The organism is Verrucomicrobium spinosum DSM 4136 = JCM 18804 (assembly GCF_000172155.1).
GTDB lineage: Bacteria > Verrucomicrobiota > Verrucomicrobiia > Verrucomicrobiales > Verrucomicrobiaceae > Verrucomicrobium > Verrucomicrobium spinosum.
In genome coordinates, this window is the sequence record NZ_ABIZ01000001.1 from 7,603,780 (window position 1) to 7,661,450 (window position 57,671).

Here is a 57,671-nt window from a genome sequence, read left to right on the forward strand (position 1 = left end):
GGTGGAAAATGAGATGTCACTGATGCCAGCCTCTGCAGCGGCGTTCATCGCAAGCGAAACGCTCCGGGCATTGCCCTCCCGGTCCCCCCGAATGACCACGCGGTATTCGGGGTTCTTGCCTTTGGACCCCGTCTGGTCAGCCGCCTTTTTTGCCACGGCCAGATCAGCGCTGAGCTTGGTGAGGTCGGTGTAGGGCTTTTCGTTGTAGGTATAGACCGCTTTCTTTTTGGCGGCCTCCCACCGTACATTGATGACCCCCTCCGAGCGGGCATTGTCTTTCTTGATGCCATGAGTGGCCACAGGCAGGGTGATGCCTTTGTCCACCTTCAACACCTGGGCGCTGGTGATGCTCATGAAAAAGATGAGCAATACCAGCAGCACGTCAATCATCGGGGCGATTTGAAATTCCGGCTCGCCCTCTCCGCCGCCACCTCCGCCTGCCATATCGGTACTGGAGTAACTGGGTTGTGATTTCGATCAACTAGGTCGGACGCATCATCAGGCCTCGACAGGCTCAGATTCAACCCACCACTCAGGATCCGCGGCCACGATTTCCTCATCGCCAATGTGAGCCCCGGCCAGTTTGTCATAGGGCATTTTGCGCATCAACTGGGACACGGTGTCCTGGAGATCATGCAGCACTCTGGCCGCCCGGTTCCGCAGCCAGTAGTAGGCTGTGAACGCCGGAATGGCGACAAACAAGCCAGAGGCTGTGGCCACCAGCACCTCACCGATGTGGGCCGAAAGCTGAGAAGGGTCGCCGATGCCGGAGGTGCCCAGCGTGGCAAAAGCCCCCATCATGCCCGTCACCGTACCCACCAGCCCGATCATAGGGGTGCAAACCCCGATCACAGACAGATAGCTGATGAAGGTCTGCATGCGGGAATTCTCCTTCATGATCTCTGCGATCACTCCCTCTTCTGTCGCAGATTTACCCTCCCCGAGCTGGCTTGTCGCAACACGGGTCACGTTGGCGAACGCCGAGGCACGTGACTTGCAGAACTGATAGGCATCATTGTATTTGCCCTGCCGATAGAGGCTTTTCACCGCCTCGATCTCTTCGGACGGCAGCAGCTTCTTGGGGTTGGTGACGCGCAGGAAACCGTCTCCCATAAGATAGAGTGTGAGCACAGAGCACACCCCGATGGGCACCATGACCCAGCCCCCTTCTTTGATCTGCTCCCAAAGGGTCTTGTTGTGAACGACTGGCGCTTCCGACTTGGCGTCGGGGCTTTTCGGGGCTTCAGCGGCGAATACTGACGTTCCCGCAACGAGGAAGACGGCCAGGAGGATGGAGTAGGATTTCATAGAACGCACGGGTTAGGATGGGTGAGGAATGGCGGGGTCTATTTTTTGGAGTGCTCGACGACTTGCTTGCGGTGCCGGTATTTCTCCAGCAGGGTTTGGGCGGCTTTGGCCTCTGGACCGGAGGGCTGCGTCTTGAGCAACCCCTCCAGGGTGCCTATGGCACGGTCGAAATCCTCCATGCCAAAGTAGCACTCGGCCGCTCCCCGCTGAGCCATGGCCGACAATGCGGTGGCATCGGGAGCAAATACAGGCTGCTCCAGAAAGCACAGGAGAGACTCTTGATATTTCTTCTGGGCCAGAAGGGCAAGCCCCTGGGCGATTGAGGCGGTTGCCACCACTGCGGGATTTCCTCGCGGTGTGATCACCGGGGAGGCCAGGGCACCGACCTTCTCGTAGTCGCCCCTGCGAGCGGTTCGGAGCGCCTGCAGGGCACTGGCAGCCGCCTGGGTGTCGATGGGTTTGGACAGCTTGCCGATGACTACCGATGCCTGGGCATCGTTTCCCGCCGCGAGCAGGGACTGGGCATACACCATCGCCAGCTCTGGCCACGGACTGCCTGGCAGATCCCCAAGGGGATCCACCGCCGACACAGCTGGCTCAAGGGTTGCCAGGGCCGCAGACGTGTTGCCCTGGGAGAGGAGGCCCGCAACACTTTTGAGCGCTGCAGGAGGCGTGCACTCCACGCGTGAGATCTCTTTCAGGGGCACCGTTTGATCGGCGTACATTGGCTTGCCCCCCGGCCCCGGAACCTCTGTCGAGACTACCAGACCATCGGCAGTGCGGCGAAAGGCGACTGCGTTTAAAGTCTGGCCGTTGTTCAATACGACGGAGTCGGCTCGCAGACTCTGCATCGTGCAGATCATCCATGCCCCGGCAATAAAAATGATTGTAGGTCTCATGACGTGGCCCCCCACTGCTGGAGAAGTTTGCGCCCCTGCTCTGCCTCAGGCAGCGGGCCCAGTTTTTCATTGCGCATCATTTCCTGGAGGTGCCCGATGGCCTCTTTGCGTTTGCCCAGCTTGTCAAAGCAGTCCGCCGCTTTGAGATAGGACTTTGCCACCCAGGGCAGGTATTTTTGATAGGCGACAAAGACGCGCTGGTAGTGGGCCACCGCCTCAGGATAGCGGGACTGCCGCCGTTCAACTTCGCCAAGACAGAACATCGCCTGGGCGGTGGATTCACCCCGCCACTCTTTGGTGCCGGCAATCGTCTCAAACAGCTTCTTTGCTTCAGGGTATTTGCCAAGCTCCATGAGGGCCATCGCCTTGCCCATCGTGCTGTCCTTCATCTTGCCTCCGGCATATTCATCGGCGGCCAGTGTGTAGAGTTCGAGTGCCTGTTTGGCATCCCCTTTTGCCAGCGCCAGATCGCCCAGCCCCGTGTAGGCGTAATCCAGCCACGCGCTCTTGAGATAGTTTTCTTTGAGATACTGGTAGAACACGGCAGCCTCAGTGAACATCTGCCTTTGCTGCAGGTACTCGCCTGCCAGGGCAATGAGCTGCGGACTGAGCTGCCCGGGTTTGAGCACCGCGATCTCTCTCATCAGTGTGTCGGCCTCTTCATTGCGCTTCAGAAGCTTGAGCAACTCAGCCCGTCCATAGCTGAGCCGGGCTCGTCCGCAGGCATTGGCCGCTACGTCAAGAGGCTCGATGACTTTCTCGAACTCGGCCACGGCATCCCACGGCGGGGGAGGGGGCGGCTCCGCAGGTGGCGCGGGCTGGTCACCTGCGGGGGGCTCTTTGCCGTCCTGCGCCACCGGGGTCGCGGCATCATGGTTGTTTGTCGTAACCTTGGGCCGGGGCCGTTTCCAGCAGAGCTGGGAGAGCTGTTGAAGCAGCATTTCCACGCTCTCATTTTTGGACTCGTTCAGGCTGCGCTTCAGCTGGGAGACAATGATCTGCTTGGCCTCATCAACTTTGCCATCCTTGCTCTTGGCCTTGCTGATCCAATAGATGCCGACGACGACATTTTGGTGATCAGGTTTCTGCTCGATGAAGTCTTCCCACATCTTTGAAAGCCGATCCGTCCTGCCTAGTTTTTGCAAGAGCTTGCTAGCCTCATTCTGTGCATAGTTGAGCACTTCGTCTGTCCAGGCAGTCTTGACGGCCTTTTCATAGGCCTCAGCAGCAGCCTCCGTTTGCAACTGGGCGGAAAGGCAGTCGCCTTTAAGGCAGAGCACCTCAGGCTCCATCATCCCACCCGGATGATCCTTCTCCCATTTTGCCACGTCGGCCAGCACCTCATCAAAGAGGTTGGCGGCATACTTGCAAATCATGAGACGGTATTTCGCATCCTCCACATACTGGCTGCGCGGATGCGCCTTGATGAAGGCCTCGACAAGCTTCCAGCCCTCTTCAAACTTGCCCATAAACACCGGAATGATCGCCGCCCGGTACTGGGCCTCCTCGAAAGAGGCTCCTTTAGGAAACTTGGCAATATAGCGTTTGTACACCCGCAGGGCCTCCGCCAGCTCCCCCAAGCTGAAGTAGGCCGAACCCTGCATCATGTACATCTGCTCGGTAAATGTCCCATTGGGCTGATTTTCAACGAGGACGCCAAAGAGATTGGCCGCCTCCCGCAACTCCCCTGCCTGCATGGCCACCGCTCCCTGGATGTAGGCCACGGTTCCTGCATTGGCCCCCTTGGGAAAGGCTTGCAGGTACTCCTGGCACGCCTTTTGACAAGTCTTGACCTGGAGAAGATCAGCCAGCGCGACCACGTTGCTGAACATCGCCGCCTCCACTTCCGTTTTCGCTTCCGGATACAGGGCCATGAGACGGTTGTTCACCAGCACTGACTCCCATTTCTTTTCCCGGCCGTACCAGCAACGGGCATTGCGCAACATCAAGGAGGGCATGTAGTCAGGGAGCTTCTCAAACTCGGCCAACAAGGCCTTGGCCTGGTCCAGCACCCATTGGAAATCTGCGTTCTGCCCTTGGTAAGTGAGAGCTTGGGCGGGATTCCTCTGGGCAGCACCAACGTTTGCAGCAATCCTCCGTTCCAAGAATTCAATACGGGCCTTTTGAAACGACTTCACCTGGTCCGGCGGCATCACATTCAGATACACCTTCGAAGCCTTTTCATATTGGTCTTTGTCAGCCAGGGAGTCACCCAGCTTCACAATCAGGGCGTTCAGGGCCACGACGTTCTCGACGAGATGCCTCTTGGCGATCAGCTGGTCGATCAACGTCGTGACCTGGTCTTCCTCACCGGCCTCAGCCTTCACTTCCGCCAGCTGCAAGGCACCGCTGGCCTGCACCGTGCTGTTGATACCGCCGGCTATGAGCTTTTGAAGCGCCGCCGTCATTTCGACCTTCTTCCCCGTCTCTTTGTAGCACTCGATCTGGATGGCGAGCGCTTGATCGCGAATGGACGGAAACCGCTCCAGTTCCGCGAAGAGGCCCAAAGCCTTTTCATAGTCCTTGTTTCGAAAACAGGCCCTGGCCAGAGCAAGCCTCGCATCAAATGACTTTTCGTGGGTGGGCCAGTCCGTGAGGAACGTCTCAAAGGCTTTGATGCTCTTTGGATAGTCAGGAAGATTGAAGGCGGCCGCCCCCAAGGTGAAGAAGACCGGGGCAAACCGTTTGCGAGGCTCCAAAATGGCCTTCTTGTCGGGATAGGATTCAAGTGTGGAAATCGCCTGCTCGAGATGTTGAATGGCTCCACTCCAGTCCTGGCGAGAGAACGCCTGCATGCCATTGTTGAACGATAAGGTGATCGCCTCGGCGGTGCCGGCGTCTATGCTGCCCTCCGGAGTATCTGCGGACCAGGCTATGCGGCCAAAAAAGCTCGCGTGTAAAAACACCAGGAAAGCGACGCACAGAAACCCCTGGTTCTTTGGTTTGTACACTTGCATAATGCGGAAAGTTTTCGGATGGGAGACCGGACCGGAAAAATATGAAACGGCATCGGGTCTTACAGAGCTCTTGTTGCTGAACAGCCGCGCTGGCAGGTCGCCTTGTAATGACGGTATGAATGCATGGAGCGCTCACTTTGGTAACAAGAAATCTGCTGTTCCGCATTTTTTGCCTATAGCTACGGGTTGCTAAAAGCGACCGGCAACTCATGCGAACAATCTCCTGCGTCCCGGGGTGCCGCCATTACTCCAGAGGTGGGACACCCGCAACGCTCGCACCTTGCGAACCAAGTCAGCTTCGAAAGCAGGACGCTGGTAAAGAGAGGCCCGGCATTTCGTCCAAAATCCGCCGGGAGACGACACCCCTCGATCAACAATAGGTCGTATTGCGCCAAACCATTTGGCGTATTGCGTCTTTCTCAAAACAACATGGCTCAATCATCATCCAAGATCTCTCCTGCATGATATCATTTTTAAAGACATTCACAGGGCAAGTTCTTGAACCATGCAGTGCGCCCTCATGCGCGGGCGTCGCAATCCTTCAATAAATGACGCAATCTGCCAAATCATATCATCTAAGTATAATCCTGTAACTTCGTTCGACTAGTGCCACCCCTTTCACGGCCACGCGCAGATCAAATTCCATTTTAACACCACCTCAAAGCATGAAATTATATTATATGGCGCTCAGCGTCATCTTGGCGGGAACCCTGTCCGGACATGCGAGCGACACTCGAGTCTGGACAGACACAAAGAATCGCAAACTGGAAGCCAGGTTTGTGAAGCTCGATGGAGAATCAGTGTACCTTCAGCGGGTGGACGGCATCGTGCACGCGATTCCGCTGGCCATGCTCTCCGCATCCGACCAGCAGGAAGCCCGGACGCTGCCTCCCGCCAAGGATGCGGCAGCCCTGCTCTCTGTGCCCACCAACGCCTCCGTCTCCCAAGCAGCTGCGAAAATCGACCAACTGGTCGCCGCTGGCATTCAGCGGGCGAATCTCAAACTGGCGGCTGAAGCCGGAAAAGACAACGGGCAGAATCAGCCGGGGAGCACTCGGACCCCATTGAAGGCGAATCCCATGACCACGGACGAACAGTTTGTCCGCCGTATCTACCTGGATGCCGCCGGTAGAATTCCAAGTTATGAGGAAACGGTGAATTTCCTCAGCAGCACTGCTCCAGACAAGCGGGCCAAACTCATTGACCAGTTGTTGGACAGCGAAGGTTACGCCAGCACGATGTTCAACTATTTTGCCGACATGCTTCGCGTCAACGACTACTTTAACAGAGCCCTCCGGGGAACGCCGTACCGAGCGTGGTTGCGCGAGGAGATGAAAGCGAACACACCCTGGGACAAGTTGGTGTATGCAATGATGACGGCCGAAGGCAAGCTGTGGGACAATGGCGCAACGGGCTTCCTGATTCGCGATGCAGGCATGCCACTGGACAATCTTGCCAATACCTTGTCAGCCTTTCTAGGCACGGACGTTTCCTGCGCCCAATGCCACGATCACCCTTTTGCCACATGGACCCAGCGCGAGTTCTACGAGATGGCCGCGTTCTTCGGGGCCACTACGACCATGTTGACCAAGCCGGACTATGTAAGCGGCAGTAATCCCAAAAAACGTCTCATGAAGCAGGCCGGGGAGGTCATAAAAACCCGCGGAGGTGATCCCGCGAAGTACGGCCAGCCCCTGAAAATCATCCTGGAGGCGAATCAATATGCGGTAAAAAATCGGGACTCGAACCGCATCAAACTACCCTTTGACTACAAGTACAAGGATGGCGCCCCAGGGGAGGCCGTGTCCCCCAAATTCATCTCATGGGGCACGACTCAAAAAAACAGCATCTTGCAAAAGCCCCCGGTCAGCAGCGTCGAGACACCCCCATCGCAGCTACGCAACACTTTCGCGAACTGGATGACCGACCCTGCCAACCCACGTTTCGCCATGACCATAGCCAATCGCATGTGGAAGCGCGCGATGGGCAAGGCGCTCACGCCTTCAATCCACAATCTAGACCATCCTGAGGACTCCTACAATCCGGAACTCTTGCACCATATCGCCAGCGAGATGGTTCGAGTTAAGTTCAACCTGAAAGACTTCCAGCGCATCATCTACAACTCGATGACCTATCAGCGTGAGGCAAGCACCACGGACGCACCGATGGGTGAACCCTATTACTTCCAGGGCCCGGTCCTGCGTCGCATGGAAGCTGAGCAAGCCTGGGATTCTTTCATCACCTTGCTGACCGGCAATCCCGATGCGGCCCAGAACAAACTGCAAGACCTGTATGGGCGCACTATTGATATGAACTTGAACACCGTGGATGTGACGACGGTGCTTCTCAAAGTCAATGCCTACCTCCACGCCACCCAGAAGGTGAATGCCATGACGATTGGCAAGGGCGGCCTACAAGAAGCTGGCGACAATGAAATGGCTGGCGAGGGGAAGGCCATCAGATACAAAGGCCTGACCTTGATGCGGGCTTCCGAACTACCCCAACCAGCGCCAGCAGGGCATTTCCTCCGGGCTTTCGGCCAGTCTGACCGTCTGGTTCTGGACGACAATTCTCTGGAAGGGACTTTGCCGCAAGTGCTTCTGATGATGAATGGGGCACCCCAGGAAATGCTCACGAACAAGGATTCTCTCGTGCTGCGCGCCATCGCAAAAGCCGCCAGCCCTACGGACAAGGTGGAGACGCTCTTTCTGAGTGTACTCAACCGACGCCCAACCTTGCGGGAAAAAGAGATGGCAAAAAGATTGTTGTCTGACGGTCCGGAGTCCGCATACGCCAACATGATCTGGGGCCTGGTCAACACCAGGGAGTTCTACTTCATCCAATAGGTGCAGAACCCGACCGTTCGAGCAACCAACACCGGCTCGCCCGGTGCCCCTTCTCTCAAATAGAAACCTCCTCTTTTTTTCATTCCGATGAGAAACCCATTCCTGAATCTCGACTCGCCCACACGACGCGCCTTCATTGAGCGGGCGGCCAAATCTGCGCTCGGCGTCAGCATGATTTCCGCTTTTGACACGCCTTCATTTGGAGCTGCTGCCCCGGCACCTGCAGGCAAAGGTGGCAAGGCCAAATCTGTGATTTGCCTCTTCCTAACGGGAGGCATGAGCCACATCGACACCTTTGACCCAAAAACTGGCGCCACCAAAGGGTTCAAAGATCCCATCCGCACCAAGGCCTCAGGCATTCAGCTTGGTGGTTATATGACCGGCATCGCCGAACAAGCAGAAAAGATCACCATTATCCGCTCCATGACGTCGAAGACGGGTGCGCATGTGCCTGGTCGATATCTCATGCACACCGGGTATGACCAGCGCGGCACCATCGTGCACCCCACCTTGGGTCCATGGGCTCAACACTTCAAAGGGAGATCTCATGAAAGTCTGCCTTCAAGCGTCGCCATTGGACTTGCCACCACCAATGCCGGCTTCTTCCCCCCAGCCTACGCTCCGCTTCCCATCCCCGACGTCAGCACGGGTCTCCAGAACTCCCGGGCAGCGGCTTCTGCTGACGTTGTCAAGAAGCGACTTGAGATCATGGACACCTTTGACGCCGGTTTTCGCGAGAAATTCCGCACCACGGAGGTTCAAGCCTACACCCAGTTTTATGACGAGACCATGAAGCTGCTCTCCAGCAAGGATCTTGAGGCGTTCGATGTCTCAAAGGAGAGCGCGGCCACTCAGGAACTGTACGGAACAGGCGTTGGCAGGAGCTGTCTGCTGGCGCGCCGCCTGGTGCAAAACGGGGTCAGGTTCGTGGAAGTCAACATTGGCGGTTGGGACCAGCACGCAGATGTGGACGAAGGCATGGAGGGGGTCGGGAAAGCCATGGACCGGGCCGTCGCGGCACTCTTGTCGGATCTTCACAAGACCGGGTTGCTTGAATCGACAATGGTGGTCATCACCACCGAGTTCGGCCGCACCCCAGACATCAATGAGAGCGAGGGGCGGGACCACTACCCAAAGGTGTTTTCCACCATGCTTGCCGGTGGAGGCGTCAAGGGAGGTTATGTCTATGGCTCATCCGACAAAGACGGTCGTGAAGTCGCCGAGAAAGCTGTCACACCGCAGGACTTCCTGGCTACCATTGGTGCCGGGATGGGACTTCCGGTCCATGAAAGGGCCTTCTCGCCAAGCGGACGTCCCTTCACCGTAGGTGACAAGGGCACCGTCGTAAGTGACGTCTTTGTCTGAGAGTCATCACGTTGACTCACCTTGGGGCATCCAGTCGATGGGCCAGATGCTCCAAGACTCGCTCCATTGATGACGTTACCCGGCAACATACCCTTCCTCCTTCTGCCCCTGCCCTGCTTGAGGACGGAGTTTTATATGAGCGAGCACCCAATGGGAACGCCATACGCACCCTTGTCCTTCAATACATCACCGCTGATCCAGTGTGGGGATTGAGGACAAGGGTGCGGAAGTTTGCGGGCAGAAACTTGTTGGTGCGTTCCTCATCTGCTGCCAGCGCCAGGGTTATACACCATTGGCCGGCGCTGGCTCGCGGCAAGGTTGTGCCGCCTTCAGGCTTGAAGGCGAACAACGGTGGAGTTGGGTCCACAGCATCCACGGACGCAGTCGGATATCAAGGTGAAGGCATCCCGGCTGACAGGGCGATGCTGAAAATCAGCTTTCATGTTTGGACTCGAGTTTTGCTGCGGGAATTTGCACCGCGGTGGAGAAGATTCGGAAGCCCAGCTTTCGCTCAACAAGCGCTCCCACAAGCTTTTTCACATCCTCTTCATAGTCGGCAGCATTGGCAAAGAGTGTCTTGTTCACCAGATCTTGCAGTTTCCCGGCCAACGCATCCCACGCTGGTTCGTTGAGATTTGACCAGTCCTTCTCATCCAGAGCAATCAAAGTCAGCCTCAGAACCGGGGGCAGTTGATGCCTGCTTTTCTCGACAAGGACTGTAGTGTCGGGCCACTGGTGCCGGCGAGTATCATAGATGTACTTTGGCGCAGGGCTGGAGTCCGCTCCTGTGTCTGCGGATTGCAGTGGCCACACCGGCTGGACAATGACTGCCAGAATGTTCTCGGCCAGCGGTTGAGAACTCTCCGCGAGGTCGGCCCGAAACCACTGGTAAAGCTCAGTCTGGCTGGTCTGCGCCTCGATCCAAGGCAGCTTGGCTGACTGAGGTGTGCCTCCCTTAGGGGTGACCATCTGGTAGAGGGAGAGTTTTTCTGTCGGCTCACGAAACTCCTTGAGACGAAACCGCTTGCGCTCGGGATGCGCCACTGTCTCCGAGAAATGGCGGACGCTGCGGCAAGTCGCTCTCATAGCTCACGTACCACCCCCACGCGTTGAGCAGGTTCTTCAGGCCATCAGGATTCCCAAGGGAAGACGGAAGACCTCCGGCCTCAAGGTTCTCTCCTAGTGGAGCCTGGAAGAATACTGCATGCCCGCAGGCGGGCACGTCGGCCCCCAGTAAAACAGGCGCAGGCCCGCTCACAAAGTGCAACTCAGACTGACGCAGGTAGCGCGTGGGGCTGTTCTTTGCGTCGAGTTTATAACCCCAGTAGGAATTGAGCGTGGCCTGTGAGAGTCTCGCGGAGATGGCTTCGAACACTGCCCTCGCTTCCCTGAACTCCTCCGTGCGCGCATGAGCGCGGGCCCATGTTGTCTGTGTGTCTGACAACACTCGGGTCAGCAGGAGCAGGAGCACCGTAAGCACGGCGACAGAAACCAGCAGTTCAATGAGGGTAAACGCCTCGAACTTTCGACGGGAATGGGAAGCAGTCACGGCAGATGATGTTCACTCTCCATTTCAGTTATTTGGACGCGACAACGGCGGCCGTGGGAGTCCTGTCGGTCTGGGCAACCAACGTTTGGGTGCGGACGTGCCTCGCGGGATTCGCGAAGGCGCTTTCCTTATCCGCACTCGTCGTCAGCTTGATCTCCACTGACTTCAGGCTCTTGCATTCAGGCGCACCAGGTAGGGGGGGGGCATTTTCCACCTTTACCCGGGCAGTGAAAATCGCCGAGGAGTCACCACTTTTCACCCGGGTGCCCTGCCCATCAAAGTAGAAATCAGTGCCCGACTTGTCCGCCTGCTGTTTCACCACTTCCTCCCAGTTCCGCATACGATAGTCCGCAGAGATAGACTGAACGATGCGTGCGGATGCCGTGGTGTTGGCAGCATCCCGCAGCGTATCCAGCGACACGGGGATCAGGGCTACGAGTGTCATGAGGACCGTGGCAGCGATCCCCACGGCAATGGATGTCTCCACAAGAGAGAATCCACCAGAGCGTGCGTTTGAGTTGCGGAGAAGTGGGTTCATAGTGGACAGGATTGGGGGCGGGTTAAGGCAGGTGGCAGGCAGTTCCTGCCGTCTTGGTCACATCGCGCCTTCTCAAACTGGAAGCTCGCCACGGCACCTTCATATCGATCTCTTGTTGATTTGACTGTGACGGGCGAAGACGTCTTTGGATGGGTGAGGCAACTCGTGTCGACCGCAACATTCACCGAAGACCTTTTTGAGCTGTACATGGGAGAGCGCACCTGTGGGGACCACCGGCGAACTGCATCCATAAGCATGCAATTTTCCGTCACACGGTTACATGCTTATCGCGATGGCAGACAATTCCTTGGGGAGGGGGCGCATGGCAGACTGCTCGAACAGCTCCATAGGAACTTTTGCACAAACCTCTGGAAGCATTGCGTCAGCCTTATGGCAGACGCTGTGGGCGACATGATCAAAGAAAGAAGCTGAATAGTATAAAGCGGCCCCGGTGGAATAGATGTCAGCCAGGTGGTCGAGCTTTTGCCCACGCAGCCGTTCAGGCGGGGAGAACGCCGGCGTGCCCATGATCATGCCACTGCGAGTGAGATCCCCTTCACCTTCCGCCAGAAGCGCTTTGGAAATGGAGAGGCCATAGTCGCCCACCATCACTTTTCCCGCCTGGGTGACGAAGCAGTTCGACGGCTCCATGTCCCTGTGAAGCACACCCTTCTCCAATGCTGCCACCAGGCCGCCTATGACCTCAAGAATGGCATCCACCGCCTCCATCACCGGGAAAGTCCCCCGTCTCTTCAGTTCGTCATGCAGTGTTCCGCCACCGGCTGCTTCCATGACGATGACGGGAACGTCATCCATTTCCTCGTACCCGTACCCATACCCATACACATACACATACACACTGTTGGGATGGTCAATGGTGGCTGCCAGCCTCCCCTCCCGCAAGAAGCGCTCACGCTCCTTGTCGCTCCCGATGCTCTGGCTCAGCACCTTTAGAGCCACCCTCCGCCCCGTTGCCACCTGGTCAGCCAGGTAAATCACCCCCATACCACCAGCCCCCAGTTTTTTGACCAGATGATAGCCTCCCATCTCGCAGGGCAACTGCAGGAGCCCCGCCTGAACCGGCCGCAAGACCTGCGTCACCGCCCCCAGGCTGAACAAACATGCGGGGCACAGGGTGGAGCCAGCCTTGTTGAAAGCCGCACCACATTCAGGACAAGTCGTAAAGTTCATGGATGTTTTGAGTTTCTCCCACCGTCCTTGTGGAATCCCCACTGATGGTTACTCAAAAAATTCACATCCTCAGGCAATTCACCAAATGCTTGAGCTCCGCATCCACTTCCCGTCCATCATCGACTGTGTCTCTGCAACAAGGGATCGGAGACGTTCGCGAAAACGATGGATCGCCACCTTCAAACTCCCCTCACTCAGACCGGTGGCGATCATCAGCGCTTCCCAGTCCCCCACCCCGGTCAACGTCTGCGCCATGAGGTCGAACCGGGCCGGATCATTCTCCTCCGCCCGCAGCTCGCTCATTGCCTGCTCCAAGATCTCGAGAGCCCACGTAGGGTCAAACACCCCTTCCCCAGTTGCACCCGATGCCTCAACTTCGACCTGATACCGACTCTCGGCGACCATTCCGTCGAGCTCCGCGCCTGGCGACAGGGCTGTGCAATGCAGCGGGGAAGCCGTGCGCTTCAGCATCTGACCCACGCGGGAGGTTTCGAGACTATGGCCCAAGATCGACAGTCCTGCCGTTCAGAAACGCTGCACCGTTCCTGTACTCAAGATAACCGCCGGCCGTCTTCTCAGAGCCAGGCACCGGATCGGCAGGATGCTTGGGGATCCAGCTCCCAAGTTCAGTTTTCACGGAGGTCCATCTCTGGTCGGCAGCAAGATTGAGGAACTCTTGCGGGTCCTCACGGTGATCATACAGTTCTTCCGAACCATCGGCATAGCGAATGTAACGCCAGTCCTCCGTTCGCACAGCAAAGCTCCCCTGCATCTGTCCGGTGATCGCAGGTCGCGTGCGGGCTGCAGAAGGATCTCTAAGCAGTGCGCCCAGAGACTCTCCCTCCAACCCAGGCGGCGTCGGCAGGCCGCATATCTCCGTCAGAGTCGGATAGATATCCAGAAGTTCAACTGGGCGCTTAGACGTACCTCGGCCTACTCCCGGCCCTGCGAATATGAGAGGCACATGTGTCGCACGCTCCCAGAGAGTCCTCTTGGCAAAGAGCTCTTTCTCCCCCAGATGAAAACCGTGATCACTCGCGAGGACAATGACAGTTCTATGTGCTTCCCCTGACTGCTCCAAGGCGTCCAGAATACGTCCGATCTGATTGTCAACGAAACTCACGCACGCGAGATAAGCGTGATTGTGAGAACGCCACAGGCCTGCATTGACTATCGGCCCCAGAGTGGGCTCGGTATTGCCAAGCCTCAGCGCTCTGGCGAAACGGGGCAGGTCGTCACGGTCCGTCGCCGGCACCTCCGGAAGCCAGACATTCTGAGGATCATAGAGCGAGAACCACTGCTGCGGCGCGTAGAGCGGGTAATGGGGGCGGCGCAGACCTACCGCGATGAAAAAGGGCTTGGTGTGAGGCCTGCCAAGACACTCAATCGCGGAACTGGCAACTTTGAAATCGTCAGTTTGATCGTCCCGATCAGGAAACTGTCCAAAATCCTGACGCATACCAGGAGTATTGACGAAAGGCTTCGAGGGCTGCGGTTTCCGCCAATTGCCTTGATAACCCATGACGCTAAATTCCGGCGTTGGCTGATTGGCAGGCGGGCACCCTTCATGATACACCTTGCCTATCCCAAAAGTTTCGTAACCGTGCGCCGCAAAATGCTGTGGCAGCGTGACGAGCTCGCGAAGCGCAGGCACATTCCGAAACCAAGGGGTGAGAGCGTAGATACCGGTGGTCGATGGACGTTTGCCCGTGAGAAAGCTCGTCCGCGAGGGCGAACACCACGGTGCCTGAGCGTGGGCATTTGCGAACAGCGTACCACGTTGGGCAAGCCGGTCCATGTTCGGGGTGATGCCCGCGCCGCCGAGCCAACCGATCTGGTCGTTGAGGTCGTCAACCAAGATGAAGAGCACGTTGAGACGATCCGCCGGAGTGTCAGCAGCCACCACGTCGCTGGCCGCAAAAGCAAAAGCACAGAAGAAGCCCGGACATGTCATCCTGACAGTCTGTTGAGTAAACGCCTTGAGCAACGACCCGATTTGGCGCATTTTCCAATGAACCAACGCTACCCGCGGTGGGAAATGGCTGCGTTTCATCCCGGCTAGCAACGGCAGGTGCTCGATCATGAAGTAATAAATGTGCGGTACCAGGTCATTCTTGCCTCAGCGCTTCGCTCGCTGCGCGAGAAATCACATCGTCATATTAGAGACACGGCAATTGACCTCAATAAGCCCGCACACATATTTTTGGCACAAACAGGCCGGATTGACACGGATCGGTCAGCATAGTCACAGCACTCCCTGCACTTCACAGCTTCGGCAGGCACTCAGTTAAGCGCGGCCCACCTGATCTTGGGGAATTGGAGGGCAAGCAGTCCCGGCTGAAGGCTTCATCATCCAGCCCCTGTGGCGCCTGCTGCATGAGTCTCATGGAAAGAGGAAGGGGGGAATTCGCAAACTTAGAAAAGACAACTCTGCATGCAGGCATCCTCTTATAGATGGGGCCCCAAGCAGTCAACCAACCCCTTCTCAAGTCCAGTTCCACGGGTTACACCATCGTTCCGGCTGGCCTCAATACCTGCCCCCTCCATTGGAGGCCGCTCATTGCACTCAAACTTCAATCCTCAACGAGGTACATGGACCCCTTTAAGATCGCAATCCAAAGCCAGCCCATTGCAATCACAAAACCAATGATCCAGACGAGTCGCGCATCAACCCCAGTTCGTGCGCCAGAGGCAGGGTGAATGAAGACATCGATTTGCCCCTCGCCGAAGGTTTCCAGGGGCAGCACCATGTCGCGCAAGCGGCAGCGATGAACGGCGAAGCCGCATGCCGCACGGCCTGCTATGGGTTGTCACGTTTAAAACAGAAACACCACTTGGACCGCATCAGCATGAATCACTGCGTGAGATTGTAGATCGATAACGTCTTCATGCAGGCCCGAGGCAGACAACGAAACGAGGAATGAGACGTGAATACTGGCGGCGATCTTGGACAGCCTCTGGTGAGGTCAAGCGCAGGGCAACGGGCAACCGCCACATTGCGCGGCTCTCCTTTCCAGTTTCCATGACAAGCAGGCCGCCACGCGGTGTGTCATTCTCCGTCTTAAAGTGGAGATTTTCCGTAACAGGCGGGCAGCCTGAGACATTTGTCATTAAGAACGCCCACGCGCACGCCGCGCACTTTGCCTCCTCGGCGGCGTGGCTGGCCAGGACCTTAAAACCCACCGTGCTGCCTCTATAAATGAACATCAAATTGTCAGCCTCCGTTGCGATCAGTCTCCTAGGCGCCTTCGGAACACTCCAGGCCTCCACCGGGAAGCTCAGCTTCAACCGGGACATTCAACCGCTCCTCACGGAGTACTGCTATGCCTGCCATGGACCAGACTCCAACCATCGCAAAGCAGACTTACGGCTCGATGATCGCGAGGCTGCCATCAAGTTTGGAGCCCTTGTCCCGGGAAAACCGGAGGCCAGCAGCATCATTGAGCGAATCCTCACAGGTGATGCGGATGATTTGATGCCCCCGCCTGACTCACACAAGAAGCTGTCCAGTTCCCAGAAGGAACTCCTGCGCCGCTGGGTGGCAGAAGGGGCGGAATACGAAGGACATTGGGCCTTCCTCCCCCCCCAGTCCCCCGCCGTGCCGCCGCTGAAGCTCCCTAACGGAGTGGAGGGCAATGCGATTGATGCCTTTGTACAGACCCGATTGAACAAAGAGGGAGCCTCCCTGCAACCTCAGGCAGATCCACGTACGTTGCTCCGGAGGCTGTCTCTGGACCTGACCGGCCTCCCGCCCAAGAGCGCCGAGGTGGAGGCCTTTGCCGAGGCCATGCAGGCCGGCCGGGGCAACGCCGTTTACGAAGCTGCGGTGGACCACTATCTGGCCTCTCCGGCGTACGGGGAGAACATGGCGCGGATGTGGCTGGACTATGCCCGCTACGGTGACAGTCATGGATTTGAAAAAGACAGCTCCCGCACCATGTGGCCCTGGCGGGACTGGGTGATCCGTGCATTCAACGACAACAAGCCGTTTGACCAGTTCACCGTTGAGCAACTGGCCGGGGACCTGCTGCCAGACCCCACCCGTGACCAACTCATCGCCACAGGGTTCAATCGCAACCATCGTATCAATGCGGAAGGGGGGGCCATTGCCGAAGAGTGGCGCATTGAGAACGTCATTGACCGGGTGGACACCACCTCCGCGACATGGCTGGGTCTGACCATGGGCTGCGCCCGCTGCCATGACCACAAGTTCGATCCCATCACACAGAAGGAATTCTTCGAGATGTTCGCATTCTTCAGCAGTGTGGACGAGGTGGGCATCGTGAGCGGCCCTCCTGGCAACCAGAAGCCGTTGCTGGACCTTTCAAGCGATACGCAAAAGCAGGAACGCAACCGGCTGGAAGCAACGTTGAAGGAGATGGCAGAGAAGAAGAAGGCGCTCGCGGCAGCTCAGAAGGCCGCAGCCGCCAGCGGCAAACCCACCGCAGAGACAGCCTCCGCCACCAAAGAAGATGCGAATGCCCTCAAGGCTCTGGATGCAGAGATCAAAAAAGCCACCCAGGCCAGGGACAAGTACATCGCCAGCCTCCCCACCGTGATGATCATGCAGGAGGCAGAAAAGCCCAAGCCTGCGCATCTGTTGCTTCGTGGGCAATACAGCACCCCGGGTGAAGTGGTGACTCCGGGGACACCCGCCGTTCTCCCCCCGCTGCCTGAGGGCGCACCCCGCAACCGTCTGGCATTCGCCCGCTGGCTCACCTCCCCCGGGCATCCACTTACCGCGCGAGTCTGGGTGAACCGGCAATGGGAGCGCTTCTTCGGCCTGGGCCTGGTGATGTCCAGTGATAACTTGGGCGTGCAATGCGACCCTCCGAGCCATCCCGAGCTTCTGGACTGGCTGTCCACAGAGTTCATCCGCAGAGGCTGGGACATGAAGGCCATGCAGAAGCTCATGGTCATGAGCGCCACCTATCGCCAGACCTCCCGGCCCAACGAAGTGCCGGCAGCCTTGCTGGCGCAAGACCCGCAAAACCGTCTCCTCGGCCGGGCCCCGCGACTGCGCCTGGCTGGAGAGGCCCTGCGTGACCAGGCCCTGGTCCTGAGCGGCCTCCTCAACCCGATGGTGGGAGGCCCTAGCGTGCGTCCCTACATGCCCGCCAACGTCTGGGACGAAACCAGCGTTTATGGAGACCTGCGGAACTACAAGGCGGATCTGAAACAGGGGCTCTACCGCCGTACGGTTTACACCATCTGGAAGCGCACCGCCGCACCGCCCACGCTGCTGCTTTTCGATGCCCCTTCCCGTGAGGTCTGCACCGTGCGTCGCAGCTCCACGAACACCCCGCTCCAGGCGCTCGCGCTGCTCAATGAGGTAACCTTCGTGGAGGCGGCGCGCGTGCTCGCCCAACGCATGATGCAGGAAGGCGGAAACACGCCAGAAGCCCGCCTTTCTTGGGCATTCCGCCATGTGACACAACGCCCCCCACAGCCGCAGGAGCTCAAAATGCTGGTCGCAGCGTGGAAGGCGGACCTGGCCAGCTTCCAGAGTGAGCCTGAGGAGGCGAAAAAGCTCCTGAGCCATGGGCAGGCGCCACTCCCCCCGGCGCTCAACCCATCCGAACTGGCCGCCTGCACCCTCGCGGCCAACGTCCTGCTCAACCTCGATGAAATAATCACCCGTGAGTAATGGGCCCCGGCCCCAACCATCATTTTTTTTGCGCGCCATGATTTCACCGTCCCTGTCCTATGTTGATGCCTTGAACCGCCGCACGTTCCTGGGCGGCAGCGCCCGCACACTCGGTTTCGCGGCTCTGGGCAGTCTAATCACCCCAGATGCCTTTGCGGCTGGCGGCACCGCCACCGGACTGTCGGGCTGGCCCCACCTGCCAGTGAAGGCGCGACGTGTGATCTATTTGTTCCAGTCTGGCGCCCCGTCCCAGATGGATCTCTTCGATCACAAGCCATCCATGGCTGCCTACTTCGGAAAGGATCTGCCCGACAGCGTCCGCAAGGGGCAGCGTCTCACCGGCATGACCTCGGGACAGAAGTCTCTGCCAGTGGCACCCAGCGTCTTCAAATTTGCAGAGCATGGGGAAAGCCGGGCCACCATCAGCGAACTGATGCCGCACGTCTCCCAGATCGCGGATGATTTGTGCTTCATCAAGTCCATGCATACGGAGGCCATCAATCACGACCCGGCCATCACCTTCTTCCAGACCGGCCGCCAGATTGCGGGCTATCCCAGCATGGGTTCATGGCTCAGCTATGGTCTGGGCAGTGAGAACAAGGACCTCCCCGCTTTTGTCGTGCTCACCTCCTTCGGCAGCGGGCGCAAAGACTGCCAGCCTCTGGCCAGCCGCCTCTGGGGGAGCGGATTCCTCCCTTCCGAGCACCAGGGCGTGCGTTTCCGCAACAGCGGTGACCCCGTTCTCTATCTGTCCAACCCGGGCGGCATGTCCCCCTCAATGAGACGACGTTCCCTGGATGTGTTGAACGCGCTCAACGAGGACAGACTGCGGTTGGTGGGTGACCCGGAGATCCAGACTCGCATCGCCCAATACGAGATGGCCTTCCGCATGCAGACGAGCGTGCCGGACCTCACCGACATGAAGGATGAACCGCAGCATATCCTGGACATGTACGGCCCGGATGTGAAGCGCCCAGGCAGCTATGCTGCAAACTGCCTGCTCGCGAGGCGCCTGGCGGAAAGAGACGTGCGATTCGTGCAGCTCTTCCATATGGGCTGGGATCAACATTTTAACCTGCCCAAAGCCATCCAAGGGCAGTGTCACGACACGGACCAGCCCACGGCGGCGTTGATCAAAGACCTCAAACAGCGGGGCCTGCTGGAAGATACCCTCATCGTCTGGGGCGGTGAATTCGGGCGCACCATCTATTCTCAGGGGACACTTACCGAGAGCAACTATGGCCGCGACCATCACCCCAGATGCTTCACGGTTTTTCTCGCCGGCGGCGGCATCAAGCCCGGCATGACCATGGGCGAGACAGACGAATTCTGTTACAACATCACCAAGGATCCTGTCAGCATCTATGACCTTCATGCCACCATGCTGGATCGTCTGGGAATCGACCATAATCGTTTGAGTCACAAGTTCCAGGGTCTGGATGCCCGTCTTACCGGTGTGGAAGGTGCGAAAGTAGTGAAGCCCATCCTCGCTTGATGGAGATCGATACGTCCCCGAGACCGGGGCCTCATCGAGATTCGTTGCCCTTCCCCATTCAGGTTAAAAAAAGGGGGCGCTGCCTGCGCCCCCGGCACCCTTCACCGTGCGAGTGAGCGGAATCAACAGGTGATCCGGCAACCAAGTGGCCGCTCAGGGAGCGAAGGTCTTCTTTGAAATAACACGGAAGCCGTAATAATCATCCAGCGCTTGTTCAGGAAGCTCATCCTTGATGAAGTCTGGCAGTTTCTCGTTATTAGGATCAAGATACCGCTCCAGAAGCACAGAGCCTCGCTGTTCCGCGGAAACAAAATCCACCGCCTCATCCCAGGTGGCCGCAGCGCTGGAACGGGCTTTCTTCAATGTCTGCACCCGGTAGTGCACCGTGTAGGTGTTCGACTTGGTGGTCAGCCGCGGGTAAAGCTGGTTGTAGGGCGACTCGCGCATATTGTCTCCCGTCAGCTCGAAACCGTCCATCTGGGTGTTAAGGTTACCGTTCCACCAGGCCACCATGGACTCGTAGTTGGGAGATGAGCTGGGCGGACCTCCGGGGCGCGTGTAGTAGGTGCGGTCCGCGAATGGCTGGGGCACAAGGAAGATGTCACAGATCTCCGACGCACTCCTGAAAATGTCCCCCTTCGCAAAGCGGCTTCGGATCCCTTTCATCGTCTCCCTGGCGTTGACCTCATACACGGTTTCGAACTTCAACCAGTTGTCGGATGATTTGTAACACTCCCTCTTCTGTGTCCCATTGGCACCAGATGCCGTGGCATCTTTTGCCCAAGCGATCTCGGCAGGAAGCGCCGAGATTCGTGAACTGCGCAACACGGCATGGAGGCCAGTGTTTCTCTCAATATAAGAGAATGGCATGATCTGACTATTCAGATTGATCTTGCCCGCCGTGGATCCCGGCTCGCTGATGGCATAAGGCTCCACCACAGGCATCCAGAAGAAGTCGAGAAGAAGGTGGTCATGGGGGGGGCGGAATCCAAAGTGGTCCCCTGGCTTCGGCTCCTCAAGAGAGGGAGTCTCGCGAGAAGGCGGATTGGGGCAGAAAAGCAGCGTCTGCCAGGGTGCGGGGGCAGGGATGCCCCCCGGAGGATCGGCATGGATCACAGAAGGGAGCGAGCCGAAGGCTACCGCCGAGCAGATCTGGCGGTTGGGAGAGTAAAACCGACCCGTTGTTTCCTCCGTAAAGCCATTCCTTGAGAAATAACCATTTTGAACCTTTGTAGTATTCCCCGTGACCCCAGCGTCATCGATCTTGTTGATGTACGGGCCATCCTCGGTCCTTCCAGTGCCCGTGTCCCAATCCCCTGGCTTTCCATCCACATTGTACGCGCCGTCCAGCTTTCCAGGAGTCGCAGGTTGGCAGTCCTGCCAGTACTTGACATCCCGGAGCAGACCATAGGACTTCAACACCTGTCTGCGGGGTCCTATCTCATACCCTGCTATCTTCCACGCATGCTGCCTCCCATGAGTGTAGTAATTCACGTCGTGGCTGCGACCGTAGTGGCCATCGAAGGTTGTCCCGGCGTGCCTCAGGGACTGCGCCTCTTCCACCGCAGAATCGGCGTAGTCTTCGTGGGGAGAGAAGTACTCCTTCGGCACCTCTTTGAGGGCGCAGAGCAGGCGGTAGTCTCCTTTAATCGGGCTGGACGAGCCTGAGATGACCGAACGCACCGTGTCCCCGTAGCAGATGATGTTGTTGAGGATGTCTCTAGTATGCAACCGATTCTGCAGGCTCATCCTCTGGGTGGCCGTGGCCCAGTCGGCGTTGGAGGTCATGCTGGCCTTCATTCGCACCGTCGGCATGGGCCACGGTCCGGCGGAGGGAAAGTCCAGTCTGACAGTCTGCACCAGGGTGGCTGCACTGAACGACCCCGCAGGGCCCGCACCTGTGTGAATCTCAATGGAGAGGGGTCCTCCCTCAAATTGGAGGGCATCGTCAGTGGAGACGTCCACCTCCCTGCTGGCGAACGGGAAAGAGTTGGTCTCGTCGGCCCCCACTCCGCCCGGGACAACGTTCTTCATGACGTCTTCGGGTTTACTTCCCTTACGAGCCTTGAAGAATTGCGAGTTGAGCGAAGTGTAAGCTGTGGCATGTCCGCCGTCGCCAGTATCACCTGCCGGCACCCAGACCCGGTTTACAGGACTGGCGTGAAAGCCAAGATCCTTGCCATTCACCTTCCATCTCTCCAATCCCAGCACCCGATAGCGCACATTGGGGCTACGCGGAGGCATGCCCACCGTAGGGATGAAAGGCTGCAGGACAAGAAACGCCATCACGCTTGTGGTTTTGTCAGACACGTCCAAGGGAGCCGCCACATCCTTGGGTATTTTGCCGCCAGTCCCCGTCCCGTCATCGACCATCTCCGCTTGCGTAGCCATGAAAACCACGGCCGCCTCTACAATTGAAGGATACTGACCGAATGCCTTGAGCGTTTGTGGATAGGCTTCCGTAGGAGTACCACTCGCGGTCACCGGCACCGCTGTCGATTCAGCCAGAAACTCAGGATTGAGCTTCGTGTAGGCCCGGGGCGGCAGGTAGTGGTATTTGGGTGTTTCGTAAGGGTTGTACGCATTCACCCCCCACCGGATGAAGTCGAACATGTTCAACAAGATCTGGTTGCGGTTCAGGCTGCCATACTTGTCGTCAAACGTGGCACTGCCAAATCCCGGCGCAGCTTTCTTGGTCAGTCGTTGCAGATAACTGAGCTGTTCCTGGTTCCGGGCAATTTGAAAGTCTGCTGTCTGACTTTGGGACGATCCTTGTTTGTCTGTATGGTTCTCCCACGTGGACGCTCTCTGGAAGCCACCTTCTTTGCCAGCCATGCTGGCACAAAAGTTGAGCAAATTGTCTTTGGCCGTGCGCTTGGCCTTGTCCGCCTGCACGGGCCACAGGGAGATGCGCGGGCGGTTGTAGAGATTGACCTCCGGGGCACGGCTGTGGGCTGTGAGGAAGAAACGACTGGCCTCCAGCTCACCACTGTCAATAACGCCCCCGGCTGCATTGGGTTGCCTCACCCCCTGACTGTCGAGCGTTGATCCGTAGAAGAATTCATCCACCGTGCTGAAGAGTCTCTCGCGCTTAAACGGAATGCCTGTCGCAGATTTAGGCTCCTCCGTGCCCCCGCGGGAGCCCTCGCCGGGGGCGCCAAGCTGAAGTCTGGGAGTCAAAGCGTAGAGCTTCCCCAGCCATGCTGTGTAGCTCTCCTTGTTGGCCACCATCCCGGAAGCGATGACCTGGGGATACTGATACTCATAAGACTCGTCAAACGCCTGGAAAACCACCCCCAGACTCGTCATGGCTGGATGGCCGGGATATCTCTGAAACTCATTTTGCGCAGGAGGGAAGTAGGCAAAATTCCGATCCGACCAGCTTGAGGATCGAGGCACGTCCCAACCCGTCCCTTCGCCCGCCGTGTTGATGTTGACCTTGCAGCTTTCATCATCAGTCCAAAACGCAATCCGGCTGACTATGGGATTGCTGGCCGTAACTTCCGCGGCATTGAAGACCGCCTTGCCCCCCTCTCCTTCAGCGGGCACCACGATGCGCCCGTCCTGCAGCACATAGAGCCAGCGCACGGGCATGGGAAGAGGCTGCTGCGGAGTCACCCCCGGCACTGACGCAGACGCGGAAAGGCTAAAGCCATCCATCTTGCTGACGGCCGGATCCCCCACCCCGCCCAGCAAGCTGTGATCGACGATGGGGTAGCGGTATTCCACCGTCCCGCTCCCGCTGAGTTTAGCCACCGGCTCATTGAGATCAACGAACTGGGCAGGCAGTTCCCTCCACTGAGCCAGACTCTCGACCTCTTTAAGAGCATCGAAGGTGTCACCCGCTTGAACCATTTTCTCTGCCGAGTACAACCGCCACACAGATTGCAGATCGGACCGTCCAGGGATGGAGCCCGCCTGGTTCCCGAAGACACGGATCATTCCCGGCTGGGACGCCCAGGTCTTGGCCATGCCCAACTCCGTCGTGGCCTGCCTGATCTGGCCCATGACGATACTGACCGGCATGTCTGTGAGCTGACGCACCTGGACAATCTGGCTGAAGCCAGCCGACGCCCTGGATTCTGACGAGCCCATGGACAACATCGCCAGCACAAGCCCCATCAGCAGCGTGACAATGACCAGCACCAACACCAACGCCATGCCGGCCTGGCGGCGGATCCATCTGGACGACCGCTTGTTTCTGGGATAGTTGCTCATAGCACCTGTAAGTTGGGGCATAAGTACACACGGTCGCGGGCCACTATCTCTGCTGATCAGGAGTGAAAAGGATGCGGATCTGCAGAAAGAGCGGGCCCATCACCCTCCCTTCATAGTGCAAATCACAGCCTAAGGTCCAACGATCCGCAGGAGATATCATTGGCTGCAGCCCCAAGGCCCTGGAGAGGCACCCCAGTTCTTTGCTGACTGCATCCGTCGTCAGAGTGCCTGCCCCAGGGCAGAAGTGGATGACGAATTGCGGTTAAGTCATGAATTATTGCGCCTACATTGTATTGCCTCAGCCATCACTTTGGCAAGATGTGTCCGGGGTGCGTTTGGGCAACTGTAACCACCGGACCCAGTGGCGCTGCCAACTTGAGAACAACCATCCGAGGTGGTTGGCACGACGGCGCTCTAACGACCTGCGCTTGTTTCTTGCTTTCCACGGATCCAACAACTTCGCTAATGCAAGCTTCCGACAGCCCTGGTCGGATCCAGTTATAAGCCATTGTACTTTTCTGCTTCAGTGCAGCGCAATACCACCAGGCAAATGGCGCGGAACATCATGGCCACCGCTTCATCGCCCGTGACATTCGGAGTCGTTTTATCCGTCAACGAACCCGACTCCCGTCATGATCCGCGATTTCAACTGGTACAAACATCTCTCTCGGGGCTGCGGTGTGATCGCAGCCTTCTGCATGGCATTGCCTTCGGCCCATGGTGATACGATCATAAAGGCCGACAATGCCGACGCGTTAAATCTTGGAACAAGCTGGAGCGGGGGGCTTGTACCGGGGACCAATGATGTCGCCCAGTGGGACAGCAGCGTCACGGGCGTCAATACCGTGAACCTTGGGGCAGACGCAGGCTGGCGGGGGCTGTCCGTGCTCAATCCTGGAGGAGCCGTTGAAATAAGCGGTGCCAACACCCTGACGCTGGGAGCTTCCGGCATCGACATGAGCAGTGCCGCCGTTGATCTCACCCTCAGTTCGGGGCTCTCGCTGTTGGGCAACACCCAGCAATCTTGGAAAGTGGCGGCGGGCAGGACCCTTAACCTGCATACCGGCGTCTTCACTCGCAACACGGGCGCGGTCTTGAATGTACAGGGTGACGGTACCGTCTCGACAACCAACATTCTGAATGGTGCCACGGGCATCATCGGGGCATGGGCCACCATCGGCACAGGCGCATCCACCCGCTATGCGACCGTCAACAGCGGAAACATCATCGCATACACAGGAACGGCGGCAGCAACGGCCGCCAACGTCACCAGCACTGCCGGCACGGAAAACTACGAACTGGCCGCAGCGGGAGCATTCGGGGCGGGGGCCTCCTTCAACACCCTGCGCTACACTGGCGCTACGGGCACCGTCACGAACCCAACTACGACCAATGGGATTATGAACGTGGGCGGCGGCACCCTGACGATGGCGAACACCGTCAACGTCGGCTCCACCAATGAACTGGTGGTCAATACGGCCAACGGCAATGTCACGGTGACCTACAACATCAGCAACAAGGCTGGAGACACTTCGCGCCTGATCAAAACCGGAGCGGGCACGCTTACCATGTCCATCCCCACGGGGGGCGGTCCCGCCACCTCCGCCATTTACAGCGGCGGCACTCACCTTTTGGAAGGGACGATTGAGGTCACCACGTCACGAGGCCTGGGCGACGCCACCACCGCCACTGTATTCGTGGCAGAGGGGACCACGCTGAAGCTCATTGGCGGCCTCAATCTCACCGTGGGGGACATTAGCGGCTCAGGGACGATCAACGTCATGCTAGGGGCCGGCGGTGCCACCACCACCTTTACCAGAAGCAATCTGAGCGGATTCACCGGCATTCTGAACATTGGTGATGGCACCGCAGGGGGCAAATTTCAGCTTAGTGCGACTACCGGCGGCACCTCAGCTTCAGCGATCAACGTCGCCCAGAATGGGACCCTCTACGTAAGCGGCGGCATCACGGTGAACAGGGCGCTCACGCTCGGCGGTGGTGATACCGGAGAGTCGCTTGGGCAACTGCGCCTGGAAAACAACAGCATCTACGCCGGAAACATCACGCTGGCCGGAGACATCTCCGGAGCAGGCGACGGGTTCTTCAACGGCGGCTTCATCACGGGGAACATTGGCGAGTCCGGCGGGGTGCGCACGCTTTCGAAGATAACAAGCGGAACGCTAACCCTCAGTGGTGCCAACACGTACAGCGGTGCCACATCGGTCCTCGGCGGCACCCTGGCCCTCACCGCCAACCTGGGCAATGCGGGTGGAGCCAGCGATGTGCTGGGCATCTCCTCCAACGCAGCCTCTAACCTTCTGCTTGCCAATGGTACGACTCTGAGCTGGACCGGCACATCCGCGGCCAGCACAGACCGCTTGTTCACCATCAACGGCAGCGCTGTCGGACACGGGGCCACAATCTCGGCCAACGGCACCACCACCGCAGCAATCCTCACGTTCACCAACACGGGCTCTCTTGCCTATGGAGCGGCCGACCAAACCCGCACGCTGACACTGCGGGGCACCAACACCGGCAACAATACGCTGGCCGTGGCGATCCTGGACAACGGCACTGGGCTGGTAGGCGTGACCAAGCTGGACTCTGGCACCTGGGTGCTGACCGGCAACAGCAGCTACAAAGGCATCACCCTTCTCACCGCAGGAACGCTCAGCGTTTCTACAAGTGCCAACCTGGGGGATGCCAGCAACACTTTCACGTTTGATGGAGGCACACTGCGGGTCACGGGAACCGGGCTGGCGGATCTCGCCAGCCGCACGGTCAGCTACGGCACAAACAAGCTGGTCGCGATAGAGGTCGTCGATAGCTCCCACACCTTCACCTTCAGCCAGGCACTGACACAGGGCTCCGGTGGCTTTACCAAATCAGGAGCCGGACGCGTGGATCTCACGAACTCAGGAAATAACTACACCGGGGTCACGGACATTGCGGACGGCACGCTCCGCCTCAGAGGTGCCGGGCTCCTCAGCGCGAGCAGTGCCCTGCGGCTGAGCGGAGCGAATGCCATCCTCGACCTGAATGGGACGAACCAGACAGTAAAAGGCTTTTCCGGCACAAGCAGCAGCACGGCGAAGATTGTGAACAATTCCGGCAGCGGCACCTCCACCATCACCATCGGCACCGGGGCGGCGAACGGAACTTATGCGGGGCAGATATTGGATAACGACGGAGTCAGCACTGGCGGCAAGGTCGCCGTCATTCACGATGCGGCGGGCATCACCACCCAACTCACCCCTACCGTCTCCAACACTTACAGCGGCGGCACCACCGTGAAGCAAGGCACGCTCCAGGGCAATGACGTGACCGCCTACAGCGGCGCTACGACGACCGCAGCGATCAACCCCTTTGGCTCTGGCAAAATCACTCTGGCAGGAGGGACGCTGAACCTTCGCATGGGCGCGGGTGCGGATACCACGGCTCAAATCCTCACCTTGGGAAATGACATGGACGTCACAGCCGCCTCCACGCTGAATTACACCAGGCAAGGTGGCACCACTGCGAACAAAACGCTCGCTTTTGGGCATCTCAACCTGGGGGCGTTCACACTTACCACCGTAGGAGGAAACGGTTACGTCGTGAGTTTTTCCTCGGCCACGCTCACGGGCAATGGGACCATCGGCGGAAACTCGCAAGCGCCCATGATCCTTGGAGCCATTGGCGAGTCCGGCGGCTCGTACTCCCTCACTCTTAACAAGACGGGTGGAGGTGCAGGCACCCCCATCACCTTGACATCCGCCAGTACCTACACGGGCGGCACCAATTTAACGGGTGTGGCGGTGACCTTGCAGGACAAGGCAGCCTTTGGCACGGGCACCGTCAACGCTGGGGGCGGCACGGCTACTCTTCTGGCTTCCAAGGCCCTGACGGGGTCGGACAAAATTGCCAACAACTTCACCAATACCGCAGGAACCTTCGCCATTGGCGGCAGCAATGACATGGAATTTAGCGGGACATGGAACACGGCATCCAATCGCACCACTAACGTCACCAACACCGCAAAGACGATCTTCTCTGGCGCGGGTTCATCGGTGGGGATTCTCGGAGTGAGCACCGGCACCGGTTCTATCGAACTGGCCACCGATGTGAGCGCCGTCCAAATCAACGGGACCGGTGGCACGATCAATGCAACAGGGGGTGCCAAGCTCAAGATGAACGCCAATGCCGGCGACATAGGAACCAGCGGTGTTCTTACCATCAATGCAGAGATCGCCAATGGCACGTCCAACAGCATTGACTTCTGGAATAGCGGCGGAGGGACCGTCATTCTTCGCGGAGCAAACACTTGGACCGGTGTCACAAACATTCAAGGTGCCATCGTCGATGTCGTCTCGCTTAACAGCGTGGTTGGAGGCACGGCAAGCAGCAGCCTTGGGGCTCCCGTTTCAGTATCCGCAGGCACCATCAGCATCGGCTCGGCAACCCTCAATACCACCCTCAAGTACAGTGGTACTGGTGAGACAACGGACCGGGTGGTCAATCTGCTCTTAGGCAACGCCACCATTGAACATGCGGGCACAGGGCTCCTTAAGTTTACCAGCGGCTTTACTGCCACCGGCGGCGGAGAAAAGACCTTCACGCTGTCAGGCTCTTCCACGGGCGTCGGCGAGATTGCAGGTGCGATTGTTGACAACAGCACCATCAACAAAACCAATGTGAACGTGACGGGGCTCGCGACCTGGGTGCTCTCAGGAAACAACAGCTACACGGGGACAACCACGGTATCCGGGCGCATGCTGCAAGTAGGCCGACTGGGCTTCGGGGGGAGGACGGGCAGCGGTGCCGTGACCATCCAGTCCGGCGGCGCAATCTCAGGCACGGGTCTTGTCAATGGCGCGACCTTCACTGCGGAGAGCGGCTCCACCATTTACGCAGGTGACGGCACCGCCCAAAGCGATTATGGCACCCTGTCCTTCGAGGCCAAGACAGGCCCTGGTTACTTCGACTTCAAATCAGGCAGCAAGGTGATCCTTGGCATCAACCCCGGAGGCTTGGGAGACATGCTTGACTTCTCCAGCGTCTCCGATGGAACACTCATTTTCGATGGCGATCTCACCGTCACGGCAGAATCCTACTTGCCCGCCGCGGAGACCACCTTTGATCTCCTGGATTGGACCGGCATGAGCACGACCACCTTCAACTCCCGGTACTACGCCGCCTCTTACAGCGGCTTCCTGTTTGGAAATGGAGATGACAACCTTGGCTTTGACCTGCCAGACATCGCAGGCAGTGGCTATGCCTGGGACATCAGCCAGTTCGCCATCGATGGCACGATCTCGGCAGTAGCCATCCCAGAGCCCTCGCGGGCACTCTTGCTGCTCCTCGGGATGCTGGCATTCGCCGTGAAGCGCCGCAGGTAAGTCGGCACTCCTGGCTCACGAGGGACAAACACGACCTTCACTTCAAACGACGGGGAAGCTTGCCATGAGGCAACTTCCCCGTTTTCTCTTTTTGTGGATTACTACCGTATGGCCCGGACGCCCGGACTCAGGCCCTTCCCCAAGCCGCAGTGACGGCGGCAAAAGGAGAATCAGCAAACGCCCAAGAAACCGCTCCAGCAGCCGCCTATGCCCACACCTCACCTGTGAAAAAATACGCTCACCATCACCTTGGGCGGAGCAACCGGGAATTGCATCTTGACCTCACAGGTGAAGGATCGTGAACAGAGGGCATGAAAGCTCTCATTCCAGACAAGCCCAAGACCGGGTGCAGCAGGAATCTGATATCGGCCTTCAGTGCAAATAAACGGCTCCGCCAGATACTGATGGGCAGTTGCGAGCACGCTGGGGTGAGTCAGGCATCTGGGCTTTGCGCTTGATGACAAAGCCGGATCTGGGAATTTCACCCTTTCGGGGTCAGGTTTGCTCGCGTCTGCGGCCATTCGGGTTTGGGAAGCGCCTCCCAGATTCTGAGGCGGCGCTCGCTCAATGACTCCATCCCGCCATGCTCACAGGACCCGCGCAGCATCGCCCGCCCTTGCACCTTGCTCGTGTGCTTGACTTGCGGGGCGCTGCTGCCCGTCGGTCGAGAAGTGGGCATTCATGTGTGTGGGGCGGAGCTCCTACGCCAGAAGTTGTTTGATGATGCCGGTGCTGTCACCGTGACGTTGCACGGGCACCCCGGAACCCTGCATCAGCGTGAGCCACGCATTGCACAAAGGCGTGTCTTTTGACACGACGATGTTGGAGCCCAGCTTGATGCCCGCGCCCCGGCCAGCGAGCAGCGTGGGGCAGTTGTCAAGATTGTGACCCGTCCGGATATTGCTCCCATACGCCACCGTGGTGTGGTCAAGCAGGCAACTGCCATCGGGTTCGCGAATGGACTTCAGTTGATCCAAGAACCCGGCGAGCAGCGTGCTCTGAGCGAGGTCTCTCTTTTTCGACACTTCAAGATATTCCGGTCCCTTCCCAGGGTAGTGACTCATCGTATGAGCATCGATTCGAACATCCAGACTGGTCAGCAACGTGCTGACGGGCTGCCGGTAGGTGAGCACCCGGGTGCTGTCAGTCTGCAGTGCCGCCGCCATGATCGAATACATGAGCTTTATCTCGTCATAGCCTGCGAGATTCGCCTCAGGCTCATCCAGAGTTGGCTTGGGATGGGGCACACCGAGCCAGCGCTCGTCACGGCTCAACTGGCTTTCGATGTCGCGAATGCCCTGGAAGTACTCATCCAGTTTGGCATTGTCTGTTCTGGAGAGGTTTCGTTGCAGTTCCCGGGCGCTTTCCAGCGCATTGTCAAGAATGCTCCGGCGTTGCGCCAGCAGGGCCTTCTGCTGGGCCAGAGGGGTCGTGTCCTTGGCAAACAGACGGTGAAACGCTTCCACTGGATTCTTGGGACCTCCAATGGGCTTTCCTCGAACGTCCCAGGACAGAGAGAGACCCTGCCCATGCCCGGATCCGCTCGCCGCCGCCCCGCAGTCCAGGACAAAGGACTCAAAGCGACAGTCTTTCCCCAGATACTCTCCCGCCACTTGATCCACCGAAACGGTGTTGTGAAAACTCTGCCCTGGAACTCCAAATTCGTTCGCCCCCGTGAGCCAGAAAGTGCTGCCGTAGTGACCGTTCGAATTGTATTTGTTCAACAACCCCTGCACCACGCTGAAGTCAGCCTTGTGCCGCGCAAGCGGTTCGAGAGCTTCAGGGAGAGTGTAATGGCTCCCTGGTTGATCCATCTTGGGATACCATGAGTGCTCTGTGACCCCCCAGCCAAACCCGAGAAAAACGAGCCGCTTGGGACGGGGGGCACTGGCTGGACTCTGCGCTGCCGATGCAAAGCGTCGGAAGCCCAGTGAATCGAGCGTTGGCAGGGCAATGAGGGCCGTGCTCGTGCGCAGGAAGTGACGACGATTGAGCGGGGTGTTCATGATCCTCTTTGGGCGGGGGGGTTATTTGGAGCGAAACTCTTTGCTCTGGACGACAGCGTGAATGAACTCGCGCGTGGCAAAGTTCTTCGCCTCGCATTGCTTGATGATGGCTTCGACAAGAAGCTCATCACTAAATCCACAGGGCCTGCCCAAGGCGTATTCAATCAGCGCGGAGGAGAACCCTTTGGCAAAGTTGCGCCGCTTGGTCGCGATCACGTTGCGCATCTCGAAATAATTGCGGAATGCGGCCCCCTTGTAAAAGAGGGATGAGGAATCAACAGTCCAGGTCTTCTTTAGTGCGGGATCACGTTTGCCCTCCGCGTTCACGGGGACATACGAGTCCGTCGTGCGCCACATTCCGGTGGCGTCAAAATTCTCAAGACCAATGCCTATGGGATCAATCTTCCGGTGGCAGCTGGCGCACTGGGGATTTTCCTGGTGTGCCTGAAGGCGCTCGCGGGTGGTCAGGGGCATTCCGGCAAGACGGGTGATCTCGGGCACGTTGGCAGGAGCCGGAGGGGGCGGTTCGTTAAGCAGCTTCCGCAGGACCCATGCACCCCGTTCTACGGGATTGGTCTGCTCCCCGTTGCTTCCCATCGCCATGATCGCGGCCATCCCGAGCAGCCCCCCTCGTGGGGAGTTTGCAGGGATTGCCACCTTTTGAAACCGGTCTCCGGACACACCTGGCATTCCGTAATAGTTGGCCAGCAACCCGTTCACGACCACATAGTCGGCGCGCAACAGATCGCTCAGCGGCGCGTTGGTTCTCAACAGATGCGTGAAGGTCTCGTAAACTTCATCCCTGGCGGTTGCCTTCATGGAGACATCAAACCGGGGAAAGAGCTTCTGGTTGAATTGAAAGAGGTCAAGGCGCTCCAGGTGGAGCCATTGCGTGAGAAATGGCCGCACGAACTGCCCCGATCTAGGATGGTGCAACAGGCGGTTTGTCTGCGCGTACAGCACCTCAGAACGCAACAGGTCGCCTCTCACCGCGAGCTCCCGGAGGGTGGAATCCGGGGGCTCACCCAAAAGAAAATAGGAGAGCCGCGTCGCCAGTTCGAGACCGCTCAAACTGCGCGACGAGGCCGAATCTCCCGGCTCCGCACGATACAGAAACCGGGGTGAGGAAAGAACTGCGGAGAGTGCCTGCACCACGGCCGCCCGATGAGTCTTTCCAGCGCTGATCCGTGAGTCATAGATACGGATCAAGCGCTCCACAGTCCCCGCGGGAGCAGGCACGCCGCGGTAGGCCTCACGGACAAACGCCTCAAACGCACCCTGGAGCTTTTCCTTGGGGACATTCGTAACTTTGGCATCCAACGGAATATCGAGAACTCGAACGCCCGGGGGCACCCCGCCATCCTGTGCTGGTCGGCTCTCGATCTCAATCCAGTCAATCCATAGCGCGACTTCCGGGCCAAACCCGTTCCGCTTGAAAGCGTCCTTCACCCTCTCATCATTCTTGCCATCGGTGAAGCCTCGCTCCCTGACAAAAAGGTTTCGAAAGCGGGAATCGATATTGTCCTGACTGAAAGTGAAGGGGATTTCGATCACCTGGGGCATTGCCACGGTGCCCGTAACGTGATGGGTGCTCAGGGCGGGAGTGTATATTCCCTTGGATCCTTTGAGCCCAAATTCAATAAACCTGCGATCAGCAGGAGCATTGGCCGTCGCACCTGCACGAATCCGGACCACATAGTCACCGGGGGGGAAGTTGCCGGGGATGGTCAACCCCGGGGCAGCAGTGACGTTGTTGCCGCCCCCTTCCCGCGTTGCCACCGTCAGATAGGCGCCTTTGTCCAGATTCGGAAGGCCGAGATAGTAACGGTCGTACTGGACAAATTCCGCGTGATCACGCGCCACGTAAACGCCCGCTGGATTCACTTCTGAAGTTTTATCGAAGCCGAACTGCATCGGGCTCGGAGCGCCTGAGATCTTCTTCCAATGGTATCGCAATGCATCAGCGTTGGCCGCGATCTTGCGGAGGCCTGCCACGGTTGCCGCATTTTCAGGACGTTTCACTGCGCCATCCACCGCCTGGATCCACTTCATGGCCCTCTCCAGCCTGCCGAGCCCCTCTTTGTTTTTCTTTGCGAACAGTTGATGAAGCGTCTCGACTTCGACCCGGAATTTTCTCGGCTGGGTGCCCGCCAGCCTGGCGTTGAATGCCTGGTCCAAAGCCTGCTGGGCCATGGACTCATACAGTTCGAACTGGTTGCCCGTAACAAAGAGTCCAGCCCCTACGGTGTCAAAGTGGGGCCCGCCTGAATCAGCAGGCAACTGGCTCACATCCAGATTCACCCCCAGGAGGACGCGCATTGTGTTTTGATACTCCCTCCGGTTTAACCGCCGCAAGGCTATCACTCCGCGCTGGTCACTCAGGGCACGCCGTGCTGTCACCAGCACATTCGCAAGGTCATCCAAGAAATCGGTCTTTGCCTGGGAGGATGGCTGCTTTTCATCTTCCGGAGGCATCTCTCCGGAATTCATGGCACTCAAGACCTTCTGCCAACGTTCAGCCGTCTGCGGATCAGAGAGGGTCAGGGGCAGATCGTCCACTCTGAACTTCCCTTTTTGTTTCTCCGGACCATGACAGCCCAGACAAACTTCACTCAAGAGGGCTTGATGCCGCTCGGGCATGACTGCTCTGACGGATTCCGCTGCATTAAGCGTGAGGCCCAGGCCTGGCCACAGGGCAAGGGACATCCAGACACAATGAACGACACTGGTGCGCGGGGGCCACATGGGTGAAGTCGGGTGGCAGTTTTCACGCTCTATTTCACCTTCCAGACCTTCACATCATCTATCCACAGGGTGCTGGTTGCTCCAAAGCTCAGCCACCGTTTCATGGGATGGGCGAAGCCCTCAGAGCGGTGTGTGACGAGGACTTTGCCATCCACGCTGAGACGCATTTCGTCGCCCTCAAACACGAGCGTCAGCTCATGCCATTCATTGTCTGCCTTCCATGACACCACCTTCTGTTTGGTCTGCAGAAAAGCATCGAGATCCGGCGGCAGCTTCTCCTTCCGTTTAAGGAACTCTGCACGACGCGCTTGAACCTTGAGATCGTGAATGCCGGTCTTGCTGTCCCTCAACATGATGTTGGTGGGATTGAGATAGGCGTAGCAGAGATGCCCGGCATGCACGCTCTTCAGCTCGCGGTCAACGTGCCCCACGATGCATGACTCTCCTTTGTTCAAACCGGGGAGCCGGAAGCGCAAGGTCGTGCCGCCATCTGTGAAGCCCGCATCGTGATGGATGTGGATGCCGTGCCCCGCGGCCTTCTCGTTGCTATAGATCTTGAGAATGCCCTGATCGAGATCCGCCTGTTTGATGTGGGGAGCCCGGTCCGCAGTCGCGCTCTCCCAACCTTTGCCGATATCCTTGAGACCGTTCCCCGTTTCCTCACGCTCGAAGTCGTCTTCAAACAGAAGCGTCCCTTTCGATTCCAACCAGGCACGGTCTTTATCTTGGGGGGCGACCTGTTGTGCTTGAACGGCACCCGAGAGCGCCCATGCAGCCAGCAGCGGAAGCAGGTGTTTCCTGTGAGACAGTATCATGGAGGCGGACAGGCGGAGCTTCATTGACTCGGTATGGGATGGACGTGTTTTTTTCTGCGGCACATGGAGACAACAAGCTGAATGGCACCGGCTTCACGCCAGGGGGCATGGATCCCAAGCCAAACGACATATCAGACGCACAGACATGGCTAATGCTACAACTGGGATGCGCGGTAACAGCAAAAGTCACAAACCTTGCCCCGCGCACCCCGTGAGCCAATCCAGGCGTTGGACAAGACAGCATTCGAAATGCAGGATGGGGACAGTCATGCCAGACAACCCTCCCGTCCTGCCAAGTCAGCCTCGTCTCTTTCAGCAAGCCCTTCTGTCAGCATGCCCATCATGACCGGTCTCCCCTCCGATCACCCCTGCCGATGACCAATCGGCGGCACAGCAGAGTGCCAATCTGTGCTCCGCTCCGCCACAGAGCAGCATCTCAACTCCCCCTCCTTCTCAGCCGCACCCACCGCGTCGGGTCCTCCCGGGTGCCGCCGCCGTACACCTCCACCAGCGGTGCCAGCTCGACCAGGAGCAGATGCAGGGCCTGCTTGCTCAGGTTGCGATGAAACAACGCATTCAGCCCGCTCATGCTCAGCGGCCCGTCTTTGAGCGCCGCAAGCACGCGGGCGGCGCGGGGATTGAGCTCCTCTGCGGTGAAGATGAACATCGCGCTGGCCTCGCAGTAGTCCCACAGCGCCAGTGCCGCCGTGAGGTGATCGTACGCGATCGTTGAGGCCCCGTCCATGAGCGCATAGAGCAGCGCCAGACGCATGACCTGTGCCTCGGAACGGGAAAGCACCTCGCCCGCGCGACCTGCGGGCGGCTCGCTGAGTCGCCCGTAGATCTCCCGCCAGAGCCGACGCGCATTCTCATCCCGCCGCAGCTCGTTGCGCACCCGCGCGGTCCGGATGGCCCGGCGCAGCTCCTGCAAGTGAGCGGTCGTGTCGGGCACCGAGCCGCCCTCCGGCAGGAGCTTGGACCGGTCCGCATGCACCCAGAGGCAGCGGTTGGCGAGCCCGTTGCTCACCTCCACCCCCGCCAGCAGGCGATGCAGCTCTGCCAGCGTGATGTGGCCGATCATGGAGATGTGCGCGTCATCCACCTCCACGCTGTCCTTCCGCCGCAGCACGGCGATGCGCTGCCCGTCCCAGGCCTGCCGCAAGAGGGCGGAGACGGTGCTGCCCTCCCGCCGTATCACCTGCAGCACCTGGGCAAACTCCCCCTCCAGCAGCAGCAGACGCCGGTCCCCTCCCGGCTCGAACACCTGGGCGATGCCCTCCCCGGAGACCACGCCGGATTTCACCCGCTTCGCCAGCCAGTCCGCATCCAGATCCTGCAAGACATGCCGCACCTGCTGCCAGGACGTGCCCTTGCGCGCCTTCGCCGTGCGACCGGTGACAATCGCAAACAGATTCCCCCGATGCCGGGCGCTGTCTGCCACGAAATACGGTGAGGGACCGATGAGATTACCCACCCCCGCGAGCAGTTGCACCAGCAACGCCGCCGGGTCCGCCTCTGTACACGGCAGGATGGTGCGCACCAGATCCCCCAAGGGACCATGCAGGGCCGTCTCCGGGAATTCCGGGCCGGAACGTGCCGTGGGCTGGGCCCCATCAGAAGCGGCTCCCTCTGCGGTGGCACCACAGGCCTCTGCCCCTGCCGGGACCGCTGCCTCCGCCCCCTGGGGCGAGCCCTCGCGCTTCCCCTTCATGACTGGCCAGGAGGCCGGAGTTCCCGCAAACAACACCTCCTTCTCCAACCCCGGGACCGTTCCCGGCCCCGCCCCTGCCCCTGCCCCACGCGATGCGTCGATTTCGTTCTTTTCGTGCATTTCGTACTTCGTTCGCACTCCTCCAGCCGCCAAGCCCCGCTCCGGCCCCGCCTCCGCCCCATGCGATGCGTCGATTTCGTGCATTTCGTGCATTTCGTACTTCGTTCGCACTCCTCCAGCCGCCAGGCCCCGCTCCTCCGCCACCTGCCCCTGCTCCAGTTCTTCCTGCCCTGTTGTCTCGTGTTGTTGTTTCATGTGTTTGTGTCGATTGATCTGTCCCTCGCTCCCAACGGGTTGTTTCAACCAACCCGTCCCAAATGCCGCCTTCCGCCTTCCCAATTTCTAATTTCTAATTTTCAATTTCTAATTTGTTCGAAGAACACTTGGTTCCTCCCCGCGTCCCCCACCACCTGCCCCAGGTCCTTGCACTGGGGTGGCGGCATCAGCACGTCCACCTTGGCTCCGGCGGCCTGGAGCTCGCCCCACCACACGCCACAGGCATGCAGCCCGGCAGGATCGCGATCGGGGATGATGCGCACCAGCCGCCCCTTCAGGCAGGCCAGCAGTTCGGGATCCCGGGCAAAGCGGGAGCTGGCGCTGGTTGCCGCCAGGGGGCTCCAGCCCAGACCTGACACCGCAATCTCCAGGGCGGCCACCGCCTCCAGCAGCCCCGCCGCGCCCTCCACCAGCAGCACGTGGGTGTCGCTCCCCATCACCCACCGGTGCCCCAGGAAGGCACCCTGGCAGCCGGGGAGGTTGTAGCTTTTGCACCGGGAGCCGTCGATCCGCTGGATCGGTTGACCATCGAACCGCCGCAACTGCACAAAGCTGCCATCCCCGATGGCAAAGCAGTCCGCCCCGCCATAGCGCACCCCTTTGAGGAACCCGCCCCGGGCGCAATCCGCCACCGCCCGCTCCGGCAGCCCGCGCAGACGCGCCACCGTGCGGATGCCCGCCGGACGCAGGGGCTGAAAGGCCGGCCAGGTGGCACGCAGCCGGGCCCTCCTCACCTCCGGCTCCTCCTCACTCCGCCGGGGTTCGTTGTTATATTTCCTCGAACCCCGCCATAGGGCTTCACCCACACCTTCTCCCGTCCCTCTCTCCTTCTCCTCCTCTCTGCTCTCTCTTCTCTCTCCAGCAGAGACGAAAGGCTGGCCTTTCCCCTGGCCAGCGCGGCGGGGCCGATCACGATGAGGCTCGCGCTCGCGCTCCTGGTAGAGCAAGTGCCCCCGCTCCCGACTCGGGTGCGGCGTGGACTTGGCACTGCGCAGCTTGTGGCGCAGATCGCGCTCCGTCCACGGCGGCTGGCAGCCCTGGTTCCACTGCTGTAGCAGGGGCAGGGCCTCCTCCGGCTCCAGATCAAAACCCCACACCAGCGCCGAGGCCGCCCTGAAGGTGGTGGCATGCCCGCTCTGCCCTGCCACCGCCACCGGCATCTTGCTCAAGTACAACGCCGCGCGCTCCAACGCCGTCGCCCGTCTGTCCAACGCCCTGTCAGCGGCCCATTCCCCTTCACCGTCACGTCTGTGCATGCGCAGGACAGTGCGCCAAGCTCCCCATCCCGTCATCCTCCGCCCTTTGTGCGGTTGCCGGGGTAACTGGATTGAAGAAACCAGTTGAATCGTTTGTTGGAAATCGGACGCGTTGATACGCGAGTTACCAGTGCGTCAGTGCGTCAGTGCGTCAGTGCGTCAGTGCGTCAGTGGGCAGTGGGCAGTGGGCAGTGGGCAGTGCGTCAAGGCTTTGGGGCCGAAGCTGTACGGAGTACAGGCTTCAGCCTGCGCGGATCACAGAAGACGCCCAAGCCAAGCGGTGCCTGTAGCGCAGATTGGCAATCGGCATCAGTCGCCGGAGAGGGCCCAGGCTTGTGGGTTCTAAGACATCAGCAGGGCGTTGTGAGGACCTTGAGACCGCAAAAGGTCCGCGCCGGGGTTGGAGTACCGCTTTTAAGCGGAATCACTCCGCGGGCGTCCCATGACGTCGCGATCCGCCCCAACACTCAACCACCCCGGGCTGTAGGGCAACCCCGACTACCCCAGACCCCCAACCCCTCCCGGGCCTCCCGCCCAAGCGCCAGCTCAGGTCTGATGTCTGATGTCTGATGTCTGGCAGTCTGGCAGTCTGGCGTCTCCTGCGAAGCAGGCGCAGCTCAGGTCTTGAGTCTTGTGTCTTCTAGTCTTGTGCCTGCCCGCGCAGCGGGCTGGCAGTCTGGTGTCTTGTTCGAGCGTTCCTCCACGCCGTCAGAAACGCGGGGAACCCCACGGGTGCCTGCCCCATGAGGTGGGCAGCCTGGGTGAGGCGATGGTACGCCGTCTCACCATTGGCCGGGCATTCCCAGAGCCGCAGGGGCAGCCAGAGGCGGAGCAGCCAATCTGACGTGCTGCGCTGGTAGCGCTCTGGCTTGCGCAGGGCCTGCTCCAGCTCCCGCCCCAGATCGATCGCGAACTGCACCCGCCCGGCCTCATGCCGCGCCTGGATGTCGCTGGCGTAGTAGGCCAGCACGTTCTCTGGCGGGAACCCATCGCGCAACCGCTCCCGCACCCGGTGCAGCAGCCGCTTGTCCATCGCCTTCTCCGCATTCCCCTCCCGCGCCGCCGCCCGGGCAGAGCGCCCCACCTGTGAGACCACCTGGCACTCACGGAGGGTCAGCCGGTGCACATGCTGCACCAGCCCCGCCAGCGACGTTGCAGAAGAAGCAGCGGCACCCGCATCATCCTCAGCCGGGCACCAGCAATACCCCGCCACATACCGGGGCCAGGGCTCCCGTCCTCCTCCACCCTCTCCGCGTGCCAGCCGCTCCAGCACCAGCCCATCCAGCATCTCGCAATCCGCCAGCCCCTGCTGCAGCCGCGCCCGCGCCACGGCCAGCACCCACGGGGCTGCGAGCCCAAGCTCCCTGCTCCGCCCTTTCTCTTCCTCCCGGCAGAGCCGCCGCAACCGCCACACGATCTGCGCCATCCGCCCCCGCACCTCCCGCATCTCTCGCTGGCTCTCCCTCTCGCTTTCGGCGACTCCCGTCCGCTGGCCATCCCCCACGACCCAAGGCCACGGCAAGATCCACGCCCCGCTCTCCGACCGGATCCGGGTCGTAGCAGGGGCCGTAGCAGAGAGAGACGCAGTGGCCATGAGAGGAAAAAAGGCAGTCCCCTCACCAGACCCAGCCCGCTCCTAAAGCCAAGTAAAACCGCCCTTTCCATGCCATGAACCTGGCCCCCCCCTGCCCCTGATTCCGTTGGGAAACAAGCTTGCAGCGCTTTTCGCCACGCCTCTGCCCATGGGCGATAGTCGTCCAGGTCAGCCAGCCTGGCAATGGCGAGCACCCGCCCTAGATCCTTGTTGCTGCGTTTGATCTCCCGGCCGACGATGGCTGCGCTCATGCTTTCCGGCTTGATCCTGGGATGCTCCAAAAGATTGGCGAGCGCCATCATCTCAGGACGAGCATAACGAATTCCCAAACGCCCAGCTTTAAGCGGCCGAAATGTTGTGACGGAAAGAAAGCGAAACGTAGGCAGACCGAAGTGGCCCTCGGTCAGCGGCAGCCGGGTCCACACTCTGCCAGAGACATCAGCAGATGCTGGCACCGTCAACAGTTCGATGAACCAAGCTTCCTCTGAATCAGGTTTAACATTCGGAGGATATAGCCGTACGGCGGGCAACTCTTCCACAGGCGTCTTGTCGCTACCAGGTTTTTGGTGGTTGCCTGTCACCCTTCGCTGCCAGCCCGCGTCCAGCAGTTGACGGGCAATACTCTGCCCCGCTCCGACTGCGGCATGAAACGGTTCAAGGACACAATCCACATCTTTGGTGCGGACAGCCTTGGAGGGGTCTTTCCTGAAGTAGTGATAGCCGGCAGCAAGGCTGCCGATCACCACAATGTTGTTGCGGCATGCCTCCGGAACGGCGCGGGCCACTTCTGCAAGAACACGGGAGGGGGAGACCTGACTCATGACGATGATTGAGGTGACAACCGGGCGAGGAACTCCAGGGCCTGGGGCTCCAGACGGGCTTCATGAAGATCTAGAAGGCATTCGACCTCATCCGCACAACAGAGGCCATTTTCGGATTCGGTGAAGAACGAGGCCGGGCGGGACAAGGTATGAAGGACGACCCGACAGGGCTCACCCCGTTCCGCTGGCACCAGGGCAGGATCCAGGCGACGCAAAAACTCGGGCACCTCTCCCTCTCGACCCGCGTGGACCACGAGGTCCAACCGGGGCGTGCCGACCAGATCCAGTCCAGGTACATACCGTCTCGCTCCAAGCACTCCGCCGACGGCGATGTCATGACGATTAAGTTCGCGGAGGCGGCTCAGGAGCACCTCAGGAGGGCGCGGTCTGCCGGAGCGGTCAGCGAATCCTTGGGTTGCGCGGGCCTTCTCGGATTGGGCAACCAACCTGAACCATTCATCGCGAGGAAATGTGTCCAACTCCACCCTCCGGTCGGAGCGTCTGCGCAACGAGGAGTCCAAACGCTCCAATGCACTCGCGACAGTAGGATAGGAGAATCCAGTCTGCTGACAAAGCTCCTTCAACGTTAGAGGACCACTCCTGCGGAACCAATGGATGAGGAGCACTTGAAGCACTTCGTAAAAAGACTCCTTGTGTCGTCTTCTAGCCTGGGATTTATCCTGTCTGAGAAGGGCTCTTTCAACCACTTGATCAATGATCTTCACGTCTTCATCGCTCGGAGGGTTCCCCGTGACCTCTATTCGATGCTCGGATCTCCTCACCACCAAACTAAGCTTGGATGCCAAATCTGACTTCAAAAGGCTGCAAATCGCCTGCCACTCCCGTATGAGTCGCGCCTCCCCGACCAAGGGGGCCTCCAGGATCAGGAAGCACCGTTCGATCTTATCCTGATTCCGGGCCGTCAAATGCGCCGCCTCCACCACCGCCAGCGCAACACTCCGCAAATCTCGCAGTCCTATCTTCACTTCGAAAAGGGACTTCCCATCGGCTGAGACAGCATCCACCAAGATTTGGCTACTGTCGTCATACGGCAACCCGACATAGAATTGCGGAGCACCTTTCATCTGCGTGAAAATGCTCTTTTAAATCAAAGTCGCAAGTTTAAATTAAACTCGCACTTTCATTTAAAACTCGCACCTAGATAATTGACAGGGCTGAATCGCGAGGCGCAAAAATCCAAGAGCACAAAAAGTACGAAAAGAGCGAAATCGAGGCCAGGCGGGAGACAGAAGACTGCCAGACACCAGACGCCAGACTTGAGTTCTCGCAAAGGAGCCCCGGCCCGCCGGAGCGCTCATTGGGGAGCGCATGCATCCTGCGTGCTGTTCGCGGCATCTTGCCGCGAACGTCGTTCGCTTGTTCCTGATACCCAATTCCCCCTGGGTCTCGCCCCAAGCGCCAGCTCAAGTCTGATGTCTGGTGTCTTCTAGTCTGGCGTCTCCCGCGCAGCGGGTTCTGCCAAGCAAAACCGCCCTTTTACCCCCCTCCAAAACCCCGAAAGTCATAACACCCTCATCCTCAACACTGATAAATACTCCGTACGAAGTACGAAAAGAACGAAATGCACGAAATCGACGAACCGAGGCCTGGCGGGAGACAACAGACTGACCGCTGTGCGGGAGACAGAAGACTGCCAAATCAGATACCAGACACCAGACTTGAGCTCCCGCATTCGGTTCCACGATCAACGGAGGGCTCAGTAGAAAGGAGGCGGGGGTTCCTAGCCCCGCTCAGTCGAACGACCCCTGACGCTGCGATCTGCCTCAACACCCAATCGCCCCAAGGCCTCCTGCCCAGGCGCAGCTCAAGTCTGATGCCTTGTGTCGTCTAGTCTGGCGTCTCCTGCGCAGCGGACAGGCTTTCGTCAATCACCGCCCGCTCCCGGTCCAGTTCCCGGCGCAGATCCTCCTCCGAGGGCAGCACCAGGCGGTATTTGCTGGCAAACAACTGCTCGCTTTCGTGCAGCACGGAATACCGCACCACCGACTGATCCTTGCTCCCGCAGAGCAGGATGCCTACCGTGGGATTGTCGCCCTCACCCCGGCGCAGATCATCATAGAGCCGGACATACATGTCCATCTGGCCGATGTCCTGATGGGGCCAGGTGCCCGGTCTTCAGGTCGATCAGCACGAAGCACTTGAGCAGGTAGTTGTAGAACACCAGATCGATGTAAAAATCCTGCGTCTCCGTACTGACCCGCTGCTGGCGGGCCACAAAGGCAAAGCCCCTGCCCAGTTCCAGCAGGAATTGTTGCAGCTTGTCCATGAGCGCGCTCTCCAGATCCGCCTCCAGTAGCCGCCCCGCCTCTGGCAGGCCCAGGAATTCCAGCATCACCGGGTCGCGCACGAAATCCCGGGCCGTTGGCACGGCAGGCGACGTGACTTCCACCGGCAGCGCCTTGTTCTGGCTGGAAAGCAGACGTTCGTAGGACAAGCTGCCGATCTGCCGTTCCAGCAGCCGGTAGTGGGTCCAACTCAATTCAGGACGCAGTGCGTCTAAAATTGGAAAGGAAAGGTAGAACTGCTTCATCTTGTGAAGATTGGACGCATCAAAGCCACGCCCAAACTCCTCCGTCAGCTTCTCAGCCAGCCGTGGCAGCAATCTAGCCCCATACTCCGCCCGCGCTTCTCCCCCCTGCTCATACTCCACGATGTGCCTGCCGATCTCCCAATAGGTCCGCACCTGGGCAGCGTGGGCCGTGCTCAGCACCTTCTGACGCGCCTGTAGGATCAGTTCTCGCAAAGCAGCCAGCAACGGAGGAACCGCTGGCGGGAGACAGAAGACTGCCAGACACCAGACGCCAGACCTGAGTTCCCGCAAAGGTAGCCCCCGCCCGCCGGATCGGTCAGTAAAAGGAGCGAGGGACATTCCTGTCCCGGTTCGTGCCAAACGTCCCATGACAAAGCAATACCCCCGGCCCTTCCGCCCCACGCGCCAGCTCAGGTCTTGCGTCTTGTGTCTTCTAGTCTGGCGTCTCCCGCGCAGCGGGCCCTGACCCAGCCCATCCCCAAAGCCAAGCAAAGCCGCCCTTTCCATGCCATGAACCAGGCCCCCCCCCTGCCCCTGATACCCAATTCCCCCTGGGTCTCGCCCCAAGCGCCAGCTCAAGTCTGATGTCTTGTGTCTGGCAGTCTGGCGTCTCCCGCGCAGCGGGCTCTGCCAAGCAAAACCGCCCTTTTGCCCCCCCTCCAAAACCCCGAAAGTCATAACACCCTCATCCTCAACACTGATAAATACTCCGTACGAAGAACGAAATGCACGAATTGAACGAATTGAACGAATTGAACGAATTGGGGCCCGGAGGCCAGTGCGTCAGTACGTCAGTGGCCAGTGCGTCAAGGCGTTGGCCCCGAAGCGGTACGGAGTCCAGGCACCAGCCTGCGCGAGTCACATCACCCCCCAACGGAGCGCTCATTGGGGATCGCACGCATCCTGCGTGCTGTTCGCGGCATCCTGCCGCGAATGCCGTTCTCTCTACCCCGGACGCCCATTTCTCCCTGGGCAACCTTGATTTGAACACCCATCCTATCGTACTAAGTTCATGAAACAGAGGGCTTGAGAATAACCTGCTGCTGCGGCTTGGTGGGGCTGATGCCTGATCACCACGACCTCGCCAATCTCGTCTGGCAAATCGCCGACCTGCTGCGTGGCCCCTACACGCCTCCTCAGTACGAACGCGTTATGCTGCCCATGACGGTGCTGCGCCGGTTCGACTGCGTCCTTGCCCGCACCAAAGCAAAGGTTTTGGCTGAGCACTCCCGCCGCAAGGACGGCAAGGTGCAGGGGGACGGCTTGGACCAACTGCTGAACAAGGCCGCCGGACAGCGCTTCCACAACCGTTCCCCGCTCGACTTCGACAAGCTCAAGGGTGACTCTGACAATATCGAGAAACATCTTGTGAGCTATATCAAGGGCTTCTCCGCCAACGTTCGCACCATCTTCGACTACTTCGAGTTTGAGAAGGAGATCGAGAAGATGCGGGAGTCCAATCTTCTCTACCTCATTGTCTCCAAGTTCAGCGAAGTGGACCTCGACCCCGTAAGGGTGCGCAGTGAGGAGATGGGGCTCATCTTTGAGAACCTCATCCGCCGCTTCTACGAGCAAGCCAACGAGACGGCTGGAGACCACTTCACCCCGCGGGAGGTCATCCGGCTCATGGCCGGGCTGCTCTTCATCAATGACGATGACCTGCTCAGCACCCCAGGTGCCGTGCGAAAGCTGCTGGACCCTGCCTGCGGCACCGGCGGCATGCTGGCAGAGGCGCAGAACTACATGCGCGAGCACCACGCCGCCGCCCAGCTCTACACCTACGGGCAGGACTACAACAAGCGCGCCTTCGCCACCGCCGCCTCAGAGATGCTCATCAAGGAGGTGGCTCACAATGGCAGCGGGGACAACGTACGCTTTGGCGACATCTTCACCGACGACCGCTTCAAAGACGAGACCTTCGACTACGTCATCGCCAACCCGCCCTTCGGCGTGGACTGGAAGAAACAACAGCGGGAGGTCGTACGCGAACACGACAGCGGCAAGGGCCGCTTCAACGCCGGGCTGCCACGGGTGAATGACGGCAGCCTGCTCTTCGTGCAGCACATGATCAGCAAGTTCGAGCCCGTCCTGCCCCATCTGGAGAAGCACGGCTCCCGCATGGCCGTCGTCCTCAGCGGCTCTCCGCTTTTCACCGGCGGCGCGGGCAGCGGCGAGAGCGAGATCCGCAAATGGATCATTGAGAGTGACTGGCTGGAGGCCATCATCGCCCTCCCGGAGCAGATGTTTTACAACACCGGCATCGGCACCTACATCTGGCTCCTCACCAACCGGAAGGAGAAGCGCCGCAAAGGCAAGATCCGGCTCGTGGACGCACGTAGTTTCTGGAAACCCGGCGGTTCCGAGGAGAACCGCCGCAGCCTGGGCGACAAACGGCGGCATATCAGCGCCGCGCAAATCGAACAAATCCTGAAACTCTACGACCACCGTCAGGACGGTGAACACAGCAAGACCTTTGACAACGCGGACTTCGGCTACACGCGCGTCACCGTGGAGCGCCCCTTGCAAGACGAGGCTGGCGTCATTCAGAAAGACAAGCACGGCAAACCCAAGCCCGACGCCAAGCTCCGCGACTTTGAGAACATCCCGCTCAAGGAAGACATCAACGCCTACTTCAAGCGCGAAGTGCTGCCTCACGTCCCAGACGCCTGGATGGACCGCAGCAAAGACAAGGTGGGATACGAGATCAACTTCAACCGCCACTTCTACAAGTTCACCCCACCGCGTGACCTCGCGGAGATCGATGCGGAGATTGAGATCGCGGAGAAGGAGTTCATGAGGTTGTTCAAGGAGGTGACCCTACAATGAACAAGAAGCCAACTAGTTCGAAAGTGCTCAATGGGTCTTATTCACCAGCGAATACATGGAATGCAGCTCCACTTAAACGTTGGACGACATCCATCCAAACTGGGCCTTTTGGAAGCCAACTACACCACGAGGACTATCTGCGCGGTGGCCACCCCGTCATCAATCCATCGCATTTGATCAACGGCTACATCAATCCGGATGATGAATGCGCCGTGTCCAAAGAGAAATTCGAAGAACTTATCCGACATGAACTGCTCGAAGGCGATATGGTGTTTGCAAGGCGAGGCGAACTCGGGCGCTGTGGATTGGTGACACATTCACAACACGGCTTTCTCTGCGGCACTGGCAGTATAAGAGTACGCCCTGATCGCGGGAGTTTGCAGCCAACATATTTGCGCTGGTTCATGCAGACCAAGGCCGTCGCGGAATGGCTTTCGCTTGAGTCGGTTGGAACCACCATGGATAACCTTGGTGCCGAAACTGTCGCAGAACTGCCAATTCAAGCCCCTTCACCACCACGTCAGCACTCCATCGCCACCTACCTAGACCGTGAGACGAAGCGGATAGATGAGTTGGTCAGCGTCAAAGAAAGACTTCTGGAGCTGGTCGCAGAGAAACGACGGGCCCTCATCACCCGAGCCGTCACTCGCGGACTTAACCCCAAGGCCGCACTGCGCGACTCCGGCATCCCGTGGCTTGGGGCCATCCCGGAACATTGGCAAGTGGAACGTTCCAAATGGCTCTTCACAGAGCGCGACGAACGATCCTCAACAGGCGAGGAGGAAATGCTCACGGTTTCCCATCTCACTGGGGTCACCCCAAGGGCAGAGAAGGATGTGAATATGTTTGAGGCAGAAACCACCGAAGGCTACAAACTCTGTCAACCCAATGACCTGGTCATCAACACGCTCTGGGCTTGGATGGGTGCCATGGGAACTGCACGAGCACCTGGCATGGTCAGCCCAGCCTACCATGTCTACACTCCAGGCGATCGACTAGACTCTGACTATGTGGATGCTCTGGTCCGTATACCCATTTTTGCACAAGAGGCGATCCGATTCTCCAAAGGCGTATGGTCCTCACGGCTTCGGCTGTATCCGGAAGGTCTCTATGAAATCTGGTTCCCGGTTCCCCCACTAGAAGAACAACGCGCCATCGTCACCCACATCGCCAGGGAAACTGCCAAACTCGATGCCCTGCGCGCCAGTGCGGAGCGAACCATCGCCCTGCTGAAGGAGCGCCGCGCCGCCCTCATCTCCGCCGCGGTGACGGGGAAGATTGCCATTCCTGACTCCATCGACTAAACTCCCTTCGTTATGAGAATCGTCTCTATTCAGATCGACAACTTTCGAGGCATCAAGCATCTCGGTTTGGAGTTCGATCCCCGGTTCACGCTCCTGGTAGGCGACAACGGATCTGGCAAGACCAGCATTCTCAGTGCGCTTTCCGTCGCCCTCGGCATCTGGCATGTCAGCAAAATCGTCAGCGGGGCCAAGCAGTGGCGGAACATCATGGACCATGAGGTGCATGAGGTGCTGGGACGAGATGAGAACGGACAGCGGCAATTTCAGCCAGCCGGACCCGTCCAGATCACCGCCACAGGCAGCATCGGTGACCGGTCTGCACACGCATGGACGCGAAGAAAACGGGCGAGGAAGTCGCGAACGGTGGACCAGTGGGCGACACAAACCGTCACAGACATTCAAGCAGCTCTCGCCGCCAGAGAACAGAGGCAGGAGGCCCTGCCCCTGCTGGCCTACTATGGCGCTGGAAGAGCCTGGCTGCCGTCCAATGAACGGGAGCTGGCCGACCTCTCGGGTGACCTGAAGAGCAGGCCCGAGGACGGCTACTATGATTGCCTCAGCGAGAGGATCCGTGTCAAGGATGTGATCAAGTGGTTCGTGCTTCAGGCGGCGAAGCGGGATGAGTCCGGCCAGTTCAAACCCGCCTTTGAAGCCGTAAGGCTGGCCTTGAAGCGAGGCATCCCTGGGATTGACGAAATTTACTGGGACCACCTCAAAGGAGAGGTGGTGGTCAGCATTCACGGGAAGCCACAGCCCTTCACCAACCTGAGCCACGGCCAGATGACGATGGCCGCCACCCTCGCAGACATGGCCATTCGCGCTGTTTCCCTGAACTCCCACCTTCTGGGAAATGGCGGCGGCAGCGCCCACCCGGAACAACTCCTGGATCAGACTCCCGGGGTAGTGCTCATCGACGAAGTGGACGTGCATTTGCATCCGGAATGGCAGCGCAGTGTCATCAAAGACTTCACTGGCACATTTCCAAAAGTCCAATTCATCTGTTCTTCCCACTCGCCCCAGGTTTTCGGAGAGTTGCCAAAGGATCAAATCCTGGTGCACTCCGCCACGACGGGTGACTGGCACCATCCGTCACGCAGTTTTGGCGTGGATTCCAGCAGGATACTTGACGAGGAAATGGACGCATCTTCAGCGAATCCCGAACTCCTCCTGAAAAAAAGTGAGCTTGCTCAAATCATCGACAAAGAGGACTTCACTCAAGCGGAGAAGATGATTACTGAGCTCTCCCAAACAGTGGGAGAGAACGATCCAGACCTCACACGCGCCCGCACCCTAATCAGCTTCCTTCAAGACACCAAATGAGGGCAATCACGAAACTACCTGAGCCAGCTTCATTGACGCACTATCGGGCCAGTGCCAACGCCTCTTACGAGAGTGCATACGATGAATTTCCACACAAGGATGAACTGCGGGGCCAATTAGTGACGGAGCAACGGGGATTGTGCGCCTTCTGCGGAGGACGTATTGTTCGCGGCCCGAGCGCCATGAAGATCGCCCACTGGAACCCGCGAAAATTAAAGAGAATTGCCGCAGACGGGACTGTCACCTATCCCAATATTGGGGATCAGCTGTCCTATTGGAACATTCTGGGCTGTTGCAATGGGAACTATGAGATTAACGGGCATTACCCGCCAGAGAAGCAGCATTGCGACACCCATCAGGGCAATAAGTCTCTATCGAGAAACCCATCCAACCCAGATCACCGAATAGAGGAGATCATATCATACCTTGCTGACGGATCGATTGTCTCCTCAGACTCGCAATTCAACCAAGAACTGGGTGCCAAAAATGCCAACGGTACGTTTGACGAGGGTGTATTGAACTTGAACCTTTCCTTCCTGCGGACAAATCGAAAACAAGCGCTCAATGGATTTAAGGATGGGTTAGCTAAAAGAGGGCGCCTGACAAAAGCGCAAATTACCCGGTTGCTAACCAAGTACCGGGGCGACGCGCCCGGCGAACTCGATCCATATTCTCCGGTCATTGCGTACTGGCTCAAGAAGCGGTTGGAGAGAGAGGCCTGAAAACATGAAGCCCAAATCCACCTCCGAGCTCGCCTTCGAGTCCGTGATCGAGGCCCACCTGCTACGCCACGGCTACCAGTCGCTAGGTGGAGCCAGCTTTGACCGTGATCTGGCGTTGTTTCCTGAAGAAGTGCTCGCCTTCATCCGGGAGACACAGCCCAAGGTCTGGGAGAAGCTGGAGCAACTGCACGGGAAGAAGACCGGGGAGCAGATCATCCGGGATCTGGCAAAGTGGATGGACTCCCACGGCTGCCTGGCGACGCTGCGGCATGGCTTCAAATGCTACGGGCGCACCTTGCGCGTGGCTTATTTCAAAGCAGCACACGGGCTCAATCCGGAACTGGAACAACAGTATGCGCAAAACCGCCTGTGCATCACCCGCCAGCTTCACTACAGCGCCCGAAGCGAAAACTCCCTGGATGTGGTGCTGAGCCTCAACGGGATTCCATTGGTGACGATGGAACTCAAGAACGCCCTGACGGGCCAGACGGTGGAAGAGGCGAAACGCCAGTACTGCAAGGACCGGGACCCGCGCGAGCCCATCTTTGAATTCAAGCGGCGGACGCTGGTCCACTTCGCCGCGGACACGGACACCGTCTTCATGACGACGCGTCTGGCCAAGGAGGCGACGCACTTTCTCCCCTTCAACCAAGGCTGCGAGGGTGGCCAGGGCAACCCGCCTGATCCGGACGGACGAAACTACCGCACCGCTTACCTTTGGGAAGAGGTGCTGGAGCGGGAAAGTCTGTTGGAGTTGCTGGCGGTCTTCCTCCACCTGCAAATCGAAGACAAGCGTACGGAAGATGGGCGAATGGTGCAGAAGGAGACGATGATCTTTCCCCGCTATCACCAGCGGCAGTGCGTGAAATCGCTGGTGAACGCCGCACGAGCCGAGGGCCCGGGGCACAACTACCTCATCGAGAACTCGGCTGGCAGCGGCAAAAGCAACACCATAGGGTGGCTGGCCCATCGTCTGGCCTCTCTGCACAACTCGAGCGACGAACGCGTGTTTCAATCCGTCATCGTCATCACGGACCGGCTGGTGCTCGATCAGCAGCTTCAGGACACGATTTATCAGTTCGAGCATCGCCAGGGCGTGGTGCAGAAGATCGACGAAAGCTCCCGCCAGCTTGCCGAGGCACTGGAAAATGAGGTGCCCATCATCATCACGACGATGCAGAAGTTTCCTTTCGTTTCCCGACAGCTGCTCAAGCTGGCGGAGAAACGGGGGGAATCGGGCAACGGAGTGCTGACCACGCGCAACTGCGCTGTGATCATTGACGAAGCTCACAGCTCGCAATCCGGCGAGACCGCCACAGAGGTGAAAGAGGTGCTGGGAGGTGACGAACTGCGCAGGCAGGCCGTCGAACGCGCCGCTGAGGAAGGACTGACCAACCTGGAAGAACTCTGCCGCAGCATGGCAAAACGCGGGCGGCAGAAGAGCCTGAGCTTCTTCGCCTTCACCGCAACACCCAAGTTCAAAACGCTGGCCGTCTTTGGGCGGGAAGGGCAACCCTTTCACCGCTACACCATGCGGCAGGCCATTGAGGAGCAGTTCATCATGGACGTGCTCAAGAGCTACACGACGTACAAAGCCTACTTCAAGCTCGTGCGTGCGTCTGAGGCCGACCCGAACGTGGAACGCAAGAAGGCTGCAAAGGCACTGGCACGGTTCCTCCGGCTGCATCCGGTGAATGTCAGCCAGAAGACCGAGATCATGGTGGAGCACTTTCAGGCCGTGACACGCCACAAGATCGGCGGGAAGGCCAAGGCCATGGTGGTGACCGGCTCCCGGCTGGAGGCGGTGCGGTACAAGGAAAGTTTTGACCGTTACATCAAGGCCAAAGGCTACGCCATCAAATCACTCGTAGCCTTCTCCGGCGTGGTGGAGGACGACAAATTCCCCGGCAAAACCTACACCGAGGAAGGGATGAACGAGGGCGTAAAGGAAAAGGAACTGCCGGAGAAGTTCGCCGGCCACGACTATCAGGTGCTCCTGGTGGCAGAGAAGTACCAGACTGGGTTCGACCAGCCGCTGCTCCACACCATGTTCGTGGACAAACGACTCTCTGGCATTCAGGCGGTGCAGACCCTCTCACGTCTCAACCGAATTCATCCCCAGAAGGAAGACACCTTCGTTCTGGACTTCGTCAATGATCGCCAGGAGATCTTCGAAGCCTTCAAGCAATTCTATGATGGGGCAGAGATGGGCGAGCCGGTGGAACCGTCCCGCCTCTATGAACTCAAAGCGGAACTGGATGCTTCCGGCATCTATCTGGCTGCCGAGGTGGAGCGCTTTTGCGCAGTGTTCTTCCTGCCAAAAGCACGCCAGAGCGCAAATGATCATCAAGCCATGAACGCCGCTCTCGACCCGGCGGTGCAGCGCTTCACCACCCTCCGCAAAGCCGATGAGGACGAGGCGGAAAACTGGCGCAGCAAGCTGGCTGCCCTCCGGAATCTGTATTCCTTCCTCAGCCAGATCATCCCTTATCAAGATTCCGATCTGGAAAAGCTCTACACTTACCTGCGGCATCTCTCCCCCAAACTGCCCAAGCGGGGTACAGGCCCGGCATACGTGTTCGATGACGACGTCCGCCTCGAATACTACCGGCTGCAGAAGATCAGTGAAGGGTCCATTTCTCTGGCCACTGGCAGGGCCAAACCGCTCGACGGCCCTGGCGAGGTCGGCACGGGGGTAGTGCGGGAAGAGCCGGTGAAACTCTCCAAGCTGATCGACCTGCTCAATGATCGCTTCGGCACTGATTTCACCGAGGCGGACCAGCTCTTCTTCGACCAGATCATGGAATCCGCCATGACCGATGAAACGCTGCATCAAGCGGCAAAGGTCAACTCTGAGGACAAGTTCAAGATCGTCTTCAACACCGCCTTGGAAAACCTCTTTGTCGAACGTCTCGACCAGAACGAGGAAATAGTTGCACGAGTGATGAACGAGCAGTCGTTCCGCAAGCAAATCGCTCAATGGATGGCGGAAGAAGTCTATCGGAAGATTCGACCCCAAAAATCAGTGAGGTACGAGAATCCTGCTCCGAGAAAGAAAACCAAGACAGCTCTCAAAAGCTGAACAATTGGAGGCGAGGGCGGGAATTGAACCCGCGCATACCGGTTTTGCAGACCAGTGCATTACCACTTTGCTACCTCGCCATGCGCGACTCCCAAGGGGAGAGCGGCCGGGAAAGTAGCGTAGGGGGCGGGAAAGGAAAGGGAAAAGTTGTCAAAAGACACCAGACGGCGGCCCATCCCCCCCCCAGCCTGGCGGGCTCTAGCGGATCACCTTCACCGGCATGCCCACGTAGGCGTTCTCATAGAACTTGGGCACCACGTTGCGGTCCATGCGGATGCAACCGTGAGAGGCGGGATAGCCGGGGAGGTACCCCTGGTGCATGCCCACCCCGTCCCACGTCAGACGCATGAAAAAATTCATGGGCGCGGGCACATACTTGCAGCCAGGGGGTACGGGAGAGCGGGGCGTGGCGTCATTGTTCACGGCGTTGCCAGCGGAGTCCTCCACATGGCCGTAGGAGGAGGACACGTGGTCGATGTCTTTCTCCAGAATCTTGTAGTCCCCAGACGGGGTCGCCCGCATTTCCGTACCTGAGGAGATGGCGGCCACCCCGATCACATGACCCGCCCGGTAGAACTCGGCCACCTGGCGGCGCAGATCCACCACGATGTAGCTCTCCCCCTGGGAGCCATCGTCATCCCAGTACGACACGGGCTCTGCCACGCCGAGCTGCTGAGGCGCGGTCGGCACGGGGCCGCCCAGGCCAGCCAGATAGTTGGCCCCCAGGTTTTCCGCAGGGGGTGTGGTGCAGGAGGCGAGCAGGAAAAGGCCGGCAAGTGCAGAGAGGACGGTGGATTTCATGCGGGTCATCAAAATTTTGGGGGCCTCTGTGTGGCCCCAAATGCGCCCCGATTCAAATGAAATGACCTAACGGGCTCTCGACCATGAGAAAGGCGGCCCCTCCACCTCGGCCAGCAAGGGTGCTGCGGTGGGATGAATGCTCTCCAGAAAGGCCTGGCTCAGAGGCATGAAGTTTTCGCCAAGTGCCATAGCCCCGCCCGCCCTACCAGCGAATGCCCACCCTCATGAGCAGCGTGGAGATCAGGGCTTTGAACTGCGCCCGGTTCACCCGGCGCGCCAGTCCACCGCGGTTGAACTCACGCCCCAGCTCACGTTCGCGGAGGAGCTGCATTTCCTTGTACCCGTCCGTGTTGATGGTGACGGCGTTTTTCTGCTCGCTGTGCATGCGGAAGGCACCGGTGAAGTACGGCAGCCGCACCATCCGGGCACCGGCCTTTTGCAGCCGCAGGAGGAGGTCCCAGTCCAGCGCAAACTGGAAGCTCGGATCCATGCCGCCGATCTTCTCATAGATGCTGCGCCGCCAGAAGCAGGTCTCCTGGGGAATGAAGTCTGCCCACAGGAGGAGCTCTGCATCGTGCACCGGCAGCACCCAGCGGGCGACCTCATAGCTGCGCTCATTGATGACGAGGCGGTGCCCATAGACCACATCCACCTCAGGATGCCGGGCAAAATAGTCTGCCACATAGGCCAGGGTGCCGGGCAGGATGAGGTCGTCGGAATTCAGCCAGGCCATGATGTCCCCCGTGGCCTTCAGCAGGCCCTGACGCACCGCGTCTGCCTGCCCGCCATCCCGCGCGCTCTGCCAGTGGGCCAGGCGGGACTCGTACTTCATGATGACCTCCACCGAGGCATCCGTGGAGCCGCCATCCATGATGATGTACTCCAGGTGCGGATAGTTCTGCTCCAGCAGGCTCCGCATCGTCTCATCCAGGTACACCGCCTGATTGTACGACGGGGTGACGATGCTGATCTTGGGCAGTTGCTCGACGGGGAGCTTGGGCTTCGGGATGGTGTCGAACTGCATGGGCCGGGCCTCGAACTGCTTCAGCACGCCCAGGCGCATCCAATGCGTCCAGATGAGGCTCTCCAATGAGGGCACCCACGCCAATGCCCGCCGGATGAGCGAGTCGGAAATGCCGCCTGGCAGCGGGGCCGTGGCATCATACGAGGGCATGAGGTGCGGCGAGGTGTAGAAGTTCACCAGCACGTTCTCCGTGCTGCGCAGCCGCTGCGCCAGCTCACGAATCGCATGGCGACGCCTGCGGAGGAGCTTGCGAAAGACGTTGTTCCGCCGGTGCACCTTCTGGGCCTCTTTCTTCTTCAGCGCCCACTTCTCCCGCATCTGTGACCACAGTTGCTCCCGCTTTTGATCCGTTTCCTCCAGCCGGGTAATGAGCTGGTTCCTCTCTTCCAGCAGGCCCAGCAACCTTGCGACCTCTTTCTCCAGGTCCTCCTTGCTCGATTCCCCGTCCACGGTTGCCCCTGCGGAGGCACCACCAGCGCGGCGGGCCACGAGGTCCATGTAACGTTTGAGCAAGACTTCTTTAAATTTCGGCATGCAGTAGAGGGGCAAGGGGGCGCCAGCGACAGTTAGTCAGCTTTGACCTTCCCTCAATGACCAATACTTGGGGAAAAAACAATTCCCCACCCCGGGATGGGTCGCGGAAGCGGCACCATCAGCGCACGGGCAGACTGAAAATCGCCCGGGCCCCTCTCGTCCCATCCCGGTTTTCCAGTTCGACCTTTCCACGATGCAGAAGCGCCGCCTCCTTCACGAAGCAGAGGCCCAAGCCGCTGCTCTTCCGGCCGGTGTGGGGCCGGGGCAGGGAGTAGAAGCGCTCAAACACCCGTTTCTTCGCGTAGTCAGGGAGCCCCGGCCCGTCATCCTCCACAATGAAGCAGGCCCGGTCGTCCACCACCTTCAGGCCAATGGAGATGAGCCCTCCCTCCGGCGAAAAATCCACGGCGTTCTGCACCAGATTGATCAGCGCGGTGTGGAGCAGGAAGGTATCGCCCCTCACCTCCACATCGTCCTGGATCCAGTGGTCGAGCCGCAGCCGGTTTTGCACCAGCATGGGCTCAAAGTGTTCGCAGACCTCACGACAAATCACGCTGAGATCCACTATGGAGGTCTCGTCCAGCGCCTTCTTCTTCTCCAAGCCCGCCAGAGCCAGCAGGCGGTCAAGCAGGTCCTGGAGACGCAGGGATTCGCCGTGGATGTTGCGCAGGAACTTGCGCCTCTGCTCCTCGGGCATGGTGCCCTCCTGCAACAGCTCGGCCGCCCCGCGGATGGCCGCCACGGGGCTCTTCAGCTCGTGCGTCATGGTCTGCACGTAGTGCTCCACGTATTCACGGTTCTCCAGCACATCCCGCATGGTCTCAAAGGCCCCTCCCAGCGTCTTCATCTCGCTGCCGTGGAGGGCGGGCACGGCGGGGCGCTCGCCCGCGGTGACGGCCTGCGCGTAGTCGGTCAGCCGGCGGATCGGTCGGGTCGTCCATCGGGCCAGAAGGAAGGAGCCCATCACCATGCACAGGATGAGGGACCCGATCGTGCGCTTCAGCCAGGCCCGGGTCTCATCGCGGAACTTGAACACACTGCGCTGCGGCTTCGCGACACTGACGACGCCCACCACCCTGTCGTCCACCCTGATGGGTGCGGCGGAGTACATCACCGAGGAGTTGACGTCATTCTCATCCTCCCGGGAGGAACGGGCCCCGTAAAAGCCGTTGAGCGTGAGCACCACATCCCGCTTGGCCCGCTTCTCCCCCACCGTCTCCGGGTGCAGGGAGTCAAACAGCACCACCCCTTTCGCATCCGTCACATACACATCCATGTCCACCCGCGTTTTGAGGAAGGAATAGATGCGCGCCTCAAACTGGCGGTTCTTCGCCCCTTCCATCGCCGCCTTCATCGGCGTCGAGTCCAGAGTGCCGTCTGCCCTCATGTCCCGGGACAGCATCTCCGCCAGCACATGCGCGATATCCACCATGGGCTCCTCCGCCGCCTCCAGGTACTGGCGCTCCACCCGTTCCAGCACCTGATCCATCATCAGCCAGAAACCAATGGCCGAGATGAGGGCGAAGCCGAACAACAGCTTCGACGTGAGGGACATGGAGAAGGAGAACTTCAAAGCTCAATAAAAAAAGATCGATAAACAGCCCCGGCCCAACGGCTCTCTCAGCTCCAAGCTTCCGTGAGTGAGTAGCCCATGCCGCGATGGGTCACAATGGCCTCCACCTCCTCCCGGATAAGCTTCATCTTGGCCCGGAGAGACTTCACGTGCGCGTCCACAGTGCGCTCCATCGCCGCATCTGGCTCGTCTGAGGCGTGCTCCATGAGCTGGCTGCGGCTGAAAACCCGGCCCGGGTGGCGGGCCAGCGTTTGCAGCAGACGGTACTCGTAGCGGGAGAGCGGCAACACCTCACCGAAGTACCGGATCTGGCAGCGCGTCTCATCCACCACCACCGGGGTGGTCGCTCCGAGCGGTCCCGCCTGGGGCTGAGGCGTGACTTGGGCTTGGATCGGGCCCGTGGCAGCAGGAGCGGCCTGGGGCTGGGTCCGCCGTAGTACCGCCCGCACCCGGGCCGTGAGCTCCCGGGGGCTGAAGGGCTTGCACAGGTAGTCATCCCCCCCAATCTCCAGACCCACCACGCGGTCCACCTCAGAAGAACGGGCCGTCAGGAAGATCACGGGCACGTTCTTGGACGTGCGCACCTGTCGGCAAACCTCAAACCCGGTCATGTCCGGCAGGCCGATGTCCAGCACCACCAGCGCAAACTCCTCCTGGCCCAGGATCTCCAGCGCCGAGGCCCCCGTGCCGGAGATCTGCACGGCGAATCCTTCAGACTCCAGCGAGTACTGCAGGGTGTCGGCAATCGACGGCTCATCTTCAACGACAAGGATGCGGGGACGGATGACCATGGCGGGAAGGGCGGGGCAGAGAGATTCTGGGGCAGACCAAGGCACAATGTGGGCGGAGAGCATCTGATTTTATCGGGTGGGGCTGCATTCGTCATCCACGCAGCTCCCTCAAGGCGAGCCAGTGCGACTTCTGCCATGATGTCCGCCCGGATTGAAAAAAGTGTGAAGCGTCAGTGAATAGGAGATGAATTCCGCCGCTCCGAGGCGCAAAAGATCTTTTGAATCCCTCAACAGGTGGGGCATCATAGGCCCATGGCCCTGCCCAAGTTCGTCAAATCATACACACCCGACGAGTACTATGTGCTTGAGCGTCTCGCCGACTACAAGAGCGAATACTACCAGGGAGAGATCTTTGCCATGTCAGGATCCACCACCCGGCACGCCATGGTGGGGACCAACTTGCTGGTTGAGCTTGGAATCCAGTTAAAAGGCAAGCGCTGCTCCCCCATCAACAGCGACCAGCGCATC

36 protein-coding genes, 1 tRNA gene and 1 pseudogene (2 of these 38 only partly in view) are annotated in these 57,671 nt (G+C 59.3%); 12 read left to right on the forward strand and 26 right to left on the reverse strand.

Going from position 1 to position 57,671, the window contains the following annotated elements:
* The 4 genes in view from VSP_RS30720 to VSP_RS30735 are tightly spaced (at most 54 nt apart) and all read right to left on the reverse strand, a layout consistent with a single transcriptional unit that may run on beyond the window.
* On the reverse strand, nt 1-444 hold the 5' portion of the coding sequence (locus VSP_RS30720; RefSeq protein ID WP_009965567.1) for an ExbD/TolR family protein. It extends 15 nt beyond the left edge of the window; only the first 444 of its 459 coding nucleotides appear in the window; the start codon lies at nt 442-444; the stop codon falls past the left edge of the window.
* A gap of 54 nt (nt 445-498) precedes the next feature.
* Nucleotides 499-1,308, reverse strand: a complete 810-nt coding sequence (locus tag VSP_RS40305; RefSeq protein ID WP_009965568.1) for a MotA/TolQ/ExbB proton channel family protein — start codon at nt 1,306-1,308, stop codon at nt 499-501.
* A 38-nt stretch (nt 1,309-1,346) separates the two neighbouring features.
* Complete coding sequence (locus VSP_RS30730; protein ID WP_156346300.1) at nt 1,347-2,207, reverse strand: tetratricopeptide repeat protein; 861 nt, start codon at nt 2,205-2,207, stop codon at nt 1,347-1,349.
* Entirely contained in the window at nt 2,204-5,164 is a 2,961-nt protein-coding gene (locus VSP_RS30735) for a tetratricopeptide repeat protein (RefSeq protein WP_009965570.1), read from the reverse strand. The genes VSP_RS30730 and VSP_RS30735 overlap by 4 nt, the downstream gene beginning before the upstream one ends.
* A 665-nt stretch (nt 5,165-5,829) precedes the next feature.
* Between VSP_RS30735 and VSP_RS38195 the strand changes: the two genes are divergently transcribed.
* A complete protein-coding gene (locus tag VSP_RS38195) occupies nt 5,830-8,010 on the forward strand; it encodes a DUF1549 domain-containing protein (protein ID WP_157211152.1) in 2,181 nt (726 codons plus the stop codon).
* A gap of 87 nt (nt 8,011-8,097) precedes the next feature.
* Complete coding sequence (locus VSP_RS30745; protein ID WP_009965573.1) at nt 8,098-9,375, forward strand: DUF1501 domain-containing protein; 1,278 nt, start codon at nt 8,098-8,100, stop codon at nt 9,373-9,375.
* Between the two features lie 178 nt (nt 9,376-9,553).
* Here the strand turns inward: VSP_RS30745 and vccD are convergent, their stop codons facing one another.
* The 8 genes from vccD to VSP_RS42805 all read right to left on the reverse strand — a co-directional run bounded on the left by vccD (nt 9,554) and on the right by VSP_RS42805 (nt 15,403).
* Nucleotides 9,554-9,751: a Verru_Chthon cassette protein D gene (vccD, locus tag VSP_RS38200; RefSeq protein WP_009965574.1), complete on the reverse strand. Its 198-nt coding sequence runs from the start codon at nt 9,749-9,751 to the stop codon at nt 9,554-9,556.
* Nucleotides 9,752-9,807: 56 nt separating this feature from the next.
* Entirely contained in the window at nt 9,808-10,344 is a 537-nt protein-coding gene (locus tag VSP_RS43545) for a hypothetical protein (RefSeq protein ID WP_232289528.1), read from the reverse strand.
* 28 nt (nt 10,345-10,372) lie between these two features.
* Nucleotides 10,373-10,924, reverse strand: coding sequence for a prepilin-type N-terminal cleavage/methylation domain-containing protein (locus VSP_RS43550; RefSeq protein WP_009965576.1), 552 nt, complete (start codon nt 10,922-10,924; stop codon nt 10,373-10,375).
* 28 nt (nt 10,925-10,952) lie between these two features.
* Nucleotides 10,953-11,462, reverse strand: coding sequence for a Verru_Chthon cassette protein B (vccB, locus tag VSP_RS30765; RefSeq protein ID WP_009965577.1), 510 nt, complete (start codon nt 11,460-11,462; stop codon nt 10,953-10,955).
* A 276-nt stretch (nt 11,463-11,738) separates the two neighbouring features.
* Complete coding sequence (locus VSP_RS30770; protein WP_009965579.1) at nt 11,739-12,653, reverse strand: serine/threonine-protein kinase; 915 nt, start codon at nt 12,651-12,653, stop codon at nt 11,739-11,741.
* Between the two features lie 78 nt (nt 12,654-12,731).
* Nucleotides 12,732-13,160, reverse strand: a complete 429-nt coding sequence (locus tag VSP_RS38205) for a hypothetical protein (RefSeq protein ID WP_044133721.1) — start codon at nt 13,158-13,160, stop codon at nt 12,732-12,734.
* The gene (locus VSP_RS38210) at nt 13,150-14,736 is read right to left on the reverse strand and encodes a sulfatase (protein ID WP_081452827.1); all 1,587 of its coding nucleotides are present in this window, start codon (nt 14,734-14,736) and stop codon (nt 13,150-13,152) included. The genes VSP_RS38205 and VSP_RS38210 overlap by 11 nt, the downstream gene beginning before the upstream one ends.
* Before the next feature lie 490 nt (nt 14,737-15,226).
* Nucleotides 15,227-15,403, reverse strand: a complete 177-nt coding sequence (locus VSP_RS42805) for a hypothetical protein (RefSeq protein WP_009965582.1) — start codon at nt 15,401-15,403, stop codon at nt 15,227-15,229.
* 449 nt (nt 15,404-15,852) lie between these two features.
* Between VSP_RS42805 and VSP_RS30790 the strand changes: the two genes are divergently transcribed.
* A complete protein-coding gene (locus VSP_RS30790; protein ID WP_009965584.1) occupies nt 15,853-18,300 on the forward strand; it encodes a PSD1 and planctomycete cytochrome C domain-containing protein in 2,448 nt (815 codons plus the stop codon).
* Between the two features lie 37 nt (nt 18,301-18,337).
* Nucleotides 18,338-19,795 (forward strand): DUF1501 domain-containing protein, encoded by a 1,458-nt coding sequence (locus VSP_RS30795; RefSeq protein ID WP_009965585.1) that lies wholly within the window; start codon nt 18,338-18,340, stop codon nt 19,793-19,795.
* 153 nt (nt 19,796-19,948) lie between these two features.
* Here VSP_RS30795 and vccA read toward each other — a convergent pair whose 3' ends face one another.
* Nucleotides 19,949-24,013, reverse strand: a complete 4,065-nt coding sequence (vccA, locus tag VSP_RS30800) for a Verru_Chthon cassette protein A (RefSeq protein ID WP_029190893.1) — start codon at nt 24,011-24,013, stop codon at nt 19,949-19,951.
* Between the two features lie 632 nt (nt 24,014-24,645).
* Here vccA and VSP_RS30805 point away from each other — a divergent pair.
* A complete protein-coding gene (locus tag VSP_RS30805; RefSeq protein WP_009965586.1) occupies nt 24,646-29,391 on the forward strand; it encodes a beta strand repeat-containing protein in 4,746 nt (1,581 codons plus the stop codon).
* Nucleotides 29,392-30,092: 701 nt separating this feature from the next.
* On the opposite strand, the gene VSP_RS30810 is transcribed toward VSP_RS30805, so the two are convergent.
* The 6 genes from VSP_RS30810 to VSP_RS30835 form a co-directional block, all read right to left on the reverse strand.
* Nucleotides 30,093-31,397 carry a DUF1552 domain-containing protein gene (locus VSP_RS30810; protein WP_009965587.1) on the reverse strand — a complete coding sequence of 435 codons (1,305 nt, stop codon included), beginning with the start codon at nt 31,395-31,397 and terminating at the stop codon, nt 30,093-30,095.
* 21 nt (nt 31,398-31,418) lie between these two features.
* Nucleotides 31,419-34,103 carry a DUF1592 domain-containing protein gene (locus VSP_RS30815; RefSeq protein ID WP_009965588.1) on the reverse strand — a complete coding sequence of 895 codons (2,685 nt, stop codon included), beginning with the start codon at nt 34,101-34,103 and terminating at the stop codon, nt 31,419-31,421.
* 68 nt (nt 34,104-34,171) lie between these two features.
* Entirely contained in the window at nt 34,172-34,957 is a 786-nt protein-coding gene (locus tag VSP_RS38215) for a LamG domain-containing protein (protein WP_157211154.1), read from the reverse strand.
* A gap of 436 nt (nt 34,958-35,393) precedes the next feature.
* Complete coding sequence (locus tag VSP_RS40310; protein WP_009965591.1) at nt 35,394-36,983, reverse strand: DUF3987 domain-containing protein; 1,590 nt, start codon at nt 36,981-36,983, stop codon at nt 35,394-35,396.
* A gap of 101 nt (nt 36,984-37,084) precedes the next feature.
* Nucleotides 37,085-38,260, reverse strand: a complete 1,176-nt coding sequence (locus VSP_RS41805) for a hypothetical protein (protein WP_157211155.1) — start codon at nt 38,258-38,260, stop codon at nt 37,085-37,087.
* Nucleotides 38,261-38,900: 640 nt separating this feature from the next.
* Nucleotides 38,901-39,854, reverse strand: coding sequence for a hypothetical protein (locus VSP_RS30835; RefSeq protein WP_009965595.1), 954 nt, complete (start codon nt 39,852-39,854; stop codon nt 38,901-38,903).
* 644 nt (nt 39,855-40,498) lie between these two features.
* Here VSP_RS30835 and VSP_RS30840 point away from each other — a divergent pair.
* Nucleotides 40,499-40,687 carry a hypothetical protein gene (locus VSP_RS30840; RefSeq protein ID WP_009965596.1) on the forward strand — a complete coding sequence of 63 codons (189 nt, stop codon included), beginning with the start codon at nt 40,499-40,501 and terminating at the stop codon, nt 40,685-40,687.
* Here the strand turns inward: VSP_RS30840 and VSP_RS42810 are convergent.
* Both VSP_RS42810 and VSP_RS38225 read right to left on the reverse strand, forming a co-directional pair.
* On the reverse strand, nt 40,672-41,046 hold the full coding sequence (locus tag VSP_RS42810) for a hypothetical protein (RefSeq protein WP_198141268.1): 375 nt from the start codon (nt 41,044-41,046) through the stop codon (nt 40,672-40,674). The two genes, VSP_RS30840 and VSP_RS42810, sit on opposite strands and share 16 nt — an antisense overlap.
* Nucleotides 41,047-42,523: 1,477 nt before the next feature.
* A pseudogene (locus VSP_RS38225) lies at nt 42,524-43,487 on the reverse strand (PDDEXK nuclease domain-containing protein).
* A gap of 801 nt (nt 43,488-44,288) precedes the next feature.
* On the opposite strand from VSP_RS38225, the gene VSP_RS30855 reads away from it, so the two are divergent.
* The 5 genes from VSP_RS30855 (at nt 44,289) to VSP_RS30875 (ending at nt 52,480) form a co-directional block, all read left to right on the forward strand.
* Nucleotides 44,289-46,052, forward strand: a complete 1,764-nt coding sequence (locus VSP_RS30855; RefSeq protein ID WP_029190895.1) for a type I restriction-modification system subunit M — start codon at nt 44,289-44,291, stop codon at nt 46,050-46,052.
* On the forward strand, nt 46,049-47,356 hold the full coding sequence (locus VSP_RS38230; RefSeq protein ID WP_081452830.1) for a restriction endonuclease subunit S: 1,308 nt from the start codon (nt 46,049-46,051) through the stop codon (nt 47,354-47,356). Before VSP_RS30855 ends, VSP_RS38230 begins: the two co-directional genes overlap by 4 nt.
* A 12-nt stretch (nt 47,357-47,368) precedes the next feature.
* A complete protein-coding gene (locus tag VSP_RS38235; RefSeq protein WP_009965601.1) occupies nt 47,369-48,676 on the forward strand; it encodes an AAA family ATPase in 1,308 nt (435 codons plus the stop codon).
* Between the two features lie 182 nt (nt 48,677-48,858).
* On the forward strand, nt 48,859-49,398 hold the full coding sequence (locus VSP_RS30870; RefSeq protein ID WP_157211157.1) for a RuvC family protein: 540 nt from the start codon (nt 48,859-48,861) through the stop codon (nt 49,396-49,398).
* A 4-nt stretch (nt 49,399-49,402) separates the two neighbouring features.
* Nucleotides 49,403-52,480, forward strand: coding sequence for a type I restriction endonuclease subunit R (locus VSP_RS30875; protein WP_009965603.1), 3,078 nt, complete (start codon nt 49,403-49,405; stop codon nt 52,478-52,480).
* A gap of 5 nt (nt 52,481-52,485) precedes the next feature.
* Here the strand turns inward: VSP_RS30875 and VSP_RS30880 are convergent.
* From VSP_RS30880 to creB, 5 genes are all read right to left on the reverse strand, one after another.
* Nucleotides 52,486-52,560, reverse strand: a tRNA-Cys gene (locus VSP_RS30880).
* 118 nt (nt 52,561-52,678) lie between these two features.
* A complete protein-coding gene (locus VSP_RS38240) occupies nt 52,679-53,281 on the reverse strand; it encodes a L,D-transpeptidase family protein (RefSeq protein WP_009965604.1) in 603 nt (200 codons plus the stop codon).
* A 202-nt stretch (nt 53,282-53,483) separates the two neighbouring features.
* Nucleotides 53,484-54,839 carry a glycosyltransferase family 2 protein gene (locus tag VSP_RS40320; RefSeq protein WP_009965606.1) on the reverse strand — a complete coding sequence of 452 codons (1,356 nt, stop codon included), beginning with the start codon at nt 54,837-54,839 and terminating at the stop codon, nt 53,484-53,486.
* Between the two features lie 118 nt (nt 54,840-54,957).
* A complete protein-coding gene (gene creC / locus VSP_RS30900; RefSeq protein WP_029190896.1) occupies nt 54,958-56,394 on the reverse strand; it encodes a two-component system sensor histidine kinase CreC in 1,437 nt (478 codons plus the stop codon).
* A 65-nt stretch (nt 56,395-56,459) separates the two neighbouring features.
* Nucleotides 56,460-57,203 carry a two-component system response regulator CreB gene (gene creB / locus VSP_RS30905; RefSeq protein WP_009965609.1) on the reverse strand — a complete coding sequence of 248 codons (744 nt, stop codon included), beginning with the start codon at nt 57,201-57,203 and terminating at the stop codon, nt 56,460-56,462.
* Between the two features lie 252 nt (nt 57,204-57,455).
* On the opposite strand from creB, the gene VSP_RS30910 reads away from it, so the two are divergent.
* Nucleotides 57,456-57,671, forward strand: partial view of a Uma2 family endonuclease gene (locus tag VSP_RS30910; protein ID WP_009965610.1) — the 5' end (the start) only. It continues 405 nt past the right edge of the window; only the first 216 of its 621 coding nucleotides appear in the window; the start codon lies at nt 57,456-57,458; the stop codon falls past the right edge of the window.

Excerpts from the sequence above, each read along its gene's own strand:
- VSP_RS40320 (WP_009965606.1), bottom strand. The coding sequence starts at position 54,839 with ATGCCGAAATTTAAAGAAGTCTTGCTCAAACGTTACATGGACCTCGTG.
- VSP_RS41805 (WP_157211155.1), bottom strand. The coding sequence starts at position 38,260 with ATGCACAGACGTGACGGTGAAGGGGAATGGGCCGCTGACAGGGCGTTG.
- VSP_RS30735 (WP_009965570.1), bottom strand. The coding sequence starts at position 5,164 with ATGCAAGTGTACAAACCAAAGAACCAGGGGTTTCTGTGCGTCGCTTTC.
- VSP_RS30770 (WP_009965579.1), bottom strand. The coding sequence starts at position 12,653 with ATGAACTTTACGACTTGTCCTGAATGTGGTGCGGCTTTCAACAAGGCT.
- VSP_RS40310 (WP_009965591.1), bottom strand. The coding sequence starts at position 36,983 with ATGAAACAACAACACGAGACAACAGGGCAGGAAGAACTGGAGCAGGGG.
- creB (WP_009965609.1), bottom strand. The coding sequence starts at position 57,203 with ATGGTCATCCGTCCCCGCATCCTTGTCGTTGAAGATGAGCCGTCGATT.
- VSP_RS30795 (WP_009965585.1), top strand. The coding sequence starts at position 18,338 with ATGATTTCACCGTCCCTGTCCTATGTTGATGCCTTGAACCGCCGCACG.
- VSP_RS30875 (WP_009965603.1), top strand. The coding sequence starts at position 49,403 with ATGAAGCCCAAATCCACCTCCGAGCTCGCCTTCGAGTCCGTGATCGAG.
- VSP_RS38235 (WP_009965601.1), top strand. The coding sequence starts at position 47,369 with ATGAGAATCGTCTCTATTCAGATCGACAACTTTCGAGGCATCAAGCAT.
- vccA (WP_029190893.1), bottom strand. The coding sequence starts at position 24,013 with ATGAGCAACTATCCCAGAAACAAGCGGTCGTCCAGATGGATCCGCCGC.
- vccB (WP_009965577.1), bottom strand. The coding sequence starts at position 11,462 with ATGAACCCACTTCTCCGCAACTCAAACGCACGCTCTGGTGGATTCTCT.
- VSP_RS30815 (WP_009965588.1), bottom strand. The coding sequence starts at position 34,103 with ATGTCCCTTGCCCTGTGGCCAGGCCTGGGCCTCACGCTTAATGCAGCG.
- VSP_RS38240 (WP_009965604.1), bottom strand. The coding sequence starts at position 53,281 with ATGAAATCCACCGTCCTCTCTGCACTTGCCGGCCTTTTCCTGCTCGCC.
- VSP_RS42805 (WP_009965582.1), bottom strand. The coding sequence starts at position 15,403 with ATGGTGCTGCCCCTGGAAACCTTCGGCGAGGGGCAAATCGATGTCTTC.
- VSP_RS30870 (WP_157211157.1), top strand. The coding sequence starts at position 48,859 with ATGAAGATCGCCCACTGGAACCCGCGAAAATTAAAGAGAATTGCCGCA.
- VSP_RS30810 (WP_009965587.1), bottom strand. The coding sequence starts at position 31,397 with ATGAACACCCCGCTCAATCGTCGTCACTTCCTGCGCACGAGCACGGCC.
- VSP_RS30790 (WP_009965584.1), top strand. The coding sequence starts at position 15,853 with ATGAACATCAAATTGTCAGCCTCCGTTGCGATCAGTCTCCTAGGCGCC.
- creC (WP_029190896.1), bottom strand. The coding sequence starts at position 56,394 with ATGTCCCTCACGTCGAAGCTGTTGTTCGGCTTCGCCCTCATCTCGGCC.
- VSP_RS30840 (WP_009965596.1), top strand. The coding sequence starts at position 40,499 with ATGAAACGGTTCAAGGACACAATCCACATCTTTGGTGCGGACAGCCTT.
- VSP_RS38230 (WP_081452830.1), top strand. The coding sequence starts at position 46,049 with ATGAACAAGAAGCCAACTAGTTCGAAAGTGCTCAATGGGTCTTATTCA.
- VSP_RS30805 (WP_009965586.1), top strand. The coding sequence starts at position 24,646 with ATGATCCGCGATTTCAACTGGTACAAACATCTCTCTCGGGGCTGCGGT.
- VSP_RS38210 (WP_081452827.1), bottom strand. The coding sequence starts at position 14,736 with ATGATCGAGCACCTGCCGTTGCTAGCCGGGATGAAACGCAGCCATTTC.
- VSP_RS30745 (WP_009965573.1), top strand. The coding sequence starts at position 8,098 with ATGAGAAACCCATTCCTGAATCTCGACTCGCCCACACGACGCGCCTTC.
- VSP_RS38215 (WP_157211154.1), bottom strand. The coding sequence starts at position 34,957 with ATGATACTGTCTCACAGGAAACACCTGCTTCCGCTGCTGGCTGCATGG.
- VSP_RS30835 (WP_009965595.1), bottom strand. The coding sequence starts at position 39,854 with ATGGCCACTGCGTCTCTCTCTGCTACGGCCCCTGCTACGACCCGGATC.
- VSP_RS40305 (WP_009965568.1), bottom strand. The coding sequence starts at position 1,308 with ATGAAATCCTACTCCATCCTCCTGGCCGTCTTCCTCGTTGCGGGAACG.
- VSP_RS30855 (WP_029190895.1), top strand. The coding sequence starts at position 44,289 with ATGCCTGATCACCACGACCTCGCCAATCTCGTCTGGCAAATCGCCGAC.
- VSP_RS43545 (WP_232289528.1), bottom strand. The coding sequence starts at position 10,344 with ATGGTCACCCCTAAGGGAGGCACACCTCAGTCAGCCAAGCTGCCTTGG.
- VSP_RS30730 (WP_156346300.1), bottom strand. The coding sequence starts at position 2,207 with ATGAGACCTACAATCATTTTTATTGCCGGGGCATGGATGATCTGCACG.
- VSP_RS38195 (WP_157211152.1), top strand. The coding sequence starts at position 5,830 with ATGAAATTATATTATATGGCGCTCAGCGTCATCTTGGCGGGAACCCTG.